Source organism: Streptomyces thermodiastaticus (assembly GCF_014656135.1).
Classification (GTDB): domain Bacteria; phylum Actinomycetota; class Actinomycetes; order Streptomycetales; family Streptomycetaceae; genus Streptomyces; species Streptomyces thermodiastaticus.
In genome coordinates this window covers 1-57,671 of the sequence record NZ_BNBV01000032.1, presented here as the reverse complement: position 1 = coordinate 57,671, position 57,671 = coordinate 1, and the positions used below count along the sequence as shown (strand labels likewise).

Sequence of the window (57,671 nt, the reverse complement as noted above, 5' to 3'; positions counted from 1 at the left end):
AGCTGCGCGAGGCGCTGCTGCCGGAGCTGATGACGGTCGTGCGGCATCTGTCGACCGACCAGGGCACCACCCGCAAGACGCTGTGGCGGCTGTTCGACGGCACGCTCGTGGAATCGGTGCTGATGCGCTACCCGGACCGGGTGACCATGTGCGTCAGCTCTCAGGCCGGGTGCGGCATGAACTGCCCGTTCTGTGCCACGGGGCAGGCCGGGCTCGACCGGAACCTGTCGACCGCCGAGATCGTGCACCAGATCGTCGACGGCATGCGGGCCCTGCGCGACGGGGAGGTGCCCGGAGGACCCGCGCGGCTGTCCAACATCGTGTTCATGGGCATGGGCGAGCCGCTGGCCAACTACAACCGGGTCGTGCGGGCCATCCGGGCGCTGACGGACCCCGAGCCGGACGGCCTGGGGCTGTCCCAGCGCGGCATCACCGTCTCCACGGTGGGCCTGGTACCGGCGATCCACCGGTTCGCCGACGAGGGGCTCAAGTGCCGGCTGGCCATCTCCCTGCACGCCCCCGACGACGAGCTGCGCGACACCCTCGTCCCGGTGAACACCCGGTGGAAGGTGCGGGAGGTGCTGGACGCCGGCTTCGCCTACAGCCAGAAGTCGGGGCGCCGGCTGTCCATCGAGTACGCGCTGATCCGGGACATCAACGACCAGGCGTGGCGCGGCGACCGGCTCGGCCGGCTGCTCAAGGGCAAGCCGGTGCACGTCAACCTGATCCCGCTGAACCCGACGCCCGGTTCGAAGTGGACCGCGTCCCGGCCCGAGGACGAGAAGGCGTTCGTGGAGGCGATCGAGGCCCACGGCGTGCCGGTGACCATCCGGGACACCCGCGGCCAGGAGATCGACGGCGCCTGCGGGCAGCTGGCCGCCGCCGAGCGGTAGGCCGCCGGCCGGGGCGGGGCGACGACCGCACCGTACGGCCGCCCGCGGGCGGGCGGTAATCTGATCTGCGACAACTGCCCATACCATTCCGACACAACTGCACACACCATTCCGACAGGGGAGCGCCACAGCGCTGAGAGTGCGGCGGACAGGGCCGCAGACCCTCTGAACCTCGCCCAGGTCATTCTGGGTAGGGAGTTCGGTCATCACTCGAGCTGTAGCGCCCTGCCCGGAACCTCACACAGGGGTCCGGGCAGGGCCGCGTCTCTTCCTGGCAACCATCCAGGAGGACACTCCACGTGCACCACAGAACCCTCGCCGCCGTCGCGGCCGGCCTCGGCCTGATCGCGCTGTCCGCCTGCGGCTCCGGCAGCACCGGATCCAAGGCCGCGGACAGCAAGACCGTGACCGTCGTCAGCCACGACTCCTGGGCGGCCTCCAAGAGCGTCATCGAGGACTTCGAGAAGCGGTCCGGGTACAAGGTCGACATCCTCAAGGACGGCGACGCGGGCCAGGCGGTCAACAAGGCCCTGCTCACCAAGGACAACCCGCAGGGCGACGTCTTCTTCGGCGTCGACAACACGCTGCTGTCCCGTGCGCTCACCGGCGGCCTGTTCCAGCCGTACCGGGCCAAGGGGCTCGACCAGGTGCTGCCGCAGTACCTGGCCGACCAGGGCAAGAACCGCGTCACCCCCGTCGACACCGGCGACATCTGCGTCAACTACGACAAGAAGTACTTCGCCGACCACCACCTGACCCCGCCCTCGTCCTTCGACGACCTGGCCGAGCCGCAGTACAAGAACCTGCTGGTCGTCGAGAACCCCGCCACCGCCTCGCCCGGGCTCGGCTTCCTCCTCGGCACCGCCGCCCGGTACGGCGACTCCGGCTGGCAGGCGTACTGGAAGAAGCTGAAGGCCAACGGCGTGAAGGTGGTCGACGGCTGGGAGCAGGCCTACAACCAGGAGTTCTCCGGCTCCGCCGGCGGCCGCAAGGCCAAGGGCGACCGGCCGCTGGTCGTCTCCTACGCCTCCTCGCCGCCCGCCGAGGTCGTCTACGCCGACCCGAAGCCGCAGACCGCGCCGACCGGGGTGGCGTACGGCACCTGCTTCCGGCAGACCGAGTACGCGGGGCTGCTCGCCAACGCCCGCAACCCGGAGGGCGGCAAGGCGTTCCTCGACTTCCTGCTGAGCAAGCAGTTCCAGGAGGACATGCCGCTCAACATGTTCGTCTACCCGGTGCGCAAGGGCGCCGCGGTGCCCGAGGATTTCACCCGCTTCGGCAAGCCCGCCCCGCGCCCCGAGACGATGGCCCCCGACACGATCGCCGACAACCGTGACCAGTGGGTCAAGTCGTGGACCTCGCTCGTCCTGAAGTAGCCCGCCGAGGGGCGTCACGTCCCCGCCGGCGGCGCTCGGGGAACGCGGCGCGGCTCGGTCTGATGGCCGTGCCCGTCGCGTTCTTCGTGGTGTTCTTCGCCTACCCCGTCGCCGCGATCGTCCGGCGCGGGCTGCACACCGACGGGGCCTGGCACCTCGGGCGGATCGCGGACGTGCTCGGCGACAGCGGCATCCGGCACGTGCTGTGGTTCACCACCTGGCAGGCGCTCGCCTCCACCGCGCTCACCCTGCTGATCGCCCTGCCCGGCGCCTATGTCTTCGCCCGGTTCGACTTCCCCGGCCGGCAGGTGCTGCGGGCCGTGGTCACCGTGCCGTTCGTGCTGCCCACGGTCGTGGCCGGCACCGCGTTCCTGGCGCTGCTCGGGCGCGGCGGCCTGCTGGACGAGCTGTGGGGGGTGCGGCTGGACACCACGGTGTGGGCGATCCTCCTCGCCCACGTCTTCTTCAACTACGCGGTCGTCGTCCGCACGGTCGGCGGGCTGTGGGCGCAGCTGGACCCGCGGCAGGAGGAGGCCGCGCGCACGCTCGGCGCCACCCCGCTGACCGCCTGGCGCACCGTGACCCTGCCCGCGCTGGCGCCCGCGGTCGCCGCCGCCGCGCTCATGGTGTTCCTGTTCACCTTCACCTCCTTCGGTGTGGTGCAGATCCTCGGCGGCCCCGCCTACTCCACCCTGGAGGTGGAGATCTACCGGCAGACCTCGGAGCTCTTCGACCTGTCCACGGCCGCGGTGCTCACCCTGGTGCAGTTCGTGTGCGTGGGCGCGATCCTGGCCGTGCACGCCTGGACGGTACGGCGCCGGGAGACCGCGCTGAAACTGGTGGACGCGGCCGGCACGGCCCGCCGCCCGCGCGGCGCCGGCCAGTGGACGCTGCTCGGCGCCGTCCTCGTCAGTGTCGCCGTGCTGCTCGTGCTGCCGCTGACCGTGCTGGTGCAGCGCTCGCTCACCGCCCCGGACTTCGGCTACTACCGGGCGCTGACGAACGCCGACGGCGGCACCTTCCTCGTCGCGCCGCTGCACGCCGTCGGCGCCTCCCTGTCCTACGCCGCGGCGGCGACCGCGATCGCCGTGGTGGTCGGCGCCCTGGCCGCCGCGGCGCTCGCCCGCCGGGACGCCGGCCGGATCGTGCGCGGCTTCGACGCGCTGCTGATGCTGCCGCTCGGGGTCTCCGCCGTCACCGTCGGCTTCGGCTTCCTGATCGCCCTGGACGAACCCCCGCTGGACCTCAGGCAGTCCTGGATCCTCGTGCCGCTGGCCCAGGCCCTGGTCGGGGTGCCGTTCGTGGTGCGCACCATGCTGCCCGTGCTGCGCGCGGTGGACGTCCGGCTGCGTCAGGCGGCCGCGGTGCTCGGCGCGTCGCCCTGGCGGGTGTGGCGCGAGGTGGACCTGCCGCTGGTGCGCCGGGCGCTGCTGGTGTCCGCCGGGTTCGCCTTCGCGGTGTCGCTCGGCGAGTTCGGGGCGACCGTGTTCATCGCCCGGCCGGACAACCCGACGCTGCCGGTGGCCGTGGCCCGGCTGCTCTCCCGGCCCGGCGACCTCAACTACGGGCAGGCGATGGCCCTGTCGACGATCCTGATGGTGGTGTGCGCCGTGGCCCTGCTGGTGCTGGAGAAACTGCGCGGCGCGGAGAAGACGGGGGAGCTGTGACGCTGCTGACCCTTCAGGCCGCGTCCGTGCGCCTGGGCGGCCGGACCGTACTGGACGCCGTGGATTTGGCGGTCGCCGAGCACGAGACGGTGTGCGTGCTCGGCCCCAGCGGCAGCGGCAAGTCCACGCTGCTGCGCACGGTGGCAGGACTGCAGCCGCTGGACGGCGGGCGGGTGCTGCTCGACGGCCGGGACCAGGCGGGGGTGCCGGTGCACCGGCGCGAGGTGGGCCTGATGTTCCAGGACCACCAGCTCTTCCCGCAGCGGGACGTGGCCGCGAACGTCGCCTTCGGTCTGCGCATGCGCGGCACCGCGAAGGCCGAACGGGACGTACGGGTGAAGGAGCTGCTGGAGCTGGTCGGGCTCCCCGGGGCCGGTGCCCGGTCGGTGGCCGCGCTGTCCGGCGGCGAGCAGCAGCGGGTCGCCCTGGCCCGGGCGCTGGCGCCGCGGCCGCGTCTGCTGATGCTGGACGAGCCGCTCGGCCAGCTCGACCGCTCGCTGCGGGAGCGGCTGGTCGTCGAACTCCGGGAGCTGTTCGCCCGCCTCGGCACCACCGTTCTCGCGGTCACGCACGACCAGGGCGAGGCCTTCGCGCTGGCCGACCGGGTGGTGGTGATGCGTCAGGGACGGATCGCGCAGACCGGTACGCCGCTTCAGGTGTGGCAGCGGCCGGCGGACGCCTTCGTCGCCCGGTTCCTCGGCTTCGAGAACGTGGTCGAGGCGCGCGTCGACGGTCAGCGGGCCCACACGCCGTGGGGCACGGTGCCGGTGCCGGAGGATTCCCCCCAGGGTCCGTGCTCCCTGCTCGTACGGCCCGCCGGGGTGCGTCTGGTCCCGGCCGGCGAGGGGCTGCGCTGCACGGTCGCCGCCCGCACCTTCAAGGGCACCCATGTGACCGTCCACCTCCAGCCGGACGACGCCCCGCGTCTGGAGGCGGCCTGCGTCCTGCGTGCGGCACCGGAGACCGGTGACGAGGTGGGGGTGGAGTTCGACCCGTCCGAGGTCGTGGTGCTGGGCTGACCGCTGCCCGGCGGCGTCCCGCCCGAGGACGGCCGCCGTGGTACGGCTGTGGCCCGCCCCCGGTGCGGGGACGGGCCACAGCCGGTGTGCGGGAGCGTCAGCCGTTGTCGCTCGCCCCGCGGCGGCGCATGCCGAAGAAGACCGCGCCACCGCCGACGACGACCAGGGCGGCCGCGATGCCGGCGATCAGACCGGTGTGGGAGTCCGCACCGGTCTCGGCCAGGTTGCGCTGGCCGGCGTCGGCCGACGGGGCGTTCGCCGGGGCCGCCGCCGGGGCGGTGCTGCTCTGGTCGGCGGACGGGGCCGTCGGGGCCGTCGGGGCCGGCGCGGACGCCGAGGCCGAGTCCGACGGAGCCGGGGTCGCCGGCTGCGACGGGCTCGCGGGGGTGCTCGGAGTCGCCGGGGCACAAGCCGTCGCCGGGGTGACCAGGTTCGGCTCGATGTCCTCGTCCACCAGCCTGCCGCCGGCCTTGACGTGGATGCGGTAGGTGGCGCCGGGCTGCCAGTCCTCGGCGAAGGTCACCGAGGCGCCCCGGGCGGTGCCCCGGACGTCCTGCTCGCCGATCAGCTTCTCTTCGCCGTTGCTTTGCAGGTAGACGCTGATGTGCGCGGGCGTGCCCGCGCGGTCCGTGTCGGTGACGACGATGGAGCCCTTGCCGTCCTCGCACTTGGCTGCGGCGGAGAAGTCGCTGATGTTACATGCCGAGGCGGTGCCGGCGACGCCCAGAGCGAGCGCTGCGGACGCGGAGGCGACACCGAGGAGGCGCACGGAACGTGCGGTACGGCGGGATATGGACACGATGGCCACTTTGCCCTTCACGGGTTGCGTGATGTCGGGGGAGTTGAGGGGGCGTCGGGGACTCGCACGACCGGACCCGGCACCCCCGGCAGACCCACAGGTCTATAAGCGTCTCCTCCGTAGTGTCAACGCGAGTGTCCAGACTGCGCATTTGCTTTGCCCATTCATTGCCCGCCGGGAGGTTTCGGCCTGTCACCCGGCGCCGGCTCGGCCTCGTGCCGGCGACGTCAGCCTCGTGCCGGCGACGGATCCATCCACACGAACTCCCAGGTGTGGCCGTCGAGGTCGTCGAAGGCGCGGCCGTACATGTGCTCGTGGTCGTGGACCCGGCCGGTCGCCGTGCCGCCCGCCGCGATCGCCTTGCCGACCAGCTCGTCCACCTTCTCGCACCTCTCGGCGCTCAGGCAGATCAGGGTCTCCCGCGTCGTCGCGGAGTCCGCGATCTCCTTGTCGGTCTGCTCGGCGAAGCGCCGCTTGCTCTGCAGGATCACGACGATGGTGTCGCTGATGACGACGGAGGCGCAGTCGTCGTCCGGGAACCGCGGGTTGACGGTGAATCCGAGCGCGGTGAAGAACCTCGTGGTGGCGGCCACGTCGTTCGTCGCCAGGTTCACGAAGATCATCTGCTGGTGCATGCGGTCTCCCTGTCTCGTGCGGCGCGGGTGTGCCTCGTCCTGCCGCGCCGCGGTCGAGAGGGCAGACCGCGGTGGCACGCGGAACTCATCGCCGCCGGGCGCACTTGTGTGCCCCTGTGTGCGGCCGTGCGCTCCGGTCGCCGCGCTGTGGGCGCGCACCCGGTTCAGCGGGCCAGCGGCAGCGCGGCGAGGTCGGCGATCACCAGGGTCAGCGGGGTGAACAGCGCGAGCAGGGCACCCGCGCGCAGGGCGGCGGCCGAGCGCAGCGCGGTGGCGGGCGCGCCGAGCCGCCGCAGTGCCGTACGGACCTCGGCGCGGTCCTGCCGCGCCTCCACCGCGGCGATCAGCAGGGTGGCCACGGAGCAGCCGGCCACCAGGGCGATGCCCAGCGCGGTCAGCGGGCCGATGCCGGGTGTGGCCCGGCCCTGGAGGGTCGCCAGGGCGAACGCCCCCGACGCCACGGCGCACACCACGCCCAGCGGACGGCCGATGCGGCTCGCCTCCGCCATCAGGATCCGGCCGGCCAGCAGCCGGACCGCGCCCGGCTGCGCGGACTGGAGCAGGCGCCCGCACAGCTGGGTCAGGCCCGGGCCGGCGAGGGCGAGCCCGAGGGCGGTCAGCAGCCAGCCGACCAGGACGGGACCGGAGTCGGCGGTCAGGCCGCCGGGCAGGGCGGCGGCGGAGGGGCCCGAGGCCGCGGGGGAGCCGGCGGTCCGGTCGGCCCAGGCCTCCACGGCCAGTCCGGCGGCCAGCGCGGCGATGCCCCAGGGCAGCCCCGCCGCGGACGTGCGCGGCGGCGCGGGCCGCTGCAGGTCGCTGCCCCGGCCGGGGGCGGTGCCGCCCGGCCCGCCCCAGCCGCCCGGTTCACCGGGCACGTCCGGCCGGTCCGCCGCGTCCGGCGCCTGTGGCGCGGGGTGGGGAACCGATTCGCCTGCGGCGCTCCGGTGCGCGGCCGCGGCCCGGGGCCGGTCGTCGCCGGGGGTGCCGCCGTGGCCGCCCGCGGTGTTGGCGGGGGCCGCGCCCTCGGCTGCGTCCGGAGCGCCGGCCGGGGCGTGCGCCTTCCGGGCCGTGAAGCGTCCGAAGCCCCGGGACGGCTCGCGCTGTTCGCGCGGGCGCAGGGCGAAGGCCACCGCACCGGCGGCCAGGGCGGGGACGACCAGCAGCAGCGTCGGCGTGCCCGGCACCGGCAGCGGCTCGTGTGCCCCGAGGGCACCGGCCGCCTCCCCGCTCAGCGGCAGCCCGGCACCGCCGAGGTCCCCGCGCAGATAGAGGAAGGCGAGCAGGCCGAGCACGGTGCCGCAGCAGGACACCAGGGCGGTGGTGGCGGCCGAGACGGCCATCAGCCGGCCCGGTCCCAGGCCCAGCGCCGACAGTCCGGGACGCGGCCGGGTGCCCGGGTCGGTGCGGGCCACCGCGGTCGCCAGGTACACGGTGGCGGCGAGGGGCACCACGCACCAGGACAGCCGCAGCGACGCCGCCGCGGCCTCGGCGGGGCGGGCCAGCGCGTGGCCGAGACTGCACAGCATCAGAAAGGCGGTGCCCGCGCTGGCGGCCGCCACGGTCAGCCGGCGCAGCTGGACGGCCGGGCGGGCGACGCGGGTCAGACGGAGAGCGAGCACGCCGTCCGGCCCTCCGTCGAGTCGTCGGTCGGGGGAAGCTGGACGGTCTTGACGCACCGTCCGTCGAGCAGCGCCACCGTGCGGTCGGCGAGGGCCGCGGTCTCGGCGTCGTGGGTGGCCAGGACGACCGTGATGCCGTGCGAGCGGGCCGCGGTGGTCAGGGTGCGCAGGATGTGACCGCGGTCGGCCCGGTGCAGCGGTGCGGTCGGCTCGTCGGCGAAGAGCACGGTGGGGGCGGGGGCGAGCGCGCGGGCGATGCAGACCCGCTGCCGCTCGGACTGACGCAGCTGGTGCGGGCGTTTGCGGGCCAGTTCGCCGACGTCCAGGCGCTCCAGCCACTCCAGGGCGGTGCCTTTGGCGCGGCGCCGGCCGGTGCCGCGCAGCATCAGCGGCAGGGCGGTGTTCTCCCAGACGTTCAGCTCCGGCACGAGGACGGGGGCGGGGTCGATCCAGCCGAACCGGTCGCGGCGCAGCCGCTCGCGGGCCAGGGGGCCGAGGGTGTGCACGGGCGCGCTGTTGAACCACACCTCGCCCTCGCGGACCCGGTTCAGCCCGGCCAGACAGCGCAGCAGGGTGGTCTTCCCGCTGCCGCTCGGCCCCGCGACGGCGAGGATCTCGCCCTGCCGCACGCCGAGCGAGACACCGCTGAGCGCGGGCGAGCCGTCTTTGTGGGTGTAGTGCAAGGCACGTGCCCAGAGCACGTCGTTGTCCGGCGGGGCCACCATGGCGTACACCTCGGTTCGGAGCGGTCATGCCGCGCGGGTTGCCGTGCGGTCCGGGAATCCTTCGTACGAATCCCCCGTATGGGGGAACGAAGGCGGGGCCGATCGGTCACGACGCTAGGCAGCCGGTGCCGGACGCCCGGACAGCACACGGCTCCCGGCCGCCGTTTCCCACTCGAACGGACCGCTTCCGGGCCGGTGATTGTCATCTGATCGGAGGTGTGTACCGGAAGCGGCCGCTCCGGCGGTGTCACAGCTTGGCCCATGCCTCCGTCAGGGTCGCGCGCAGGATCTGCTCGATCTCGTCGAAGGTGCGCTGGTCGGAGATCAGCGGCGGGGCGAGCTGGACCACCGGGTCGCCGCGGTCGTCGGCCCGGCAGTACAGGCCGTTGTCGAACAGCGCCCTGGACAGGAAGCCGTACAGGACGCGCTCGGTCTCCTCCGCGTCGAAGGTCTCCTTGGTGTCCTTGTCCTTCACCAGTTCGATGCCGTAGAAGAAGCCGTTGCCGCGCACGTCGCCGACGATCGGCAGGTCGTGCAGCCTGCGCAGGGTGGCGAGGAAGGCGGTCTCGTGGTCCAGGACGTGCTGGTTGAGCCGCTCGCGTTCGAACAGGTCGAGGTTGGCCAGTGCCACGGCGGCGGAGACCGGGTGCCCGCCGAAGGTGTAGCCGTGCAGGAAGGCGTTGGAGCCCCGGTAGAACGGCTCGGCCAGGCGGTCGGAGACGATGCAGGCGCCGATGGGGGAGTAGCCCGAGGTCATGCCCTTGGCGCAGGTGATCATGTCCGGGACGTAGCCGAACTTGTCGCAGCCGAACATCGTGCCCAGCCGGCCGAAGGCGCAGATGACCTCGTCGGAGACGAGCAGCACGTCGTGGCGGTCGCAGATCTCGCGCACCCGCTGGAAGTAGCCGGGCGGCGGGGGGAAGCAGCCGCCGGCGTTCTGCACCGGCTCCAGGAAGACGGCGGCGACCGTGTCCGGGCCCTCGAAGAGGATCTGCTGCTCTATCTGGTCGGCGGCCCAGCGGCCGAAGGCCTCCGGGTCGTCGCCGTGCACCGGGGCGCGGTAGATGTTGGTGTTCGGCACCTTGTGCGCGCCGGGCACGAGCGGCTCGAACGGCGCCTTCAGCGCGGGCAGTCCGGTCAGGGACAGGGCGCCCTGCGGGGTGCCGTGGTAGGCCACCGCGCGGGAGATCACCTTGTGCTTGGCGGGCTTGCCGGTCAGCTTGAAGTACTGCTTGGCCAGCTTCCACGCGGTCTCGACGGCCTCGCCGCCGCCGGTGGTGAAGAAGACCTTGTTCAGGTCTCCGGGCGCGTGGTGCGCCAGCCGCTCGGCCAGTTCGACGGCCCTGGGGTGGGCGTAGGACCACACCGGGAAGAACGCCAGCTCCCGCGCCTGCCGGGCGGCGGTCTCGGCCAGCTCCGCACGGCCGTGACCGGCCTGGACCACGAACAGGCCCGCCAGTCCGTCCAGGTAGCGCTTGCCCCGGTCGTCGTAGACGTAGGTGCCCTCGCCCCGCACGATCGTCGGGACGGGGGAGTTCTCGTACGAGGACATGCGGGTGAAGTGCATCCACAGGTGGTCGTACGCGGACGTGCCGAGGTCCTTGGCGCTGACGGTCATCGGGTTCCCCACATGTAGGTCTGCTTCTTGAGCTTGAGGTAGACGAAGCTCTCGGTGGAGCGCACGCCGGGCAGGGCGCGGATGCGCTTGCTGACGACGTCCAGCAGATGGTCGTCGTCCTCGCAGACGATCTCGGCGAGGATGTCGAACGAGCCCGCGGTCATCACCACGTACTCGACCTCCGCCATCTCGGTCAGGGCGTCCGCGGCCTTCTCCACGTCGCCCTCGACGGTGATGCCGACCATCGCCTGCCGGCGGAAGCCCACGGTGAGCGGGTCGGTGACGGCGACGATCTGCATGACGCCCTGGTCGAGGAGTTTCTGCACGCGCTGGCGCACGGCCGCCTCGGACAGGCCGACGGCCTTGCCGATCGCGGCGTAGGGCCGGCGGCCGTCCTCCTGCAGCTGCTCGATGATGGCGAGGGAGACGGCGTCCAGGCGGGGGGTGCCGCCTGTGGTGGTGCGGGACTCGCGGGAGGGGTCCTTCTGGTCTGCGCTTCGACTGGCCACGCCCTCACTGTGCACGACGGATCGACAGTTCCGCAAGCCTCGATCGATGAAATCCGTTGTCCGAGCGTAAATGGCTTACGGATTTCGCAGTCGTGGCACCGCGAGGGGTGTTGAAAACGTCGGCGTGCCGACTAGGCTGGGTGTCTCGGCAATCGGACACCACACCAGATCCAGGAGGGCCGGCAGTGAGCACCGAGCTGCGTCGTCTGCGCAACTACATCGACGGTGAGTTCCGGGACGCCGCCGACGGACGGACCACCGAGGTGGTCAACCCCGCGACCGGCGAGGCCTACGCCACCGCGCCGCTGTCCGGCCAGGCGGACGTCGACGCGGCCATGGCCGCGGCCGCGGCGGCCTTCCCCGGCTGGCGCGACACCACCCCCGCCGAGCGGCAGAAGGCCCTGCTGAAGATCGCGGACGCGTTCGAGGAGCGCGCCGAGGAACTGATCGCCGCCGAGGTGGAGAACACCGGCAAACCGATCGGGCTGACCCGCTCGGAGGAGATTCCGCCGATGGTCGACCAGATCCGCTTCTTCGCGGGCGCCGCCCGCATGCTGGAGGGCCGCTCGGCCGCCGAGTACATGGAGGGGACGACCTCGTTCGTCCGCCGTGAGCCGGTCGGCGTCTGCGCCCAGGTCGCGCCTTGGAACTACCCGATGATGATGGCCGTGTGGAAGTTCGCCCCGGCGATCGCGGCCGGCAACACGGTCGTGCTGAAGCCGTCGGACACCACGCCCGCCTCCACCGTCCTGATCGCCGAGATCCTCGGCTCGATCCTGCCCAAGGGCGTCTTCAACGTCATCTGCGGCGACCGCGACACCGGCCGCCTGATGGTCGAGCACCCCACACCGGCGATGGCCTCCATCACCGGCTCGGTGCGCGCCGGCATGGCGGTGGCCGAGACCGCCGCCAAGGACCTCAAGCGGGTCCACCTGGAGCTGGGCGGCAAGGCCCCGGTCGTCGTCTTCGAGGATGTCGACATCCCCAAGGCCGCGGAGGAGATCCGTGTGGCCGGCTTCTTCAACGCCGGCCAGGACTGCACGGCCGCCACCCGCGTCCTGGTGCACGAGTCCGTCCACGACGAGTTCGTCGCCGCGCTCGCCAAGGCCGCCTCGGAGACCAGGACCGGGCAGCCGGACGACGAGGACGTCCTCTTCGGCCCGCTGAACAACCCCAACCAGCTCAAGCAGGTCGCCGGCTTCATCGAGCGGCTGCCCGCCCACGCCAAGGTGGAGGCCGGCGGCCACCAGGTCGGCGAGCGCGGCTACTTCTACGCCCCGACCGTCGTCTCCGGCGTCAAGCAGGACGACGAGATCGTCCAGAAGGAGGTCTTCGGCCCGGTCATCACCGTCCAGTCCTTCACCGACGAGGACCAGGCCGTCGAGTGGGCCAACGGCGTGGAGTACGGGCTGGCCTCCTCGGTGTGGACCAAGGACCACGGTCGCGCCATGCGGATGTCCAAGAAACTCGACTTCGGCTGCGTGTGGATCAACACCCACATCCCGCTGGTCGCCGAGATGCCGCACGGCGGCTTCAAGAAGTCCGGCTACGGCAAGGACCTGTCGGCGTACGGCTTCGACGACTACACCCGCGTCAAGCACGTCATGACGTCGCTGGACTCCTGAGCACCCGGCGGGCCCGGGTCCCGGAGACACGAAGCGACGGCCCCGGACGGCGCGCACACCGTCCGGGGCCGTTCCACACCCTCTCGCGGTTCAGGAACCCCCGCCCTGCGACGGGCCGAAGAACTCGATCTCGGCGATGGACACCTGCTTGCTCGCGGAGATCTGGTACGCGGACTGCAGCACGAAGCGGACCGCGGTGACCTCGCCGACCCGGAACGACCGGGTCTGCGGACCCGCGCCCTGGTCCAGGACGATGTCACGGGTGGTCGTCCGGCCGTCGGCCAGCGTGATCCGGGCCTCGATGCGGTGCGGGAGCGCCGACTGGGACAGCTGGTCGGCGTGCGTCGACACGCCCGGGGTGATGACGACGTCCAGCAGCCGGGTCGGTTCGGAGAACCGGGCCTCGATCCACTGGCCCTGGCCTGCCTGGGACACCCCCGGACCCCACCAGGTGTTGTTGAGCTTGTCGAAGGCCAGCTGCGCGCCGTGGTCCGGATAGGAGCGGGACGCGGCGACGTGGTCGGGCGAGATCGGGGCGCGCTTGGCGAAGTGGTCCCGGGTCGCCTGGACCGCGTCGGGGATCTTCATGCCCAGCACGACCAGCAGCACCAGCACGACGGCCGCGCCCAGCCAGCCGAGCACCCGGCCGAAGGTCCGGCGCAGCCGCGGCCGTTCACCGGCCCACGGGGCCTCGCGGTCGTCCGCTCCCCACAGCCGTCGCCACCAGGGCCGCCGCCCGGGGGCCTGCTCGCCGCGCTCCCCGGCCATGGGCATCGCGCACCGCGTGCAGTAGTGCCGGTCCGGCCGGTTGCGCGTCGCGCACCACGGGCAGGGCACCCCGCCCTCCGCGCCCAGGTCCTCGCCCGGGGCCCGGACGGTCTGCGGGCGCTGGGCGACGGGACGGCCCGGCAGCACCGGTGCCACGGTGGGTTCCGGCGCGGGCCGGGGATCCGGGTCGGAGACCGGGACGATCAGCCGCCGCGCCCGGTCGGTCATGCCGTCGCCGCTCGTGCCGTCCCCGGGCCGGTCGTCCCCGGACCAGTTGTCCCCGGGCCGGCTGTCGCCGGGCAGGCCGCCGGGGCCGTGGGCGCCGGCCGCGGTGGGCAGGGGCTCGGTCGGCGCGCTGTCGTCCACGGACGCGTCGCCCCCCGGGCCGGGCACGGCGGCCCCGGGCGCGGGCGGCCGGGCGCGGAACACGGTGTCGTGCGGCGCGGGTGCCGCGGCCTCCGGGGCGGCGGCCGGCACAGGCCCGGCGGAACGGGCCTGTCCCGTGCCCGCGTCGTCCGGGCGGTGGTCACCGCCCGAGGGCGCAGCGGCCCCGTCCTCCGGGGGGAGGCCGGCCGTCCCCGGCACCGGTGCGCCGGACACCGCCGGGACACCGTCGCCGGAACCGGTCACCGGCCCGCCGGGCCGCGCCGGGGACGCCTCGGCCGCGCCCGGCCCCCAGGAACCCTCGGGCAGCGCGGACGACACGGCTCCGTCCTGCTGAGCGGCTTCCCCGGAGCCGGCGGGCCGCCCGGCGTCCGCCGCCGGTGCCGCGACCGGGGCCCGGGTCGCCGCCCGGTCGGTCCAGCTCAGCACCGCACCGCAGGCGTCGCAGAACGACTGGCCCGGCTCCGCGGGGGTGCCGCAGTCGGCGCAGCGTCGGGGGGTGGTCATCTCTCGGAGGTCCTTTCGGCGGGTACGGCCGGTTCGGCGTCGATCACCTGAACCGTGTACGGCATGTGGGCGGGGCGGGCGGCGGCCACGAGGGTCTCCAGGCGGTGCCGGTCCGCGGCGGTGGGATGCGGCAGCCGCAGCACCACGTGCAGGCGCGGACGCGGCTCGCCGGGAATGGGGCCGAGCGGGCGGGCGCTCCAGTCGGCGGCGCCGCTCTCGCTGATCTCCGGCTCCACGCCGAAGGCCAGCCGGATCGCCTCCGACAGCCCGCGCCGCGTCCCGCGGATGCGGTGCAGACGCGCGGCCGCGGCCACCGCCGCCCGCAGCAGTGGCTCCGGTTCGCCGCCGTCGGTCTCCGCGCCGACCCAGCCGCCCAGCCAGCGCACGAAGTCCAGCGGGGCCAGCGACGGCCGGTAGTAGGTGTCCGAGCAGTCCAGGACGTTCAGGATCGGCGCGAGGACCTCGTCGAGCCCGGCGACGAACCGCTGCGCCAGGTCGTCGTCGGCGAACACCGCGGGCAGCATCATGCCCAGCGGCATCGAGGAACCCAGCCCGTCGACGGAACCGCGCATCAGGCACCGTCCCCGATGACCCGCACCCGGTGGTCGAAGGAGAACACCAGCGAGGGCCGGGACAGGTCGATGCGGTCCGTCGGCTCGCCCCGCTTGCCGGTCAGCGGGTCCGCCGGATGCAGCACCACCTCGTCCACCAGCTCCACGCCCGGCACCCGCTGCAGCACCGCGAACACCTCACCGGACTGCACGGGACGCCCGAACGGCCACCCGGTGCCGTCCGCGCCGCCGGTCAGCGGGTCGAGGTGCCGGTACAGCGCGTCGAGCGCCTCCCGGCGCACCCGGTCGGTGTCCACGCCGCGGAAGGCGTGCACCGTCGCCACCACCGTCACCCCCTGGTAGTACGGCGGCCCCACCGCCAGCCGGGTGCCGATCAGGCGGCGCTCGTCCAGATGCCGCGTGATGCGCTCCAGCAGCGCGTCGCCCGGCACCAGCTGCTCGAAGCGGAGCCGGCCGCCCGGGTCCGGTACCGCCTGCGGCACCACCAGCACCCGCACCGCGTACGCCCCGTGCTCGTCCTCCTCGCCCTCCAGGCAGGTGATGCGGGCCGTCTCCGGGGCGGCGCGGCGGGCCAGTTCCTCGTAGTCCCGCAGGGTCACCGCACGCTCCTGCGCGCGCAGCGTGATCGGAGCGCGGACCTTGGCCTCCTCCACCGTCTCCCCGTCCACACCGCCGCGGGCCGCCTCCCGGTTGACGACCTCGGACACGTACGGGATGGAGGTGCGCAGCACCTGCACCGCGCCGCGCGCGACATTGCCGGCCCGGCCGCCGCCGGTGCGGTAGCGGCGGGCCCGGATAGGAGCGCCCTTGGGCGCCACCCTGCCGTACTGGCGCAGCGTGCCGTCGGGTTCGCGCACCGCCGGGCCGAAGGCGATCTCACCGGTCGTGGCGTCCAGGGTGATGTGCCGGTCGTCCGGGCCGGAGGCCGCGAAGTCCGGCACGACCTGCCAGTCCACCCAGCCGTCGTGCTCGGCGGTCTGCAGCAGCAGCGGCGGGTCGTCGCCGACCACGGGGGCGTGCGCCAGCCGCAGCCGCTGCCCGGGCAGCCCGGTGGACTCGCCCAGCGCCTCGTCGTACACGGTCTCGGCGTGCACCGCGGTGGTGGTGCCGCCGATGGTGAACGCCTCGGCGGACCGGACCGTGGGGGAAGTGGTGTAGAACGGCTGGCCGGACAGCGGTTCGGTGACGCGGCAGCGGAGCCAGCCCGCCTCCTGCCCGGCGTTGCGGGACAGCACATGCCCGCCGGGGACGTGCAGCACCACCTCGCCGGGCCGGTTCAGGCCGCCGGTGCCGTCCCGGTCGACCTCGCAGGGCTTCCAGCCGTCCGCCGTCCACGCCTCCCACACCAGCGGCGGCTGGCGCGGGTCCACACCGACACCGTCGACCCGGCTGTCCAGCTCCAGGGCGACCGCGCAGTGCGGCACGGCCGCGGACAGCCCGAGCAGCATGCAGTCGCCGGGGGCGGGCGCCTCGGCGAAGCACAGCAGGTCCTTGCCGTCGGCCAGGTCGTGGGTGCGCTCCACGGGCCGCTCGCCCCGGTGCTGCACCAGCAGATGCTCCAGTCGGCAGGGCACGACGGTGAGATGACGCTCCGTGGCGAAGACCACCGCCTCCTCGGTCTCGGTGCGCACGGTGGCCACCTCCGTGCCCACCGGCACCGTCACCGCCTCCTCCTGCGGCGCCGACAGCCAGAACGTGACGTCGGTGCGGGCGGCCGTCGGCGGGAACAGGGTGATCCCGACCAGGTCCAGGAAGGCCAGATGGTTCTTCTCCGGCACCCGGTTGAGCCGGTAGACGATCTGGTCGGCCATGTGCGCGACCGTCTCCACGAGGGTGATGCCGGGGTCGGAGACGTTGTGGTCGGTCCACTCCGGGGCGCGCTGCTGGATGTAGCGCTTGGCGTCGTCGACGAACTGCTGGAAACGGCGGTCGTCGAGATGGGGGGAGGGCAGGGCCATCAGCGTTCGCTTTCCTCGGCCGGGCCGGCCGCACCGGGGCCGTCCGGCTCGTCGTGGGACGGAATGACGTAGAACGGGAAGACGAGGGAACGGGGGTTGTTGGTGCCGCGGATCGAGTAGCGCACGTCGATGTAGAGGACGCTGCGGTCGGCGCTGGCCGTCACCTCGACGTCGTCGACCTCGATGCGCGGCTCCCAGCGGTCCAGGCTGGCGTACACCTCGTGCTGGATGCGGCCCGCGGTCTGCTCGTTGACCGGGGCGAACACCAGGTCGTGGATCGCGCAGCCGAAGTCGGGCCGCATCGGCCGCTCGCCCGGCGCCGTCGACAGCACCAGGCGGATCGCCTCCTCGATCTCGCGTTCCCCGCTGACCAGCGCGATCCCGCCGGTCGGCGAGATGCGCAACGGGAACGACCACCCGGACCCGACGAACTGCTCGGCCATCACCACCACCCTTTCCTGTCGGGGCCGCCGCTCACGGGATCACCATCGGCACCGGGATCGTGGTGACCCCGAACACGGGCGAACCGACCAGCGTGGTCGGCGCCTTGATCGTCGTGTTGGCCGCCGAGGTGATCTGCACGGTTCCCCCGCCGGTGAGATTCGCGGCGCCCAGGGCGCTCAGGTTCAGGGCACCCACCGCGTTCACCCCGATCTCGCCCGCGGCCCGCACGTTCACCATTCCGGCGCCCTCGATGCTCAGCGGGCCGCCGCTCTTCAGGCTCAGGCTGCGCCGCGCGCTGAGCGTGAGGTCGGTGCCCGCCTCGACCGACACCGACCGGCTGCCCTTGATCGTCACCTCGCCCCGGCTGTCCACCACGATCTCGGTGTTGGTCCGGTCCAGGGTGATGGTCAGCCGGCCGTCCCCGGACGCCAGCCGCACCCCCTGCTTGCGGCCGCCGGTCTTCTGGCTGAGCAGGTCCACCCGGTTGCCGTCCCGGTCGGACAGGGTGTGCCGGCTCGCCTTCTTCCGCACGGCGTCGTGCAGCGGCACGTCCCGCACCGGCGTCGGCCGGTCCTTGCCGTTGTACAGGCCGCCGATGACGAACGGATGGTCCAGGGCGCCCCGGTCGAAGGCCACCAGCACCTCGTCGTTGACGTCCAGCGGGAAGATGCCGCCGCCGTCGAGACCGCCCCACTGCACCGTCCGCGTCCAGTCGCTGACGTAGGTGTCGTCCAGCCACGGGAACCGCAGCCGCACCCGCCCCTGCTTGAGCGGGTCGTCGACGTCCGTGACCACCGCGTTGGCCACACTGGGCAGCCGCAGCGCGGTGTCCGTGCCGCCGGACGTCAGCCCGTACAGCGAACGCCACTGCCGGCCGCTGACCGTCACCCACGCCTCGTAGTGACTGCCGTCGCCGAACACGTGCCGCACCGAGGTGACGGTGTACTTGCCCTCGAAGGGCAGACCGACGTCCGCGAGCGCCACCGGGATCCCCGGCCGCAGCCGGGGGTTGCCGCGCGCGACGACCTCCAGCTCGGCGAAGGACGACGTGATGTCGTCGGCGAGGGCCTCCGCGGCGTTCTTCACCTCGCTCTGCTTGTCGTACGGCGTGCCGGTGTCCACCAGGGCGGCCTGCCCGAACGCCGAGGCCGCCGCGCCCGGAGTGGTGCCGATCCGGATGCCCGGGTTGGCGGTGGCGGGCGCGGTGGCGGTCAGCTCCTTCTTCGTGGTGACGTCCCAGCCGCGCGCCTGCACCCTGCCCACCTGGTCGGAGGCGGTCACCGCCGCCCGCAGCCGCAGGATGTCGTGCCCGGCCTGCAGCACGAACGGGCTCTTGTCGCCGTCGGTGTCGGGCGAGGGCGCCCCCGAGGACGGCTTCGGCCGGACGAACTGCAGCTTCCCGTCGGCGTCGACCGACATCACCATCTCGTTCTCGTCGGCGAGCCGCGCGAGGAAGTCCCAGTCGGTGACGTTGGACTGGCTGATGAACTCGTAGACCGTGCGCGTCGACTCGATCCGCCCCACCGGCACACCGTCCTGCGCGGCCAGCTTGCGGGCGATGTCGGACGCGCTCTGGTTGCGGTAGGCGGCCACCCGGCGTCGGCGCAGCAGCCGGTGCCCGAGGTCGTAGCCGCGCACCACGGTGAAGCTGCCCGTGCCGTCGTAGTCGGCCTCCAGACCGGTGACCTCCCCGGTCAGCAGCGGATCCCCGGCGCCCCGGCCGTCGGCCACCGGCGCGATGGTCACCTTCGTGCCGAAGGTGATGTTCAGGCGTTCCAGCAGCTTGTGGTAGGGGTCGCGGAAGGTCAGCCGGAACGCGGCCGGCACCCCGACGCCCTGGTCGACCCAGCTGTCGACGAGGGCGCGAGCCCACTCGGGCGGCAGCTTGGCACCGCCTATGCGCACGTCGACGACGCTGGAGAACGCGGACCGCACCATCAGACGCGCACCTCCTCCGCGGCCGGCAGCACCAGTTCGGTGCCGGCGGGCAGACGGCTCGGGTCGTCGATCCCGTTGGCCTCGGCGATGGCACGCCAGGCCGCGGCGCTGCCGTACTCCCGCCAGGCCAGCGACTGAAGCGAGTCGCCGGCCACCACCCGGTGCACCCGGCGCGCGGTCAGCGCACCCGACGTCGGGTTCTGCCCCTCGGTCCGGCTGGGGATCTCGTGCAGCTGCAGCCGGCAGGTGGCCCGGATCGGCACACCGGTCGTGCCGAACAGGGTGTAGCCGGCCTGAACGGAGCTGACGTAGGCGGTGAACCGGGCCGTGGAGAACGACCCCCACTGGAACACCACCCACGGCGGCGACGGCTGCTTCGCGGCGATGCTGCGCTCCGTCACCTGGCAGCACTTCAGCAGCGACTCCACCTTCTTCAGCACGGTGTTGCTGGTGGGGTCGCCGGAGGAGTCCAGGAAGATCTCCAGGCTCATCTCGCGCGGCTCGGAGCCCATGAACTCCGGCAGCGCACCGTCCCGTTCGATCTGCGCAGCCGTGGATTTCCACAGCGCACGCCGGGACAGCGACAGCTGCGCCGGGTTGAAATCGAAGTCGAACGTCCTGATCAGCCCGCCGGGAGCGGTGCTGTCGCCGGTGGGCGGTTCGTGGATCGCGAGCGTGGCGCGCACCAGGCTCTTGCCGGCGCCGCCCCTGCTGCCCTGGGCCATGCTCGGTCGGCTCCCTCTCAGTCCGTGAACCCGTGGTGGGTGATCTCCAGCACCTCCGTCGCCACGGCCGGTGCGGCCGGGTCGAGGGTGGGCCCGGTCCAGCGGACCGGCAGCACGTCGATGAGCCCCCAGCGGGCCACCTCGGAGCCGTCGGCCCGCAGCGCCGCGATCTGCGCGGTGGGCCGCTCGATCCCCGTCTGCACGGACGAGATCCACTTGGCGACCTTCGCGGTGTCCGGGGTGAGCGGCCGGGTCAGCCGGATGGTGGAAAAGGTGACGCGGGTCGGCAGCTGCCAGACGAAGCCGTTGTTGCCGCCCTCCTGGTGCTGCTCGATCTCCACCTGGGACGCCAGCCCCTCGCAGCCGTTGAAGTAGCCGAGGCTCTCGCCGTCGATGCTGAGGCTGAACCAGATGGTGGAGCCCGGGTCCTGGCGGGACATCGCGGGTGGGCCTTTCTGTCGTTGCGGGTCGGTGGTGTCGTGGGGTGCCGGTCAGCGGCGGGGGTCGCGCAGCCGGCCGATCCGTTCGCGGTCCATGCGCAGCTCGGTGCGGACCAGCCGGGTGATCCGGCCGATGATCCGGTGCGCGAGCTCGTCGAGCTGGTGGTCGCTCAGCTCTCGAGGGTCGAACGCCCCGGGCTGCGGCTCCGGGTGCTCGGCGGCGGCCGCGGCGGACGCGGAGGCGGGGGTGGCCGGGGTGGCCGCCGTGGTGGGCCGGCCGACGGGAGGCGCGGGCGGCCGGGGCGGCGCCGGTGGCAGGGCCGGAGAGGAGGCGCGCTGGACGACCGGCGGTGCGGAGGGCGTGGTGGGTGCGGGCGGCCGTGCGGGGGTGGCCGTGGTGGGTGTGGGGGGCGTGGTGGCCGCGGTGGCCGCCGGGGTGGGGAGGGCGCCCGTGGCCGGTTTCACGGCCGGCGCGGGACCGTTCGGCCGGGCGGTGCGCCGGGCGACCGGCCAAGACGTGGCGGGGGCGACCGGCAGAAAAGCGCCGGGAGCGGCCGGCAGGGGAGTGACGGGAGCGGCCGGGGTGGGGCCGGCCGTCGCCGAGGGCGCCTGGGCCGCCGGGGCGGAGGACGACGGGAGTGACGGGGCCGACGGGGAGATCGCGGGCGCTGCCGGCCGGACGGCACGCTGCACGACGGGCAGGGCGTCGGTGCGCGCCGTCGCCGCGGTGGCAGAGGCGTCGGCGGGTGCCGGTCCCGCGGTGGACGGGGTGTGGGCGGGTGCCGGTCCCGCGGTGGCAGAGGCGTCGGCGGGTGCCGGTCCCGTGGTGGACGGTACCGGGACGGCCGGGAGCGAGGGCGTGGCCGGCGGTGTCCCGGGTGTGCGGCCCGCCCGGACCAGGGGGCCGGACAGGGGCGTGGTGTCGGCGGGTGCCTCGGTCAGGGGCGCACCGAGAGGACCACGAGGCGCACGGGCCGCGAGGGGAGCACGGACCTGTGCGGTTCTGGTGCCGTCGGTCGCGGACGCGCGCTGCACGGTGGCGGAGTGTGTATCGCCGTGGGCGCTTGGGGAGTTGGTGTTGCCGGTGATTGTGTGCGGGACGGACCGGGAGGCGGTCTCCGGCCGTGGCGGCTGCTCGGAGGTGCGTGCGCTGTCCGGCGCAGCCGGCAGTGCGGGTGCGGCGGGGGAGGAGGCGGAGGGCAACGGCTCGCTGCCGGCGGAAGGACGTTCTTCCGCCGCCGGGGGTACGGGCAGGCTGCGCGGGTCCGGCCGCCCGGACGGGGACGGGGCCGGACGGGCGGATGCGCCCGCGGTGCTCGACGCGTCGGATGTCTGCGGACCGCCGGCCCGGGCAGGCCGTACCGGCTGTGCGGAGCGTGGGGACGGTGCGCTGTGCACGGGGTGGGTGAGCGGGGTGCGTTGCACGGAGGGTGCGGGCTGTGCGGGGTGCGACGGCAGCGGGGCGCCGATACCCGGGCGGGCGGCGTGGCCGGTCGCGTCGCGCCGCCCGTCCGGTGCCGTCGGTGCCGGGGCCGCGGCGGGAGCGGTGGGTCCTTCGGTGCGTGCCGCCGCTCGCTGCACGGGGGTTTCGGCGGACCGGACGCTGTGCTGAGCGGCCGTGTGCGTGGCGGCCGTCCGGCTGGTGTCCGCTCGTGCGGCCTTCGCCGGTGCGGCGTTCGTCCGTACGGTCCTGGTGTGTGCCGTGTTCGTGTGTGCCGTGTTCGTGTGTGAGGTGTTCGTCGGTGACGTGCCGGTGGGTGACGAGCCGGCAGCCGCGACGGATGCGGATCCGTCCGGGACAGCGGGCTCGCCCGTACCGCCGTCCTGCCCCGCGGATGGGCCGTGACCGGGGCGCGTCTCGTCCGAGGACTCCGGGACGCTCCTCCGCACGGACGGCGACCCCTGGGACGGCGACCCCTGGGACGGCGGCATCGACGGCGCAGCAGGACCGGAGGCGTCCGCCGACGCCGTGCGGCCGGGCGTCGACGGTGACGGTGTGCCGGTGTCGGAGGTGTGAGCCGTGCCCGGCGTCGCGGTTTCCTCGACAGCGCTCGGCGCGGGGGAGGCGGGCGACGGCGCAGGGCGCGCCGCGCCGGCCGGTTCGGCTCCCTCGGACGCCTGCTCGGCCCCGCGTGCGCCGGCCAAGTCCGGGGACGCGGACGCCTGCCGCCGGGACACGGGAAACGTACGCCGCTGGACGACCGGGGCCTGTCGCCCGGCCCGTGTGAGGGTCGCCGGACGGGCCGAGGCTCCGGGCGGCGTGAGGGCCGGCCGGAGCCCGGAGACGGGCAGCGCGGGTTCCACCACGGTCACCGGGGCGGAGGGCGGCTGCAACGACACGACCGGAACGGCCGACTGGCGTGCCACGGATCCCACCGGGCCCGCAGCGTCCGCGGCTCGCCGCACCGAGGGCGCGGCGGTGGCCGGGGGCACGGCGGCACCCGCACCCGAGCCCGCCGGGTCGCCGGACGCGGTGGTGCGGGGTGCGGACCTCTGCACCGAGGTGGTGCGGCCCGGGCCGGTCACCGCAGCCGCGCGTGCCGCCGCCGCACCGGGCGTCGGCCCGTCCGCCCGCACCACGTCGAGCACCGGGCTGTTCGGCACGGGACCGCCGGGCCGCGCGCCGGCGGACGCCGGACCGGGCCGCGCCGGCCCGCTGACCACCGACCCGCGCGCCCCCGGAACACCCGTCGAAGAAACACCCGTCGAAAGAGCACCGGGACCCGACGGAGCCCCCGACGGACCGCCCGCCGAGGAGGCACCCGCCGCCGGACGACCGGCCCCGGCGGCCGCGGTCCGGGGCGTCGCCGGGCGCGCGGAGGCACCGCCGCCCGCGCCCGGTTCCCGGCCCGCGGGCGACGGCACGTCCCCCGGCACCAGCCACCGCAGCGGAACCGCCGGCGCGCGCTGCACCGCGGGCTCCCGCACCCACGAGGGCAGGGGAGCCGCCGGCTGCTCCAGGCCCGGGACCGGGCTGCCCGGTACCGGGTGCGGTGACCGGCCGCCGAGGACGGTGTCCGACCGCCCGTCCAGCACGGCGTGCGAGGCCGTGCCCACGAACGACGGGTTCTGCCAGGTGGGCAGCCGCCCGCCGAACCCGGAGTCGGCGACCGGACCCCGGGCCTGGGCCAGCGCACGCCGCAGCGGCGGCAGACCCCGCCAGGCCTCGGGCACCACCGGGCGCACCCCGCCGGCCGGCAGGTCCGGGGCGCCGTCCGGCGGCAGGGCGCCGTCGGCAGTGGTGCCGGGTGCCGTGGCCTCGGGCGCGGAGGGTGCCGCGCCGTCCTCGGCATGTGCCCGGCCGCGGAACCGGTCCAGGATGCCCACGTCAGTCCTCCGCTCCGGCACGCGTCACCAGGGACGCGATCTCGCCCGCGTACCGGCGGCGGTCGTGGTGTTCCAGGTCCAGGATCTCCTCCAGGCTCCAGTGGAAGTGGTAGGCGATGTACGCGATCTCCTCGTGCAGCCGGTCGGTCGCGTACGTCACGATTCCCCCAGGCGGCTCCCGCCGAGTTCCACCTCGAAGGGCTCGGAGCAGTGCGGGCACCGTACGGCGGCACGGGTGTGCCCCTCGGCGTTGATCTGGCGGTAGAAGTCCTGCAGGTACGCCAGATCGGAGGCGAACATGTTCTCCACGATCCCGTCGTGGACCATGGGCAGCGTGCCGAGGCGGGTGATGACCCGGCCCAGCAGGACGACCGACAGGTAGGCCGGGTTCTCCTGCACCCGCACGTCGCGCAGCGGGACGAGTTCGTCCCGCGCCGTCGACAGCCGCATCGTCCCGTCGCGGTGGACGGTGCCCGACTCGTCGACGTAGCCGCGCGGCAGCTGGAAGGGGAACTCGGTGCGCAGCGGCTCCTGACGCAGCGGCTGCTGCCCGCCGGGCGCGGCGGCCGCGCCCGGCGTCCGGTCCCCGGCCTGCGGCGGCGCCTGCCCCGCGCCGTCCGCACCCGGAGCCGTCTCCACTCCGTCCGGGCCGGCGTGGGTGACCCTGCCGGCCCTGGCAGCCGTCCGCCGCATTACTCGATGACCAGTTCTTCGAACGTGATGGTCACGGTCTCGGTGAGAGCGGACGCCTCGCCCGCCTTCACCGTGCTCGCGTCGATCTTGCTGCACCAGGCGTTGCGCAGGTGGTAGCGCTTCACCGGGTTGTTCTCGAAGTCCATCATGATGATCGACGCGTTCTTGCGGGCCGAGGACATCTGCCCGTTGATGGACTGGTTGATCCACTGCGTGAACGACGCCGACTGGGTCATACCGCGGACGACCGTGCAGGTGCCGTTCTTCTTCACACCCGGCAGGTTCTTGACCACGTTCTGGCCGTTGGGCGTGTTCTGCTGATAGGTGATGACGTCCTGCTCGATGCTGAGGCCGCTGACCTCGGCGAGGTACTCGACCATCACACCGTCGATCTGCAGGCCGAAATTGTGCGAGGTGAGGGCGTCACCCGGCTGGAGACTCATGTGTGGGATGTCCTTCTAGGGGAGGGAAGACGACGCGGAGCGGCGGGCGGCCTGCCCGCCTACTCCTCCAGCTCGCCGCTGCCGCTGGAGAACTGCGCCAGACGGAAGATGACGAACTCGGCCGGCTTGACCGGTGCGACGCCGATCTCGCAGATCACCCGGCCGAGGTCCACCGACTCCGGCGGGTTGGTCTCCTCGTCGCACTTGACGTAGAAGGCCTCCTCGGGCCGCTGCCCGAACAGGGCACCGCTGCGCCACTCGTTGACCAGGAACGCCGAGATGTTGCGCCGGATGCGGGCCCACAGCGCGTGGTCGTTCGGCTCGAACACCACCCACTGGGTGCCGATGAGGATCGACTCCTCCAGGTAGTTGAAGTACCGGCGGATGTTCAGGTAGCGCCAGGCCGGGTCGGAGGACAGGGTGCGGGCGCCCCACACCCGGATGCCGCGGCCCGGGAAGGCGCGGATGCAGTTGACGCCGATCGGGTTGAGCAGGTCCTGCTCACCGCGGGTGATCTGGGTCTCCAGGTCCACCGCGCCGCGCACCACCTCGTTGGCGGGCGCCTTGTGCACACCGCGCTCGGAGTCGTTGCGGGCCCAGACGCCGGCCACGTGGCCGCTCGGCGGGACCAGCCGGGACTGGCCGCTGCTCGGGTCGAAGATCTTGATCCACGGGTAGTAGAGGGCGGCGTACTTGGAGTCGTAGCCGGCCGTCTCCTGCCGCCACTGCTGGACCTGACGGGCGTTCAGTCCCGGCGGCGGGTCGATGACCGCGACCCGGTCGCCCATCAGCTCGCAGTGCGCGATCAGGCCGAGCTGCACCGCCTTGACCGCCTCCAGGTCGAGGGCACCGCGCTGGTAGGCGGCCATCAGGTCGGGCACCGCCACCATGGAGACCTCGTCGACGGCCTCCAGACCGCCGAAACCGGTGCGGTCCGCGGAGTCGCCGATGTACTCGGAGGGGCCCGGGTGCGGCTGCGGGGCCGCCGCGGCGGCCGGCACGGCGGGCGCGGCGGCAGGGGCCGGGGCGGGCAGGGCGACGGTCTGGTTGTCCGGGCGGGCCAGCTGCGAGGCCGGCGCGGTCTCGGTCACCGCGATGAACCGGGAGCGGTCCTTGACCTGGGTGACGACGTAGTTGCGGCTGCCCTTCTTGGCGGTGACGTCGAACGTCTCCACGGCCTTGTCGCCGTCCCGCACGATCAGCCGGAACCGCTCGGCGGCGCCCTCGCCCTCCGGGTCGGTGACCTCCACGCTCAGCGAGCCGCTGCCGGCGGGGGCGATGGCCGACACCGCGAACGTGCCCAGCTGCTGCGGCTCGCCCGGCGGCAGCGCGGCCGGAGCGGCCGGCGCACCCACCGCGGCCGGCGCCGCGGCGGCCGCCTGGCCGGCGTCCGCGGCCGCACCCTCGGCGCTGCCGCCGACACGCACCACATATGCCGCCGAACCGCCGTTCTGGAAGAAGCCGTAGACGGCGTGGGCCAGGTAGTACCCGTCGGTGAACTCGCCGAAGGACGCGACGTACTGGCTCCAGTTGGTCACCAGGGTCGGCTCGTTCAGCGGCCCGGTCGGGGCGAGCCCGACGAAGGCCGCCACCGAGGTGCCCACACCTTCGATCGGACGTGAACCGCTGGCCACCTCCTCGACGTAGACGCCGGGTGACAGGTAGGACGGCATGCTGTGCACTCCTCGGGGTACGAGTAGGGAACACGTCCACCCTCACGCGCGAAGCGCGCCGCTCGAAACGTCCCCCGGTCCCCGGTCGGGGGCACCGTCGTTGCCCTCCGGGGCAGCCCGCCGTGCTGCCCCCGTGCCTGCCCTTTCGGCCCTTCACCCGTGTCACGCGGAAAGGACACGGTGGAGGACCGTCACCGGACGTCGGAAGGGAGAAGCGTGCGCGCACACGGAGCACCGGAGAGGCGAGCCGTCGCACCGGACGCGGGCCGCCGCCCGGCGGGTCCGCCGACGGCCGTGCAGCGGGTGCTGGCGCTGCAGCGGCTGGCCGACAACGCCGCCGTCGCCCGGGCCCTGACGGACGAACGACACCCGCACACGGCGGGCTGCGGCCACCACCCCGCGGTGCGGCGTGCGGTCGGCTCGGACGCCGTCGTGCAGCGGGCCAAGAAGAAGGACGACTGGAAGAACTCCCGCACCAAGGCGGAACTGAAGGCGTACAAGCGGAGCGTGGCCCCGGCCGTCGCCGACCTGGCGGACACGCTGCACCACATCGTGCCCAAGTCGGACCTGAAGCATCTCGCCGGTCTGCTCACCCCCGCACAGCAGCAGTCGGTGGTGCGGCAGGTGGCCCCGGTCGCCCCCACGGCAGGTTTCCCGGACGTCGCCTCGGTCACCGCGGACAGACTGCAGTCGGCCCTGGCCAACGTGCCCGCGAACTTCGTCATCGGGCCGCGGCCGGAACAGCGCAACGACGACCCCGGCAGCAGCGGCCCCGACCTCAACCGCAGGCACGGCACCACGACCCCGCGCTCCGCGGAACTCCAACGCGTCTACGACTTCATCAGCGCCTACCGCAGCGCCGACCCGGGCTCCATCCCCGACGACAAGCTGCAGGAGCAGTTCATCGACCCGCTGGTCGAGGCCTGCACGAAGCACGGGCCGGACGTCGGCCTGGACCACGACCGCGGAGGCTGGTCGCGCGGCACCGACGGCAAGTACCAGCGCGCGGCCTGACCTGGGCCGCCCGGCCTCGCCGGGCCCCGTCCCGCACCGCCGGCCGGGTGCCGCGCGTCCCGGACGTTCGGGCAGCGATCCTGCCCATAGGACTCCTGACGAGCCGCCAGGCGCGGTCTAGCGTCCACGGGCGTGAGCCTTTGGACTTCTCTGGAACCGGCCTCGGCGACTGTCGACCCGGGTGGCAGTACACGGGTGCGGCTGCGGTTGCGCAACACCGGCGACGTCGTCGACGAGTACCGTTTCGAACCGGTCGGCGACATCGCCCCCTGGATTACCGTCGAACCGCAGACCCTGCGGCTGTACCCGGGCACCACCGGGACGGTGGAGCTGACCTTCGCCCCGCCCCGGACACCGGACGCCGCCGCCGGACCGCACCCGTACGCCGTCCGCATCACCCCGACCGAGCACCCGGAGGCCGTCACCGTCCCCGAGGGCAACCTCACGATCACGCCCTTCACCGAGGTGCGGGCCGAGCTGGTGCCGCCCACCGTCAAGGGCCGGTTCCGCGGCCGCCCCCAGCTGGCCGTCGACAACCTCGGCAACACCAAGGTCACCGCGTCCGTGAGCGGCAGCGACAACGGTGACCAGCTCTCCTACGACCTCCACCCGAGCAATGTGCAGATCGAGCCGGGCCGGGCCGCCTTCGTCAAGGCCACCCTCAGGCCGCGCAAGATCATCTGGTTCGGGGGCAAGGAGCAGCGCCCGTACACCCTGTCCGTGCTGCGCTCCGGCGCCCACCCGCTGCCGGTGGAGGGCACCTACATCCAGCGCGGGTTCCTGCCCCGCTGGCTCGCCACCTTCCTCGGTGTCGCGGTGGCCCTCGGCATCACCTTCACGATGCTGTGGATCGCCTACAAGCCGAACGTCAAGAGCACGGCCACCGAGAAACTCGCCGAGGCCGGCAGCACCCTCGCGCCCTCGCCCACCCCCAGCGCGCCGCTGAGCCAGGCACCCCCGCCCGAGCCCGAGCAGACACCGACGCGGCAGGCCCCGGCCGACGGCGGCGACGACGACGGCGGCGACGACGGCGGCGGTGGCGGGGGCGGCGGTGAGCAGAAGAAGGACGAGGAGAAGCCCGTCGTGCCGGCCTCGCACGTGCTGCTGCGCAACACCACCACCCACAAGTGCGCGGACATCCCCGGGTACGACAAGGGCACGCTCGACGGGACGGTGTACGAGTACACCTGCGACGGCACCTCGAACAACAACCAGGTGTGGAACCTGGAGGTGAGGTACCCCGACGGCGGACCCGCGGGCAATCCCCTCTTCCAGATCCGCAACGTCAAGGACGGGCTCTGCATGGACCTGCCCGACTACGGGGCAGCCCCCGTGCAGACCCCGATCACCGAGTACACCTGCGACGGCACCACGGCGGACAACCAGCTGTGGTGGCTGGACAAGCAGCAGAGCGGCGCCTACTGGATCCGCAACTTCGCCAGCGACAACAAGTGCCTGAACGTGGAGGGTTTCAGCACCGGCGGCGACAAGACCAGGCTGACGCTCTACCACTGCTCCAACACCGACGACCAGGAGTGGGAGATCGTCCCCTCCGCGTCGCAGTGAGCCGGCGGCCGCCGTCGCCGCGCCGGGTGCGCGCCTACCAGGCCCCGCGGCCCGGCAGCAGCCGGCCCGCCTTGCGGTACTCGCGGCGCGCACCCTCCAGCAGATCGGCCGCGGTGACCCGGTCGCCGCGGCCGGCGGCGAGGTAGGCGGCCGTCACCACGGCGCTGCGGATCGCCCCGCCGGCCAGCTCGAACTCCTCGGCGACCTCGCCCGGATCGGCGTCGTCCGCGCAGGGCACGTGCGCCAGGCTGTGCCGCCACAGGGCCAGCCGCTGCCGGGCGTCCGGGAACGGGAAGTCCACCACCAGGTCCAGCCGCCGGGTGAACGCCTCGTCGATGTTGGCGCGCAGATTCGTGGTGAGCACGGCGATCCCGTCGAACGACTCCAGCCGCTGCAGCAGATACGCGCTCTCCATGTTCGCGTACCGGTCGTGGGAGTCCTTCACCTCCGAGCGCTTGCCGAACACCGCGTCGGCCTCGTCGAAGAGCAGTACCGCGTCGGTGCGGTCCGCCTCGGTGAAGATCCGCTCCAGGTTCTTCTCGGTCTCGCCGACGTACTTGTCCACCACCGACGACAGCTGGACGACGTACAGGTCCAGGCCCAGCTCGGCCGCCACCACCTCCGCCGAGAGCGTCTTGCCGGTGCCGGACTCGCCGGCGAACAGCGCGAGCACACCCCGGCCCCGGCCGCCGCCCGCGCTGAGCCGCCAGTCGCCGAGCACCCGGTCGCGGTGGCGGGCGCGCACCGCCAGCTCCCGCAGCCGGGCGAGGGGTTCGGCGGGCAGGACCAGGTCGTCCCAGCCGACGGCGGGGCGGATCCGGCGGGCGTGCCGCTCCAGCCCCGACGCGGACTGCCGGCGTGCAGCCAGCCGCACATGAGCCGGGGAGACCGGGACGCCCTCGAAGGCCGCGAGGTCCAGGGCGGCCCGGGCGGCCCGGGCGGCACGGTCGTCGGAGAGGCGGTACGGGGCGACGGTGGCGGCCAGGTCGAAGCCCGGGTCCGCCCCGAGCACGGCCGCCCAGGCGGACACCGCTCCGGCGGGGCGTCGGGGCACCTCCACCACCAGCGGGCCGGCGGTGCCCGGGCCGCACCAGGCGGGATCGTAGGAGCGTCGCCCGGTGACCAGCACCGGTACGTCCGCCGCGGCGAGCGGCCGCAGCAGCGCCGCCGGGTCCTCGGGCAGCCCGGAGACGACGACCACGCTCCCGGTCAGCCGGGCCTGAAGCAGCAGGGCGGGCACCTGCTCCGCGGGCCCGGCGAAGTGCAGGACCGGCCGCCCGGCGGCGGACAGCGCGAGGGCGGCACACGCCAGGCCGTCGCCCTCGCGGTCCTCGCGGAGGCAGACCGTGACCGGGGCGCCGTCGGCGAGCCGGGCGGCCAGCCGGCGGGCGAGGCGGGCCGACTCCCCGTCCTCGTCGCCGTCGTGCGCGGGCGCGGGCAGCGGACGCAGATGTCCGGACAGATCGGGATCGGGGGTGTCGTCGCCCAGCAGATGGGCGACGACCCGGTCGGGCACCCGCAACGACCGGCTGAGCAGCGGCCGTTCGGGCTCCTCCACGGTGAGCAGGCCGAGCGCGGCCAGCGGGGCCGCGGGATGCAGCCGGGCCCGGGCGGGCGCCGCGTGGGCCGGGACGCCGCACAGGTCGAGGGCGAGCGCGACGGTCGCCCGCCGCCGGCTGACGTCGTCGTTCAGGTAGCCGTAGAACTGCTCGAAGGAGCGGTCCAGGTCGGGCGCGAGGGCGATCACCAGCAGGGCCGCGTCCAGTTCCGTCAGGCCGAGCCGCGCGCACAGTGCGGCCAGCCGGTCCTGCGCCGGGGTGCCGTCGGCGGCGCCCGCGGCCAGGAGCGTACCGGGCAGGCCGTCTTCACAGACGGCGCCGGGCGGGGCGTCCGCGGGCCGCAGCAGGTGCCGTACGGCCTCCTCCGTGAGATACAGGCCACGCAGCGGGTCGGCGGCGGTGGGATCCCCGGTGGAGCGGTGGTCCACCAGCAGGGCGACCCGCTCGCGCAGCGCGGCCAGCCGGGCCAGCAGCGTCGCGGCGGCCCGCGGCGCGTCACCGGACGGCGGCACGGACACCGGGGCGTCGTCTGCGCGGTGCGGCGCCGACGCGCCGGGGGACGGGTGCGGGGCGGTCACGGCGCCGCAGCCGTTCCGCGCCGGCCGGCGGCCCGGGCTGCCCGGGCGGCCGCCACCTGGTGGGGACGGTGGGCGCGCTCCTCCGCGTCCGCGCCGCCGTCCACGGCACGCGCCCGCACCACCGCGCCCTCGGTGACGGGCGGGCCGGCGTCGTAGTCGGGGTAGGCGGGGAAGGGCACGGTGGCCACCAGGTCCAGCGACGGCTTGAGTTCACCGCCGAGCGCCGACCAGATCTCGGCGAGCGACCGGGACTCCGCCCGGTTGCCGGACACCGACAGCGGCACCGTCATGCCCAGAGCGCCCAGCGGGCCGGGCAGCCGGTCGGACGGCAGCAGCTCGTGGGGCAGCAGCGTCGCCAACGCGGCCGACAGCAGCCGGTGTTCGTCCTGCGCCTTCTTCGTCCACGCTGTGATCAGGTACGACAGCCGGAACCAGCGCGGCGGCCGGCGCCGTCTGACGACCACGTCGCGCTCGTCGACCACGGGCAGCTGACCGGTCTGCCGACGGGCGGTGTCCTCGCGGATGTCGTACAGATACGCGTTGATCGTGGGCGTGTTGCGGCGGGCGGCCCAGTCGCGGGTGGGGGCGTCGAAGTCGATCTCCACCCCGGAACCGGCCAGCGCGCCGCCGCGCAGCAGGGTCCGAAGGACCTCGTCCACCTCGTGGATCACCGTGCTGTCACCCTGCCGTGCTCGACCGTCGTGCCGTCCCGGGCCGGTGCCTCGTCCGGCCGTGCGTCCTGTGCCGTCCCGGCGTGCGCCGGGCGGCGGACCGCCGCCGATCCTGCCGCGCACCCGGCCGCCGTCCCAGGCGCGCCGGGGACGGCGGCCGGGCAGGAGGGCTGCCCCCGGGGCCGGTGCGGTCTGCTCGTTCGGTCAGATGTAGCCTTCCCGCAGGGCATAGGCCACGGCATGGGCCCGGTTGCGCAGGTGCAGCCGGGTGGTCAGACCGTGAATGACGTTTTTGACGGTGCGTTCGGAGTAGGACAGCTTGCCGGCGATCTCCCCGGTGTCGAGACCCTCGGCGACCAGACGCAGCACGTCGATCTCACGCGCCGTCAGGCCCGAGGGGACCGGGCCGCCCCCGGCTGCCGCACTGCGGCGCAGCGTCCCCACCCGGCTCATCAGCCGGCCCAGCAGATCGGCGGGCAGATCCCCGTCCCCGCGGGAGGCCTTGACCACGGCCTGCACCAGGCGGTGGGCACTGGCTTCATGGCGCCACACGACGGCGCCCACCCCGCACTCGATCGCGTCCAGCAGCCCGGACTCCCGCAGCGAGCTGACGACGAGCACCGCCCGCGCCCCCTCGCCGCGCACCACCCGGCGCAGCCGGGCCAGCGCGTCGTCGTCCAGCGTGTCGTCGACGAGCACCGCCACCGTTCCGGGACCCGAACGGTTCTCCTCCCGCAGTTCGACCTCCGGATGGCGGCGGAGCTGGCTGAGCACTCCCTCGCGCAGGATCGGGTCCGTGGCCTGCACGGTCACCGGTATCCGGGCCGGAGTGCCCGGTGATCCGGGGTGCGTGGTCCGCGACGAGCTGAGCAAGGAGTTCCCCCAGTGCGCGTGTCCGCACGGCCCCGCGGGGCCGTGGCAGGTGGGTGACAGGTGTGCCCTGACAGCCTGCTGTGAGGGGAGAGGCCCGGACAATCGTGGAACACCACGAGCCGCGCCACGAGATCACACGGACGCGCACCACGGGACCGCATGCGGCCGCGGCGGGCCGCGTCAGGGCACCGCACTTCCCCGGATGACGTCCTCGGGGGCGAAGGATGTCACGGTGGACGAGGAGACGGAAGATGTCCGTGTCACAGCATGCTCGCCCGGGCCTGACCGGACGGCCGGTGCGTGCACCGGAGCAGGAGCAGCCGCACGAGGTGGTCGCGCTGCTCGCGGCGCACATCGCCCGCGCACGGGCCGGTACCGGCGGCCTGGTGGTGCTGCGCGGCGCGACCGGCACCGGCCGGACCACCGCCCTGGAGGCGGCCCGGGCCCGTGCCGCCGCCGACGGCCTGCGCGTCCTGCACGTCCGCTGCTCGCCCCGTGACGCCGGCGCCCCCTTCGCCGTGGCACGGCGGCTGCTCGGCTTACCTCCGGATGCGGCCGGGGACGGCGGGGAACACGAGCGGGACGAGGAGCTGTGGCGTGCGCTGCGCGCGGCCGCCGGGAGCGAGGGGCTGCTGGTGGCCGTGGACGACGTCCACCGGGCGGACGCGCCGTCCCACCGCTGGCTGGTGGAGCTCGCCCGGCACCTGGACAACCTGCCCGCGCCCGTGCTGCTCGTCGTCGCCGAGCGCACCCAGTACGACGTGGACCCGCCCCGGCCCGGCTTCGCGCACACCCTGCCGCCGGCGCTCGTGCACACCTGCACCCTGCCGCCGCTCACCGAGGAGACGGCGGCCGCACTGATCCGTGCCCGGCTGCCGGACGTGCCGCCGTCCTGGGCCGAGGAGTGCGCGCGGGCGGCCGCGGGCAGCCCGCTGCTGCTGCGTGCCCTTCTCGACGACCTCGGGGCGCCGGACGGGCAGCAGCCCGTGCCCGCGACGACGGCCGCGCTCTACCCCGGCGCCTACCCGGCCGCGGTCTCCTGGTGGCTGGACAGTGCCGGCCGGGTCACCACACAGGTGGCGCGGACGCTCGCCGTCCTCGACGAGGACTGGGACGGCACCGTCCTCGTACCGGCGCAGCGGAGCGGCGAGCCGCAGCCGCCCGTCCCCGGCGACCCGGCGGAACCGGCCGCGCTGCTCGCCCGGGTGACCGGAGCCGCACCGGCCCGGATCGCGGGCTGGCTCACCGCCATGACCGGCCTGGGCTGGCTCCGGCAGGACCACGCCGGCCGTCCCCGGTACGCCCACCCCCTGCTGCGGGACGCGGTGCTCGCGGGGGTGCCGGAGACCTGGCGGCACGCCACCCGCCGGGCTGTCGCGGAATCGATGCTGCACCACGGAGCCGGCACCTCGGCCATCGCCCGGCAGCTGCTGCCGACCGGGCCCGTGGGGGCGGACTGGGCCCCCGACGTGCTCCACGACGCCGCGCACCACGCCCTGTCCGAGGGCCGCCGCGAGGACGCCGCGGCGTTCCTGCGCAGAGCACTGGCGGAGCCCCTGCCGGACGGGCGCCGGCTGCGGCTGCTGACCGAGCTGGGCTCCCTGGAGGCCGCCCGTGAGGACTCCGCCGCCGGCATCCCCCGGCTGACCGAGGCGCTGCGGCTGCCGGGCGACCCCCGGGAACGGGTGCGCGCCGCCTTCGCCCTGGGCACCGTGCTGGCCGCCCGCGGCCGGGCCCGCGCCGCCGTCGACGCGCTGCGCACGGTGTACGACCAGTTGACCGACCGGCCCGACCTGGTGGGCGCCCTGCGCACCGCCTCCGTGCTGCTGGCCGACGGGGACCAGGAGCTGCGGCGCGACGTCTACCGGCTGCTGCGCGACGCCGCCGCACGCACCCCCGAGCTGGTCGGCCCCGCAGCCCGGGTCCTGCTCGTGCGGCACGGGGCCGCCGCCGGGCTCGTCTCGGCCGACGACGCGATGCGGCAGGTGCGCCAGGTGCTGGCCGAGCCCGCCGACCCGCTGACCGAGCCGTTCCTGCTCGGCACCGCGGCCGCCGTCGCTCAGTGGGCCGACGAACTCGACGAGGCGGACCGCCTGGTGGAACGCGGTCTGGCCGCGCAGCGGCCCGGCCTGCTGCACCCCATGCACGAGGCGATGCTCCACACCCGGGCGGACATCGCGGCGGCCCGCGCCGGCCACGGACGGCTGCCGGCCGAGATCCCCGAAAGCCGCGAGGTCCCGCCCGGCACCTGCGCGGGCACACCCGGCAACCTGCACGCCCACACCCTCCTCGCCCTGGTCGAGCAGGGCCGCCCGGACGAGGCGCGGCGCTTCGCGGACGGCTTCGACCTGCGGGATGCGCCTCCCTCCGGGGAGCTGAACCGTTTCCTGTACGCGCGCGGCGTGCAGCGCGCCTCCATCGGCGACCACACGGGCGCCCTGCACGACTTTTTGGAGTGCGGCCGCCGCCAGGCCGCCCGCGAGGTGAACAGCCCGGTCGTCACCCCGTGGCGCTCCGCCGCCGCCGAGAGCCGGATCGCACTCGGCCACCACCGCGAGGCGCTCGCCCTGGCCGAGGAGGAGCTGCGGCTGGCCCGGGTGTGGGGCACCCCGCGCACCGTGGGCCGCGCCCTGCGGGTGCTGGGCACCGCCACCGGCGGCCGGCGCGGCCTGGAACTGGCCGAGGAGGCGGTGCGGTTGCTGCGTGACGCACCGGCCGGTGCCGCGGGCGAGCTGGTGGCCGCCCTGCTCGCCCAGGGCCGGCAGCTGACCGCCGCCGGGGAACGCGCCCGGGCCCGCGCCTGTCTGCGCGAGGCCGCGGAACGCGCCGAACAGGCGGGCGCGGTCCGGCTGCTGACCCTCGTGGAGGAGGCACTGCGCGAGGCCGGCGCCCGGCGGCCCGCCGCCGCCCGCACCGGCGCGGCCTCGCTCACCGACAGCGAACGCCGTATCGCCCGGCTCGCCGCCGAGGGCCGCACCAACACGGAGATAGCGGACCTGCTGCACCTGGCCCGCCGCACCGTGGAGACCCATCTGACCAGCACCTACCGGAAGCTGGGCATCGGACGGCGGGGCGAGTTGCGCCGGGCGCTCGGCCAGGACGCGCCCTGACCGCCCGGCGGCAGCACGCGCCGGGCATGCCCGCCACGGCCTGCGCCTCCGGCCGGGCTGCGGGCCGCGCTCGCCGGCCGGGTGGTCAGCGCGGCGGCTCGCCGCCGGGGCCGCGCAGGGCGCACAGCACGTCGACGCGGTTGGTGGTGATCGCGTCCACACCGAGGGCGATCAGCCGGCGCAGCGAGCGGCGGGTGTCCGGGGTCCACACGGACAGCAGGCGGCCGTCGCGGTGGACCCGCTCCGCCAGCTGTCGGGTCACCAGAGGGAAGCGGTAGTTCAGCCAGCGCGGCCGGACGGCGTCCAGCAGGCCGGGCCGCGGCGGCGCGAGGGTGGTCCAGGTCAGGGCGATCTCGGCGGACGCGTCGGCGGCGCGCACCGCGAGCATCGTCCGGGCGCCCCCGCAGTAGTAGACCCGGTCCCGCGCCCCGCAGTCGCGGACCACGCCCAGGATCCGGGACACCTCCCGCGGGCCGGGCGCGCCCGGCAGGTCGACGAGGACCCGGCTGCCGTCGGTGGCGGCGAGCGCGTCCGTGAGGGCGGGCACCCGGCCGCCGGTCAGCTCGCGCACCTGCCCGGCGGTCAGCGAGTGCAGCGGCCGGTCGTGCCGCCACAGCCGTTTCAGCGACTCGTCGTGCAGCAGCACGGGCACGCCGTCCCGGGTGAGGCGTACGTCGACCTCCACGGCGTCCGCGCCCCGGCCGAGCGCGGAGCGGAGCGAGTCGAGCGTGTTCTCGGGGAAACGGTAGGGGTCGCCGCGGTGCGCCACGGCGGTGAGGGTCTGCATGCGCCCTATTGTGTCCCGCGTGCCGGCGGGTGCCAGGCCGTGGCGATCCCGCCCGGACGGACCGGGCGGGGGCGTCCTGGTCAGGACGCGAGCCGGCGCTCGGTGTAGGCGTCGATCTCGGCGGCGATGCGAGCCTTGCCCGCCTCGTCGAGGAAGGACGCGTGCACGGCGTTCTTGGCCAGCTCGGCGACGCCCCGCTCGTCCAGGCCGAGCAGCCGGGCGGCCACGGCGTACTCGGTGTTCAGGTCGGTGCCGAACATCGGCGGGTCGTCGGAGTTGACGGTGACCAGCACTCCGGCCTCCGCGAACTTTCTGATGGGGTGCTCGTCCAGGTCGGCCACGGCCCGGGTGGCGATGTTGGAGGTGGGGCACACCTCCAGCGGGATCCGGTGCTCGGCCAGGTGCGCGAGCAGCTTGGGGTCCTCCGCGGAGCTGGTGCCGTGGCCGATGCGCTCGGCGCCCAGCTCGGTCAGCGCGTCCCACACCGTCTGCGGCCCGGTGGTCTCGCCGGCGTGCGGCACGGAGTGCAGTCCGGCGGCGATCGCCCGGTCGAAGTGCGGCTTGAACTGCGGCCGCGGCACGCCGATCTCGGGCCCGCCCAGCCCGAAGGAGACCAGTCCCTCGGGCCGCAGCCGGTCGTCGGTGGCCAGCCGCAGCGTCTCGTCGGCCGCCTCCGCACCGGCCTCCCCGGGGATGTCGAAGCACCAGCGCAGCACGGTGCCGAACTCCTTCTCGGCCGCCTTGCGGGCGTCCTCGATGGCGTCCATGAAGGCACGTGCGTCGATGCCGCGCCGGGTGGAGGAGAACGGGGTGATGGTCAGCTCCGCGTACCGCACCTGCTGGCGGGCCATGTCGCGGGCCACCTCGTACGTCAGCAGACGGACGTCCTCCGGGGTGCGGATGAGGTCGACGACGGACAGGTACACCTCGATGAAGTGCGCGAAGTCCGTGAACGTGAAGTACTCGGCCAGGGCCTCGGGATCACAGGGCACCTTCGAGCCGGGGTGGCGGGCGGCGAGTTCGGAGACGATGCGGGGGGAGGCGGATCCGACGTGGTGCACGTGCAGTTCGGCCTTGGGCAGCCCGGCGATGAAGGCCTGCAGGTCGCGTGGTGCGTGCTGGTGGGTCACGGCGTCCCTCCCGGGGAACGGCACCGCCGGCTCGCGTGCCTGCCGCGCGGATCGGGCCGCCGTGGGGGCGAGGCGCGATGCGGACGTCAGGCTCGTGCGGGTGTGGTGCGGGTGATCGGCTGATCGATGAGCACCGTCATCCTACGGGCTCACCGGTGGTCCCCGGCAGGCGCCCGGTTCCGGCCCGGCCGCGCAGCCGGCGGGTTCCTCCGGCCGTGCCACCACTGCGGTCAGGGCCGTAGCATGGCGGGACGTTCGACTCCAGGGGGACGGAAAAAGCATGACCGACATGACACGGCCGGGCGGCGACGCCGGCGCCGACGGCAACCCGTGGGCGGCGCCGCAGCCCGGGCCTGCCCGGCAGGCGGGCGGGGCACAGACGCCCGCCTCCGGGCAGCCCGGCACCCCGGGCCCGCCGCCGGCGGCACCGCCGGCCACACCCACGGTGCACGACCAGGTCACCGTGACCTCGATGCCGGCCGCCTTCCCGCCTCCCGCGAACAGCGTTCCGCCGCCGGCCCCGGTGCCCCCGCCGCCCCCTGCCGTGCCCCAGCCGCCCGCTGCCGTGCCTCCGCCGCCCCCTGCCGCGCCCCAGCCGCCCGCTGCCGTGCCCCCGCCGCCGGTCGCGCCCACCGGCCCCGGCGCTCCCGCGGGCTACGGCTACCCCGCCCAGGCCCCCGGCTACCCGAACTACCCGAACTACCCGAACTACCCGGGCTACCCGGGCACCCCGCTCTACGGCTGGTCCGCCGCGCCGGTGGTCCCGCAGAACGGCATGGGTGTGGCGGCGCTGGTGCTCGGCATCATCTCCTGCTGCCTGTTCTGCGCCTACGGCGTCGTCTCGCTGGTGCTGGGCATCCTCGCCGTCGTCTTCGGCGTCAAGGGACGCCGCAAGGCCGAGCGGGGCGAGGCCGACAACCACACCCAGGCGCAGGCCGGTCTCGTCCTGGGCAGCATCGGCATCGTGCTGGGGCTCGCCATGATCACGTTCCTGATCGTCGTGGGTGTCCTCGCGGCCGACGCCGACAGCGACGACGACTCCCTGTACGGCGACACCCTGCGGGCCGCACCGACCGCGCGGCTCATCCCCTGACCTGCCGGCCCGGACGTCGTTCGCCCGGGCCGCGGCGCGCGCCGGACGCCACGTCGCCGGTGCCGGCGCGCAGCCGCTCCCGGGCCTCCATCAGCGCGAAACCCAGCAGGTTCAGGCCCTTCCAGCGCTCGGGGTCCGTGGCCGCCTTGTCGTCGGCGGCCAGCCCGATGCCCCACACCCGGTCCAGCGGGCTGGCCTCCACCAGGACCGTGTCCCCGGTGCCCAGCAGAAACGCACGCAGCTCGGGGTGCGCCGCGAACTTGTGCACGCTGCCCTCGACCACGATCGCGCGGCGCTCACGCGCCCACGTCTCCTCGTCGAAACCGCGCACCAGCCGGCCCTGTGCCTTCGCCTCCCCCGGGTGCCGTGCGGCCAGCACGCGCCGTTCCGCCTCGGCGTCCCCGAACAGCCGCGCCTTGCCGGCCATCATCCAGTGCTCGGCGGTCGGGTAGGTCACCCCGTCCACCGTGAACGGCGCCGGCCACCACTGACTCAGACAGCTCGCTCCCACCTGGCCGTCCCGCCGTGGACGGTGACCCCAGAAACAGAGATACGTGATGCCGGCTCCCGCACGGACTTCCCGGACGAGGGTCTCCCACGAGTCGATCTTCCCCATGCGTGCCATTGTGCGAGGCGCCGGTGACACCCTCCTGCGTTGTTCCTGCTCACACACTCAGGTGACCGACAGATTCCGTTGCGTAACCAAAAGGAAACAACGGAATCCCTTGTTGGAGGTCACTCCCTCTGTCAGGATCGGCAGTCACACCGAGCCGGAGCTACGCCATCCGACCCTGTGGACAGACGCGGGACACGGCGGAGGAGAGCGACATGCACGTCCACGGCACCGTCACCCCGGAACGATCCCCCGCACCGCAGCTCCACGCCCCGGGCCCGCAGGACCGCGCCCGCCCGTCGCCCCGTCACACCCCGGGGCGCGACCTGGGCTCCCGCGCCGGGCACGTCCGGTCCGGGACCACCGTGGCGGCCCGCACGGACCGGTACCGCACACTCTTCTGGGACCGACAGCCACTTCCCGGCCCGACCGGGCCGAACCGTCTCGAAAGGGCACCACACGCATGGAGCAGTACGAGCCCGGACGCCTCACCGCCACCCCGCGGCGCGGCCCCCGCGGCCGGCGGCCCGCCCTCACCCGCCGGTCGCTGCTGCGCGCCTCGGCGGGCGGCGTGCTCGCCGTCGGCGGGCTCGGCACGCTGACCGCCTGCGGGATCCCCCCGGCGGGCACCACCCGGGGCGTCACCGCCACCACGGACCACTCGGACCGGGAGAAGGTCGTCGACTTCTCCAACTGGCCCGAGTACATCGACGTGGACGCGAGCGGCAGGCGCCGTCCCACCCTGGAGACGTTCACCCGGCGGACCGGCATCGAAGTCGCGTACACCGAGGACATCAACGACAACGACGAGTTCTTCGGCAAGATCAAGCCGCAGCTCGCCGCCGGCCAGGACACCGGCCGGGACATCATCGTCCTCACCGACTGGCTGGCCGCGCGGGTCATCCGCCTGGGCTGGGCGCAGAAACTCGACCCGGAGAACCTGCCCAACGCCTTCACCCACCTCGCCGCGCAGTTCCGCGACCCGGAGTGGGATCCGGGACACGCCTACTCCTATCCCTGGCAGGGTGTCTCCACCGTCATCGCCTACAACAAGAAGGCGCTGGACGGCGTCGAGGTCACCTCGTTCTCCGACCTGCTCGACAAACCCGCGCTCAAGGGACGGGTGGGTGTCCTCTCCGAGATGCGCGACACCGTCGGCATGACGCTGCTCGACATGGGCAAGGACCCGGCGCACGTGACCGCCGACGACTACGACGCGGCCATCGCCCGTCTGCGGAAGGCCGTCGACAAGGGGCAGATACGCCGCTTCACCGGCAACGACTACACCTCCGACCTCACCAGGGGCGACCTGGCCGCCTGCCTGGCCTGGGGCGGCGACGTGGTCCAGCTCCAGGCGGACAACCCGGACGTCGGCTATGTCATCCCGGACGCCGGGATCGTGACGTCCACCGACTGCCTGCTCGTCCCCGCGGGGGCCCGGCACAAGACCAACGCCGAGCGGCTGATCGACTTCTTCTACGAGCCGGTCCAGGCTGCCGCGCTCGCCGCGTACACCAACTACGTCTCCCCGGTGGACGGTGTGAAGCCCTGGCTCGCGAAGATCGACAAGTCCGCGGCGGACAACCCGCTGATCGTTCCCGACCGGACCACGGCCGCGAAGTCCCACGCCTTCCGCTCGCTGAGCGAGAAGGAAGCAGCGGCGTACGAAGCGAAGTTCGCGAAGCTCACAGGGGCGTGACCACCATGCAGACGACCACGACACCGGCGGTCGGCGGCGGCGACGTCCGCCTGACCGGGATCAGCAAGCGATACGGCACCTTCACCGCCGTGCACCCGCTGGACCTGACCGTGCCCCAGGGTTCCTTCTTCGCGCTGCTCGGCGCCTCCGGCTGCGGCAAGACCACCACCCTGCGCATGATCGCAGGCCTGGAGGAACCCACCCAGGGCACCGTCCACCTCGGCGACCAGGACGTGACCCGGCTGCCGCCGTACCGGCGGCCGGTGAACACCGTCTTCCAGTCCTACGCCCTCTTCCCGCACCTGGACGTCTTCGAGAACGTCGCCTTCGGCCTGCGCCGGCGCGGCATCAAGAACGTGAAGCAGCAGGTGGCGGAGATGCTGGAGCTGGTCCAGCTCGGCCGGCAGGCCCGCAGGAAACCGCACCAGCTCTCCGGCGGCCAGCAGCAACGTGTCGCCGTCGCCCGTGCTCTCATCAACCATCCCGAGGTGCTGCTCCTCGACGAGCCGCTGGGTGCCCTGGACCTGAAACTGCGCCGGCAGATGCAGCTGGAACTCAAACGCATCCAGACCGAGGTGGGCATCACGTTCATCCATGTCACCCACGACCAGGAGGAGGCCATGACCATGGCCGACACGGTCGCCGTGATGAACGCCGGCCGGGTCGAGCAGCTCGGCACCCCCACCGACCTGTACGAGAACCCGCGCACCGCGTTCGTCGCCGGCTTCCTCGGCACCTCCAACCTCGTTCCGGCGCGGGTGACCGCGCGCCGCGGCGAGGAGCTCGTCCTGACGGCCGGCGGCGCCACGCTCGTTCTGCCCGCCGCACGCTGCACCGTCCCCGCCCCGGCCGGTGCCGCGGTGCTCGCGGGGGTCCGCCCGGAGAAGATCACCCTCACCCACGCCGACGACGCTGCCGGGATACCCGAGGGCCGCAACCGCATCACGGGCCGGATCGCCGACGCCGGCTTCCTCGGTGTCTCCACCCAGTACGTCGTCGACAGCCCCGTCTGCCCCGGCTTCGAGGTGTACGCCCAGAACATCGACCGCGACCCGCGCCTGGTGCCCGGTGCCGAGGTCGTCGCGCACTGGAGCCCGGCGCACACCTTCGGTCTGGACGCCGCCCAGGACGGCGACGCCGGTACGGCACACGCCGAGGAGGAAGCCGCCTGATGGCCGCCGTCACCGAGGCGCCGCCCCCGCTCGCGCCCACCGCACCCGACGACGAGCCGCCGCGCGGGCGCGGCCGCCTGACCCCGTACTGGCTGCTGCTGCCCGGCATCCTGTGGCTGCTGGTCTTCTTCGCCCTGCCGGTGATCTACCAGGCGTCCACCTCCGTGCAGACCGGCTCCCTGGAGCAGGGCTACACCGTCACCTGGCACTTCGCGACCTACTGGGACGCCCTGTCGGAGTACTGGCCGCAGTTCCTGCGCTCCGTGCTGTACGCGGCCTGCGCGACCGTCCTGTGCCTGCTGCTCGGCTACCCGTTGGCGTATCTCATCGCCCTGCGCGCGGGCCGCTGGCGCAACCTGCTCATGGTCCTGGTGGTCGCGCCGTTCTTCACCAGCTTCCTGATCCGCACCCTGGCCTGGAAGACGATCCTCGCCGACGGCGGCCCCCTCGTCGGCGCGCTCGGCACCCTGCACGTCCTGGACGTCACCGACTGGCTCGGCTGGACCTCCGGCCACCGGGTGCTCGCCACCCCGCTGGCCGTGGTGTGCGGACTGACCTACAACTTCCTGCCGTTCATGATCCTGCCGCTGTACACCTCGCTGGAGCGGATCGACCCCGGGCTGCTGGAGGCGGCCGGCGACCTGTACGCCCGGCCGGCCACCACCTTCCGCAGGGTCACCTTCCCGCTGTCCCTGCCGGGCGTGGTCTCCGGCACCCTGCTGACGTTCATCCCGGCCGCCGGCGACTACGTCAACGCCGACCTGCTCGGATCCACCGACACCCGCATGGTTGGCAACGTCATCCAGACACAGTTCCTGCGCATCCTCGACTACCCGACGGCGGCCGCCCTGTCGTTCCTCCTCATGGCCGCCATCCTGCTCATGGTCACCGTCTACATCCGCAGGTCCGGGACGGAGGACCTGGTCTGATGCGTCTCCTCACCTGGATCAAGCGGCATCTCGTCGTCGCCGCCGGACTGCTGACGCTCGCCTACCTGCTGCTGCCGAACGCCGTCGTCACGGTGTTCTCCTTCAACCGGCCCAAGGGACGTTTCAACTACGAGTGGCAGCGGTTCTCCACCGACGCCTGGAGACACCCGTGCGACGTCGCCGGGCTGTGCACCTCGCTCGGGCTCAGCCTGCGGATCGCCGTCTGGGCGACCCTCGGCGCCACCGTCCTGGGCACGATGACCGCCTTCGCGCTGGTCCGCTACCGGTTCCGCGCCCGCGGCGCCGTCAACGCGCTGATCTTCCTGCCGATGGCGATGCCCGAGGTCGTCATGGCCGCCTCGCTGCTCACCCTGTTCCTCAACCTGGGTGTGCGGCTGGGTTTCTGGACGGTCCTCATCGCCCACGTCATGTTCTGCCTCAGCTTCGTCGTCACCGCGGTCAAGGCACGTGTGATGTCGATGGACCCGCGCCTGGAACAGGCCGCCCAGGACCTGTACGCCGGCCCCCTCCAGACGTTTGTGCGGGTGACCCTGCCGATCGCGGCACCGGGCATCGCCGCGGGCGCGCTGCTCGCCTTCGCCCTGTCCTTCGACGACTTCGTCATCACCAACTTCACCGCGGGATCGACCGTCACCTTCCCCATGTACGTGTGGGGGTCGGCGCAGCGCGGCACACCCGTGCAGATCAACGTCGTCGGCACCGCCATGTTCGTCGTCGCCGTCCTGTGCGTCCTGGCCGCCACGGCCGTCGGCAACCGCCGCAGGAGGCACACCACCTGACAGACACCGACACAGCAACCACGCGAGTCGTGTAGGGAGTTGACATCATGGCCCCGAGCGCCATGACCCGTTGGACGAGATCGCTCCGCGAGGCCCGGCCGGTGCCGTACTGGCTCGACGACCCCGGCCGGCCCCGCCCCGAACCCGCCCTGAGCGGCGCCGACACCTGCGACCTGCTGGTCGTCGGCGGCGGCTACAGCGGACTGTGGACCGCGCTGATCGCCAAGGAACGCGACCCCGGCACGGACGTGGTGCTGGTGGAGGGCCGCGAGACGGCCTGGGCCGCCTCCGGCCGCAACGGAGGCTTCTGCGCCGCCTCCCTCACCCACGGCCTGGCCAACGGACTGGCCCGCTGGCCGCGGGAGATCCGTCGGCTGGAGGAACTCGGCGCCCGCAACCTCGACGCCATCGAGGCGACCGTCGCCCGCCACCGGATCGACTGCGACTTCGAACGCACCGGCGAGATCGACGTCGCCACCGAGCCGTACCAGGTGTGGGAGATGGAGGACTGGTATGCCCGCCTGCGCGATCAGGGCCTGGCCGACGGCATCGAGTTCCTCGACCGGGACGCCGTGCGCGCTCAGGTCGCCTCGCCCACCTTCGAGGCCGGACTGTGGGACCGCCGCGGTGTCGCCATGCTCCACCCGGCCAGGCTCGCCTGGGGACTGAGACGTGTCTGCCTCCGCCTCGGGGTGCGCATCTACGAGCACACCCCCGCCCTGACCCTTGAGCCGTACGGCGCCGGCATGCGGGTGAGCACCCCGTACGGGCAGGTCCGCGCCCGCCGGGTCGCGCTCGCGACCAACGTGTTCCCCAGCCTGGTGCGGCGGGTGCGTCCGTACACCGTCCCGGTGTACGACTACGCCCTGATGACCGAGCCGCTCACCCCCGCACAGCGGGAGTCGGTCGGCTGGACGAACCGCCAGGGACTCGGTGACAGCGCCAACCGGTTCCACTACTTCCGCCTCACCGCCGACCACCGCGTTCTGTGGGGCGGCTACGACGCCGTCCACCACTACGGCCGCCGGGTGCGCGCCGAGTACGACGACCGCCCCGAGACGTACGCCCGGCTCGCCGAGCACTTCTTCACCTGCTTCCCGCAGCTGGAGGGCATCCGCTTCACCCATGCCTGGGGCGGCGCGATCGACACCTGCTCGCGTTTCTCGCCGTTCTTCGGCACCGCCCACCGGGGCAAGGTGGCGTACGCGGCCGGCTACACGGGCCTGGGCGTGGGCGCGAGCCGCTTCGGCGCCGAGGTGATGCTCGACCTGCTGGCGGGCCTGCGCACCGAGCGCACCGACCTGCAGATGGTCCGCACCAAGCCCCTGCCGTTCCCGCCGGAGCCCTTCGCCTGGACCGGCATCGCGCTCACCAAGTGGTCGCTGGCCCGGGCCGACGCGCACGGCGGCCGGCGCAATCTGTGGCTGCGCACCATGGACCGGCTGGGCCTGGGCTTCGACAGCTGACCGGCGCCCAACCTGTGACCGGGGGCACTCCGATGCGCGGCCGCGAGCCGCGCAATGCCGAAGCGGTGACCTCCCTCTGTCTGGTGGCGCACCGTGCGCCCACGGCGAAGAGGGAGGTTCTTCCGTGACGGCGACCAGGGAGGCGCTCGCATGGCCGGCGTCCGTGGCACCCGATGCGCGCGCCCTTGAGCGGCAGTGGCGACGCGACCCGCGGTCGGTCGCCCTGCTGCCCGCGGGCACGGCGTGGGACGTGCTGTTCCTGCCGGCCGCACTCGGGTGTCCCACGCTCGACGTCCTCTCCGGTGTGCTGGACCAGCTCGGCCCGGTGCCGGCCGGCTCCGGCGACGCCCGGCTGGGGTTCCTCGTCCAGCCGGGCACGGCGGGCGCCGGCCGGGCACGGGTGTGCGCGGTGCCGGGCTGGGCACCTGGATCGTCGTGCCGTACCCCGACCGGTCGGCCGGCACGGTCCGCCGGCTGGTCCCCCGGACGGCACCGGCACCCTCACCGACCCGGCCCTGCTGGAACCGGCGATGCACGAGGCGGCCGCGGTGGTGGCCGGCGGGGACCGGGACCGCTGACGCGTCAGCCGCGGCGCCCGTGCAAGGCGTGCAGGACCGCCCGGAGCACGACCAGCAGCACGGCGGACAGGCACCAGCCGGCCACGACGTCCAGTGGCCAGTGGTACCCGCGCCGCACCAGCCCGTAGGAGACCGCGAGCACGAGCACACCCCACACCGTCACCACCGCACCCCGGGCGCGGTGCGACCGCACCCACAGCAGCAGCACCAGCGCGGCCGCCCCGTAGGCGACGGCGGCTGTCGCGGTGTGCCCGGAGGGGAAGTAGCCGTCGCCGGGCGGCATGACGGGCGTCCCGCCCCGGTGGGTCCAGTCCTTCAACGGCACCACCACGGCGGGCAGCACGGCCGCCGGCACCACCGCGGCCGCCGGCGGCCCCCACCACCGCGGCACGCCCGCGCGCCGGCCCCGCCACGCCGCATACCCGGCCGCCAGGACCAGCACGGGCACGGCGACCTCCACGTTGCCGAGGTCGGACAGCAGCTCGGAGAGACGGTCGGGATGCAGCACCGCGCGGCTGACCCGCCGGTCGGCGTCCAGCAGCGGACCGTCGCCGGTCACCTGCCAGGTGATCAGCGCGAACAGCAGCGCGGGCAGCCCGGCGAGCAGCACCGGCCAGGCAGGCGATCCGCGCCCGGTGTCCCGGGAGACGTCCGCCTCGGCCCAGGCCGGCGCGGCGCGCCGCCTGTGGTGCTCCCCGGCGTCGTCGCGGTCCACATCTGGTGAGATCGGCACGCGCCCCAGCTTCGCACAGGCACGGCCGCACCCGTCCGACGCCGGTGCGCTGCGCCGCGCGCACCGGCCGCACGCACCGTCTCCGGTGTGCGCACTGCGCCGTCTTCTCGCCGGCCGTGGTGCCGAGGCGCCGGCACGTGGGGACGACGCCGGTTCCGGGCCGCCGCCCCGGGAACACGCGGCCCCGCCGCCGCTGCCGGGGCCACCGCGAACGGGACGCCGGGCAGGGGCGACGGGGCAGAGGGGTGTCGTCGGTGCCCGTGCCGGGGCACGGCCGGGCAGGTGAGCGCCCTACGGCCTTGGCCGGGCGATCTGGGCGCTGAGGAGATGGGCGTCGAGCAGGGCGACGTCCGCGGTGCGGGCCGCACGGGAGTACCCGGTCAGCATGCGCTTGGTGAGCGTCAGCGCCTCGGGCGAGCGGCGCACCAGCGGCCTGATCCACGCGTCGATCGCGGCGTCCAGCTTCTCGGCCGGCGTCACCTTGTGCAGCAGGCCGAGCCGGTGGGCGGTGTCCGCGTCGAACGGGTCGCAGGTCAGCATCAGTTCGCGGATCCTTGCGGCGCCCGCCTCGACGATCAGGCGGCCCATGGCGCCGCCCCAGGCCGGCGGCAGTCCGAGTGCGATCTCCGGCATGCGGAAGCGGCAGGTGTCCGCACCGGCACGCAGATCGCAGTAGGCGGCCAGCGCCAGTCCCGCGCCGATCACCTTGCCGTTGAGGCGGGCGATGGTGACCGCGTGCGTGTTCTCCAGGGCGTCGCACACGCGGTAGGCCTTGTCGACGATGCGGCGCAGCGCACTGCCGGAAGGTTCCTGCTCCAGTGCGTCCTGGAACTCGGTGCGATCGGCTCCGAGGCAGAAGTCGTCGCCGGCGGAGCCGAGCACGAGGACCCGGATGTCGGGCCGGTCGTGCAGGCCCCGCAGCACGGCTTCGAGGTCGTCGAGGGCGTCCGACGAGAGGGCTCCGTCCTCGGCCGACGGGTCGAGGATCACACGCAGGACGGGGCCGTCCTCGCTGACGTCCAGGGCCTTGTGGCGGAGCAGGGTGTGGAGTGGAGGCGTGGTCATATGAGGGTCACGTCCAGATTCAGCAGTCGCCTGAAGGCCACGCGCGGGGCCCAGGAGGGTTGGCGTACCAGGGTCAGCCGCGGGAAGCGGGTGACCAGCTGGCGGAGCAGGGTCTGTGCCTCCAGGCGCGCCAGCGGGGCGCCGAGGCAGTAGTGGATGCCGCCGCTGAAGGCGAGGTGTCCCGGTTTGCGGTGCAGGTTGAACAGCTCGGGTTCCTCGTGCTTGGCCGGGTCCCGGTGGGCCGCCGCCACCATGAGGTGGACCATCTCGTCCTTGCGTATCCCGGTGTCGCCGAGGACGCAGTCCTTCGAGGCCACGCGGCTGATGACATGGGTGGGCGGGTCGTAGCGCAGGACCTCCTCCACCGCGGCCGGCACGAGGTCCGGCTGGACGGTGAGCCGGTCCCACTGCCGCGGGTGCTGCAGGAGCAGCAGCACCATGGTGGACAGCAGGGTGGAGGTGGTCTCCAGGCCGGCGAGAAGCACGAACAGGGCGAGCAGATAGACCGCCTCGTCCGCCTTGTCGCGGTCGCTCTCCAGCTCGTCCCACACGGTGATCCAGCGGGAGACCGGGTCGTCGCCGGGGCGGCGGCGCCGCTCGCGCACCAGGTCGGTGAAGTACACGCGCAGTTCGGCCGTCGCTGCGTCGGACAGCGCCAGCTGGCTGGCGGACGGCAGGAGTTCCTGGGTGAACACCTGGTCGTGGGTGAGGTCGCGGAGCCGGGGGAAGTCCGCGGTGGGAAGGCCCAGCCAGTGGCCCACGGTGGCCACCGGGAGTTCCTCGCTGACCAGCATGTTCAGGTCGGCCTCGCCGTCGTGCAGCCGTTCGGCGAGCGAGTCGAGCAGCCGGGTGGTGATCCGGCCTATGGGTGCCTGCAGGTCGCTCAGGGTGCTGCGGTCGAACATGCCGGCCGAGCGGCGGACCCGGGTGTGCTCGGGGGGATTGAGCGCCGGAAGGGTCTTGCTCATCTCACGTGAGGAGGGTGCTCCCCAGCGGGTGCCGCTGCCCTGCCGCTCGCGCCACGCGGCGTCGGGCTCTAACCAGTCACGGTTGCGCAGGATGCGGTCGCACAGCTCGAAGCCGGTGACGATGTGTCCTCCCCACGGGGCTGCGAAGACGTCGCCTTTGGAGCGAAGTTCCGCATAGAGCGGGAACGGGTTCGCCTGTCCCCGCTCGGTGCGCAGACGGGAGAAGATCGAGACGGTCAAGCGCCGGGTGTCAGCCGGAGTTGTCGCAGTCTCCACGACGGCCCTTTCCTGATCTTGGTCATCAGCCGCCATGCATACCCGTGCATGGCGGCGTACATACAAGATGACCAATTCCAGGGGCAGTTGCCTTCGTCACTCTCCCCGCGTCCAGGCCAGGAACTTGCTCCACAGACCCGGCTTGGGCTTGGACCCGGACGACGACGTGCTGCGGTGCGTGACGGGCGCGGCGGCGGGCGCGGTGGCCCGAGGAGCGGGGGACGAGGCCGGAGGCGGCGACACGGAACGGGGGGTGAACCGGACCGGCAGCTCCTGCAGGACGCGGCTCCACGGCGCCGGCACCCAGCTCAGGTCCTTCAGGGGAACCCGGGTGCTGATGTCCGGAAGGTGGTTGAGCAGGGCCTCCACGGCGGTGACGGCGATGGTCAGGGCCGGGTCCTTGGCGGGGCAGGCGTGCGGCCCGGCCCCGAAGGCGAGGTGCGCCTTCGCGCTGAGCTGCTCGCGGTGCTCGGCCAGCTGCGGGTCGGTGTTGGCGGCGGCGAAGGAGATCAGCACCGGGTTGTTCGCCTTCAGCACCCGGCCGCCCAGCTCCACGTCCTGCGTGGGGTAGTGACCCGCGTAGTTGGCGATCGGCGCGTAGTTCCACAGCACCTGGGTGACCGCGTCCTCCACGGGCCGGTCCGCCTGCCAGTCGTCGCTGAGCATGAGCGCGCTGGCGGTGCCGATCGTCCCGGTCAGGGGAGTGGTGCCGCCGGACAGCAGCGTCACCAGCTGGTGCATCACCTCCTCGTCCGACAGCTGGGCCGAGTGCTGCATCAGACGGGTCGTCACGTCGTCGCCGGGCCGGCGGTGCTTGAGGGCGATCAGATCGGTGAGCGCCTCGGCCAGCTTGTCGTCGGCGCCGGTCGTGCCGGCGAAGATCCCGGAGATGCCGGTGATGACCCGGTCGCCGATCTCGGGCGGGCAGCCGAACAGGTCGCTGAAGACCAGCAGCGGTAGCGGCTGGGCGTACTCCGCCATCAGCTCGGCCTCGCCGAGACGGTCGCTGCTGAACCGGCTGATCAGATAGTCGGCCGACTGCCGGGTGCGCCGCGCCAGCTGCAGCGAGGTGACGGGGGCGAGGCTGTCGGTGACGGCCTCCCGCAGCCGGCCGTGCGCCGCCCCGTCGCTGAACAGGGCGTTGGGGCGGTAGCCCATCATGGGCAGCGCCGGACTGTCCTGAGGGATACGGCCTTCCTTCAGCGCGTTCCAGCGCCGCGCGTCACGGACGAAGGTCGCGGGGTTCTGCAGGATCCATTTCGCGGCCTCGTAGCTGGTGACCAGCTCGACCTCCACGCCCGGTGCGACGTCGACCGGCGCGCTGGGACCCAGGCTGCGCAGATGGGTGTAGTGGCTCTCGGGGTCCGCGCCGAACTGCGGTCCGTACAGCTGCATGTTGCCGTGTGCGGGGCAGCCGGGCGGCGGCCCCTGTATGTCGGGACGGTGCTCCATGAGAAAGCAAGGCTCCTAGTCGCTGAGGGTCAGCAGATGTTCGACGAGGGTGATCAAGGCCTGAGCCGCCGACTGCTGGTCGCGGACGTCGCAGCGGACCACAGGTGTGTCCGCGGACAGGTTCAGTGCCTCGCGCACCTCGTCGAGGGGGTAGTCGGGCGTGCCCTCGAAGCGGTTCACGCCGATGGCGTAGGTCAGGCCGAACCGCTCGACCAGGTCCAGGACCGGGAAGCTGTCCGACAGCCGCTCGGGGTCGACGAGGACGAGCGCGCCCAGGGCGCCGCGGGACAGCTCCTCCCACATCTCCTTGAAGCGCTCCTGGCCGGGCGTGCCGAAGAGGTAGAGGACCACCTCGTCGCTGAGGGTGAGACGGCCGAAGTCCATCGCGACCGTCGTCGTGGTCTTGTCGGGGGTGCCCGACAGGTCGTCGAAACCGACGCTGGCTTCGGTGATCTCCTCCTCGGTGCTCAGCGGCTCGATCTCGGAGATGCTCCGGATGCACGTGGTCTTGCCCACTCCGAAGTGCCCCACCACGAGCACCTTCACCGCGGTGGAAACCCCTGATTCCAGGTACACGAATCACGCTCCGAATCGGGCTCTGAGGCCGTCCAGCACGGCGTTGAGCACGTCTCGATCCACATGTTCCGCGCGAGGAATCGGTTTCCTCGCCGCGATCAGGCCGCGCTCCTCCAGCTGCGCCAGCAGGATCCGTACGATCCCCAGCGGCAGATGCGTGTGCGCGGCCACCTCCGCCACCGACAGGAAGCCGCCCGTGACCAGCTCCAGCACCTGCCGGGCCTCGGGAGACAGGGTGCGCGCTTCGGCGTCGGAGGCGTCCTGGCTGGCCGACACCAGCGTCGTCCGCTCATAGGCGTGCTCCGGCGGCAAGGACCGCCCGTTCGTGATCACGAACAGCGGGACTAAAGAAGAGGTCAGCTCCAGTCCCGGCTCCGGCTCGTCGGTCACCTGCGGCTCGCCTCCCTGCTCGCTGCGGGCTGAGTGCTCAGCTGCGGTACGACGGCCTCGTGCAGCCGGGTGGCGAAGTCCGCGATGTCGGTGTCCGGCTCCGCCGCCGCGGCGAGCAGGGAACCGTTGCCCGCCGGGACCAGGAACACCCAGCCGTGCGAGAACTCGATGACCGTCTGCCGCCACAGCGCGTCCCGCACACCGGCGAAGCTCGACGTGGCGCGGCTGTAGGCGTGCAGGCCCTGCATGGCCGCCGCGATGGTGTCCACCAGGTCCCGGCTCATGCTGGTGGTCGCCCCGCGCGGCAGGCCGTCGCTGCCGAGCAGCACGGCCTGCCGCGCGCCGCGCACACCGGCGAAGACGGCGTCCAGGTCGGCGATGGCGATGCCGGCCCCGCCGGCGCCCGGTCCCCGGTCGCCGCCCCTGCCGCCCCGCTCGGACCAGCCGTCGGCGTTCACCCGGGGCGGGGTGGTGAGGTTGTTGCCCAGGCGGGCGACCAGCCGGTGCATCCGGAAGCTGATCGCGCCCATGTCGACGTCGGGTTCCGCCGCCGCGGCCAGGTAGGCGCCCTGGCCGGCGCCGATCAGGAAGACCCAGCCGTGCGAGAACTCGATGATCGTCTGTTCCCACGTCGCGTCCGGCTCGCTGCCGGCGAACTTCGCGGCGGCGCGGCTGAGGGACTGCATGCCCGACATCGCGGCCGAGATCGTCTCCACGGCCGAGCGGTCCATGCCGGCGCTCGCCCCGCGGGGGATGCCGTCCGCGGACAGCAGGACCGCGTGCGTCGCCTTCGGCACGTTGTCCACGATGTCCTGCAGCATCCACGACAGGTCGTCAGTCGTCATGCCTCATCGGTCCCTTCCGACGGCGCGACGGTCAGCCGGCGGCCCGACAGGGTTCCGCGCTGGAACGCACCCAGGCTCCGCCCGGCCGCCTGGCCGGCGTCGCCCGGTTCCGGCAGCGCCGCCGTCGTGGTGTCCCGGTCCGGAACGCTGGCCACGGGAATCTGGCGTGCGCCGCGACGAGGCAGGCCGTGCGCGGTACGCGACGCCGAGTCCGCCCGGGTGACGTTCCCGACCGCACCGGCGGCCTGGCCGGTCTCGGCGGGCGACGGGGTGGTCTCCTCCATGGTCCACAGCTCCTCCGGAAGCAGCACGACCGCCCGGACGCCGCCGTAGCGCGAGACGCCGGTGACGTCCACACGGAAGCCGTACTGCTGCGCGAGCAGGGCGATGACGGGGAAACCCCACTTCGGCTGGTTGCCCAGCTGCGACAGGCGGGGCCGGTACTCACCGGACAGCAGCGCGGTGGCCTGCTGCCGGTCTTCGTCGCTCATGCCGACACCCGCGTCGTCGATGACGATGCACAGGTTCTTCTGCACCCGCTGGAACGTCACCTCGATGGGCGCGTTCTGCTGGGAGAAGCTGGCGGCGTTGTCGAGAAGCTCGGCGACGGCGAGCGCGACGGGCGAGACGGCGGACGCCTTCAGGGCGAAGCCGGTCTGCTGCATGATGGAGACGCGCTCGAAGTTCCGGATCTGACCCATCGCGCTGCGCACCACGTCGTACACGCTCGCCGGCTTGTTGCGGCGGCCCAGCGGCGCACCGCAGACCACCGCGATGCCCTGGGCCTTGCGCGACATCTGGGCGTTGGCGTGGCTGACCTCGAGCAGGTCACCCAGGACCGAGTGACCTCCGTACTTGCGCTGGATGGTCTCCAGCAGCGTCTGCTGTTCGGCGGCCAGGCTCTGCAGGAAGCGCGCGGATCCCTTGAGAACGGCTTTGGTGCTCTCCTCGGCGGCCTCCTCGGCCTGCCGGATGCGTTCCTCGTGTTCGTCCTTGAACTGCTGCAGTTCGCGGGTGAGGCTGACTATTTGCTCGTCTGCCTTGCTCAGCTGCTGATTGAGGTCCGCCTCTATCTCGGCCTTTCTCTTCGCTACGGCCTTGTTGCGACGACTGAGGATCCAGACCGCGGCGATCGCTATGACCGCCAGGGCAACCAGGAACCAAACAAGTGCGTCTTGAGTCATGGAAACCTTTCCTGGCGTATGGCTGCGGCCATGGGCAGACGGTCCCGCACGGGAATCCGTGGCCGGCATCTTCGAAGCGCCTGAGGCGTGTGGTCCAAGGTCGCAGACCCGTGGATGCTATCACCCGCAGCTGAGCGATCCCGTCCGTCTCCCGTGCTCAAGGCCCCGGTCATGAACGGCCGTTGGGGTCGACAAGCGAGTGCGTCACCAGCGGAGTGCCACCTTCCGTGCGGGGAGCAACGTTTCACCATAGAAGTACGGTTAGAACACCATTACGAATGGCGGGCAGGTGCGGAGAATCAGGACCGATGGTGGCCGGAAGGGCACTTCGCCGTAAACGGTCAATTCCCCGGGAAGCGGTCACCCTGCGGGTCGGAGCGCCTTCACCGTGCCGCCCGGTACGGCCATTGCAATAAGAAGGCGCGGGGAAAGCGAAGGGGTGCGCCGCGGCCGGTCGGCAAGAGGCGGACAAAACCTGGGATTCACCGGCCGGGAAGCTGTTCCGCACAGTGGAGAAAGATTTCCGGGAACGTGATCCCCTTGCCTGTCGGGCAAGAATTTCCCGCGGTGCCGGCGGACGGGGATTGCGGGTTCTCGGCGGGTCTGCAGGAGCAAAGCCGCCGTCTTTTCCGCGCCCCTCCGGGCGCATGTGTGTCAGCGGTCCCGCTCGCGGACTCGGCGTCACACCGGTCGCGTGAGCGGGAAGTTGCCGTCAGGACAAACGTCCTGCGGCAGCGCGACGGCTCCGCGCCGCGCGGCGTGGTCGGCGAGGTGCAGCAGCGGCCGGTCGTGGTGCGGGCGGCCCACCAGCTGCAGTCCCACCGGCCGGCCCTCGGGGGTGCGTCCTGCGGGCAGGCTGACCGCCGGATGCCCGCTGATGTTGAACGACCAGGTCAAAGCGACGCTCATGCGCGGCCCCGGGCCGGCGTGTCCGTGCGGGGGATGCGGCGTGGTGGGGGTGAGCAGCAGGTGGGCCCGCTCGAAGACGTCCGCCAGACGCGCGTCGTTGGCCGCGACGGTGCCGGCGGCCTCGGCGGACGGCGCCCCCGCGCGCAGGGCCGTCCACGCCGCCGCGGGGTCGGCGAGGACGGGGCCCGCCGCGCCGGTCAGGGTGATCAGCCCGGCCGCGGCGAGCCGGTCCGCGGCGCGGCGGGCGACGGCCGCGACCGCCGGATCGGTGTCCGCGTATCCGAGGGTCGCCGACCACACGGCGACGGGCCGGGACGCCCCCCACGTCACGGCGGCCGCGGGGGAGTCCTCCCCGAGCACGGCGTCGAGCCAGGCGAGTGCGTCCCGAGGGCACCGCACCAGCACGCCCGGCGAGTTGAGCCCGGCGCGGTCGCGGGAGGGCAGCAGGCCGTTGGTGGGTTTGAGGCCGACGACGCCGCACCAGGCGGCCGGGATGCGCACCGACCCGGCCCCGTCCGACCCGCTGGCCAGCGGGACCAGACCGGCGGCGACCGCGGCCGCCGAGCCCGCGGACGAACCCCCGGGGGACCAGGCGGGATCGAGCGGATTCAGGGTGGGGCCCCGGTCCGTGTGCCCGTACGTCTGCCACCCCCGGCCGGTGCGCGGCACCGCGGTGGCGCCGACCGGCACGCACCCGGCCGCCGCCAGGCGGGTGTTCTGGAAGGACCCGGGGCCCTCCCCGGCCTTCACCCCGATCGGCACACCCGCGAGCGGCAGCCGCTCGCCCCGGGCGATCCGGGCGTCGACCTCGGCGGCCCGGGCTCGCGCCCGCTCGGCCCACACCTCGGTGAACGCACGGATGCCGGGGTCACGCTCCCGGATCAGGGCCAGGGCGGCGTCGACGGCGTCGACGGCCGTGAGGGCACCACAGCCCACCCGGCGTGCGATGTCCAGCGCGGACCACGCCGCGTACTCACGGGTGCTGATCACGGGACCCTCGGCGGTTCGGTGCGTCCGGCCGCCGCGGCACCGGTGTCCGCCGTCCTGGTGGAGGGACGGACGACACGGTGCGGGTGACGAAGCGGCAGCGGGCCCGCGCGGACGGTGCGTGTGCGTGCCCGACGGCGGATCGTACAGGCGAAGGGCCGGCGCGAGGGGGGGATTCGCGTCGGCCCTTCGGGGAACGGCCCCTCCGCGCGGGAGCGGCCGCCCTGACCGGAACGCCGCTCGCCCCGGGGGGTCTGGGGCGGGCGACCGTCCGATCGGTGAGGAGACCCGGAGCCCGGGGACTCCGGTTGTGTGCGCGAGGCACGTACCAGGTCGAAGCTGGGGAGGCCACGGCCTGATGGCACCCGCAGATGCCTGCGGGCGGGTGTATCTCTCATCTGAGGAAGAACCTACGGCAGCGCGGCGGGGAAGGACAGCCGGATCCGCGTCCTGCCATCCTCCTCCCACACCTTCTTCACATGCTCTGCTTCCGGCTTCGCCGGATGCGGCGAACCGTCGCTCAGATGCGCGTGAACGCCTGCTCGATGATGTCCAGACCCTCGTTCAGCAGGTCCTCGCCGATCACCAGCGGAGGCAGGAAACGGAGCACGTTGCCGTAGGTGCCGCAGGTGAGCACGATCAGGCCCTCGGCGTGGCAGGCCTTGGCGAGCGCGGCCGTGGCCTTGGGGTTCGGCTCCTTCGTGGCGCGGTCCGTCACCAGCTCGACGGCGATCATGGCGCCGCGGCCGCGGACGTCGCCGATGATGTCGAACTTCTCCCGCATCGCGGTCAGGCGGCCCTTCATGACCTCCTCGATCCGCTTCGCCCGGGCGTTGAGGTCGAGCTCCTTCATCGTCTCGATCGCACCGAGCGCGGCCGCGCAGGCGACGGGGTTGCCGCCGTAGGTGCCGCCCAGGCCGCCCGCGTGCGCGGCGTCCATGATCTCCGCGCGGCCGGTGACGGCGGCGAGCGGGAGACCGCCGGCGATGCCCTTGGCCGTGGTGATCAGGTCGGGGACGATGCCCTCGTCCTCGCAGGCGAACCACTGGCCGGTGCGGCAGAACCCGGACTGGATCTCGTCGGCGACGAAGACGATGCCGTGCTCGGAGGCGAACTCGCGCAGCGCCGGCAGGAAGCCCTTGGCGGGCTCGATGAAGCCGCCCTCGCCGAGCACCGGCTCGATGATGATCGCGGCCACGTTCTCCGCGCCGATCTGCGTGGAGATCCGGTCGATGGCGGCCTTGGCGGCCTCCGGACCGCAGTTGTCCGCGCCGGTCGGCCACCGGTAGGGGTAGGCGAGCGGAGCGCGGTAGACCTCGGGGGCGAACGGGCCGAAGCTGTGCTTGTACGGCATGTTCTTGGCCGTGAGCGCCATGGTCAGGTTGGTGCGGCCGTGGTAGCCGTGGTCGAAGACGACGACCGCCTGGCGCCCGGTGTAGGCGCGGGCGATCTTCACGGCGTTCTCGACGGCCTCGGCGCCGCTGTTGAACAGGGCGGTCTTCTTCGCGTGGTCACCGGGCGTCAGCTCGGCCAGCGCCTCGGCGACGGCCACATACCCCTCGTACGGCGTGACCATGAAACACGTGTGCGTGAAGTCGGCGAGCTGCGCGGAGGCGCGGCGCACCACGGCCTCGGCGGACGCGCCGACACTCGTCACCGCGATGCCCGAGCCGAAGTCGATGAGGCGGTTGCCGTCGACGTCCTCGACGATGCCTCCGCCCGCACGCGTGACGAAGACCGGCAGCGTGGAGCTGACGCCCTGCGCGACCGCCGCGCTCCGGCGGGCCTGGAGTTCCCGCGACTTCGGGCCGGGAATGGCGGTGGCGAGGTGACGCGTCTGCTCGAGTGCGGACATGGGGGCTCCCTGGTCAGATCGTGCGGGGGGCGTTTTCCGGACGCTTTCCTTCTTTCCGGCAGGCTAGAGCCGCGCAAGGGGGCTGGGCATGCTCCATGTGGGCGTTGTCGGTGCTCGCGGTTGTCCGCGATGGACAGACGGCGGCGGCACGGCGGGCTCCGCGCGGGGCCGGGGGCCCGGCGGGTCGCGGTCGGCCGCGTCACCGGCAACTCCCTTGTGCGCAGGGTTAGATTGACTGGCTGACGGTGGATGCGACTGGCCGGGGAGCGACGGCGATGGACGACGGGACGCGGGACACCCGAGACGCGCGGCACACGAACGCGTGCCCCGGGCCCGGGCAGGCCCGCCCCGTACCCCGCCCGGCCCCGGCGCCGCGGCAGGCGCCCGCCGCTCCTCCGTACGCGCCCGTCCCGCCGGGCGGGCAGCCGGTGGTTGA

The 57,671-nt window shown here is 73.5% G+C and carries 48 protein-coding genes and 1 pseudogene (1 of these 49 running past the window's edge); 15 read left to right on the top strand and 34 right to left on the bottom strand.

Annotation, left to right across the window (positions count from 1 at the left end):
• The 4 genes from rlmN to IE286_RS23315 all read left to right on the top strand — a co-directional run.
• A protein-coding gene (rlmN, locus tag IE286_RS23330) for a dual-specificity RNA methyltransferase RlmN (protein ID WP_189798737.1) crosses the window boundary here: on the top strand, positions 1-893 show its 3' portion. The gene continues 214 nt to the left of window position 1, outside the view; only the last 893 of its 1,107 coding nucleotides appear in the window; its start codon lies off the left edge, out of view; its stop codon occupies positions 891-893.
• A gap of 299 nt (positions 894-1,192) precedes the next feature.
• Positions 1,193-2,269, top strand: a complete 1,077-nt coding sequence (locus tag IE286_RS23325) for a thiamine ABC transporter substrate-binding protein (protein WP_189798736.1) — start codon at positions 1,193-1,195, stop codon at positions 2,267-2,269.
• A 62-nt stretch (positions 2,270-2,331) separates the two neighbouring features.
• Complete coding sequence (locus tag IE286_RS23320) at positions 2,332-3,936, top strand: ABC transporter permease (protein ID WP_189798735.1); 1,605 nt, start codon at positions 2,332-2,334, stop codon at positions 3,934-3,936.
• Positions 3,933-4,955 (top strand): ABC transporter ATP-binding protein, encoded by a 1,023-nt coding sequence (locus IE286_RS23315; protein WP_189798734.1) that lies wholly within the window; start codon positions 3,933-3,935, stop codon positions 4,953-4,955. The genes IE286_RS23320 and IE286_RS23315 overlap by 4 nt, the downstream gene beginning before the upstream one ends.
• Before the next feature lie 97 nt (positions 4,956-5,052).
• Here the strand turns inward: IE286_RS23315 and IE286_RS23310 are convergent, their stop codons facing one another.
• From IE286_RS23310 to IE286_RS23285, 6 genes are all read right to left on the bottom strand, one after another.
• A complete protein-coding gene (locus tag IE286_RS23310) occupies positions 5,053-5,724 on the bottom strand; it encodes an LAETG motif-containing sortase-dependent surface protein (RefSeq protein WP_229863452.1) in 672 nt (223 codons plus the stop codon).
• Between the two features lie 257 nt (positions 5,725-5,981).
• Positions 5,982-6,389, bottom strand: a complete 408-nt coding sequence (locus tag IE286_RS23305; protein WP_189798732.1) for a VOC family protein — start codon at positions 6,387-6,389, stop codon at positions 5,982-5,984.
• 164 nt (positions 6,390-6,553) lie between these two features.
• Entirely contained in the window at positions 6,554-8,008 is a 1,455-nt protein-coding gene (locus IE286_RS23300) for a hypothetical protein (protein WP_189798731.1), read from the bottom strand.
• Positions 7,990-8,733, bottom strand: a complete 744-nt coding sequence (locus tag IE286_RS23295; RefSeq protein ID WP_189798730.1) for an ABC transporter ATP-binding protein — start codon at positions 8,731-8,733, stop codon at positions 7,990-7,992. Before IE286_RS23295 ends, IE286_RS23300 begins: the two co-directional genes overlap by 19 nt.
• A gap of 247 nt (positions 8,734-8,980) precedes the next feature.
• On the bottom strand, positions 8,981-10,351 hold the full coding sequence (locus tag IE286_RS23290; protein ID WP_189798744.1) for an aspartate aminotransferase family protein: 1,371 nt from the start codon (positions 10,349-10,351) through the stop codon (positions 8,981-8,983).
• Positions 10,348-10,875: an Lrp/AsnC family transcriptional regulator gene (locus IE286_RS23285; protein ID WP_189798729.1), complete on the bottom strand. Its 528-nt coding sequence runs from the start codon at positions 10,873-10,875 to the stop codon at positions 10,348-10,350. Before IE286_RS23285 ends, IE286_RS23290 begins: the two co-directional genes overlap by 4 nt.
• A 170-nt stretch (positions 10,876-11,045) precedes the next feature.
• Here IE286_RS23285 and IE286_RS23280 point away from each other — a divergent pair, with 170 nt between their 5' ends.
• The gene (locus IE286_RS23280; RefSeq protein ID WP_189798728.1) at positions 11,046-12,485 is read left to right on the top strand and encodes a gamma-aminobutyraldehyde dehydrogenase; all 1,440 of its coding nucleotides are present in this window, start codon (positions 11,046-11,048) and stop codon (positions 12,483-12,485) included.
• 90 nt (positions 12,486-12,575) lie between these two features.
• Here IE286_RS23280 and IE286_RS23275 read toward each other — a convergent pair whose 3' ends face one another.
• The 12 genes from IE286_RS23275 to IE286_RS23220 all read right to left on the bottom strand — a co-directional run bounded on the left by IE286_RS23275 (position 12,576) and on the right by IE286_RS23220 (position 26,357).
• The gene (locus IE286_RS23275; protein ID WP_189798727.1) at positions 12,576-14,144 is read right to left on the bottom strand and encodes a zinc ribbon domain-containing protein; all 1,569 of its coding nucleotides are present in this window, start codon (positions 14,142-14,144) and stop codon (positions 12,576-12,578) included.
• Positions 14,141-14,716, bottom strand: a complete 576-nt coding sequence (locus IE286_RS23270; protein ID WP_189798726.1) for a phage tail protein — start codon at positions 14,714-14,716, stop codon at positions 14,141-14,143. The genes IE286_RS23275 and IE286_RS23270 overlap by 4 nt, the downstream gene beginning before the upstream one ends.
• Complete coding sequence (locus IE286_RS23265; protein ID WP_189798725.1) at positions 14,716-16,674, bottom strand: putative baseplate assembly protein; 1,959 nt, start codon at positions 16,672-16,674, stop codon at positions 14,716-14,718. The genes IE286_RS23270 and IE286_RS23265 overlap by 1 nt, the downstream gene beginning before the upstream one ends.
• On the bottom strand, positions 16,674-17,117 hold the full coding sequence (locus IE286_RS23260; protein ID WP_189798724.1) for a GPW/gp25 family protein: 444 nt from the start codon (positions 17,115-17,117) through the stop codon (positions 16,674-16,676). The genes IE286_RS23265 and IE286_RS23260 overlap by 1 nt, the downstream gene beginning before the upstream one ends.
• 31 nt (positions 17,118-17,148) lie before the next feature.
• Complete coding sequence (locus tag IE286_RS23255) at positions 17,149-19,056, bottom strand: VgrG-related protein (protein WP_189798723.1); 1,908 nt, start codon at positions 19,054-19,056, stop codon at positions 17,149-17,151.
• The gene (locus IE286_RS23250) at positions 19,056-19,781 is read right to left on the bottom strand and encodes a CIS tube protein (RefSeq protein WP_189798722.1); all 726 of its coding nucleotides are present in this window, start codon (positions 19,779-19,781) and stop codon (positions 19,056-19,058) included. The genes IE286_RS23255 and IE286_RS23250 overlap by 1 nt, the downstream gene beginning before the upstream one ends.
• A gap of 17 nt (positions 19,782-19,798) precedes the next feature.
• Positions 19,799-20,221 carry a phage tail protein gene (locus tag IE286_RS23245; RefSeq protein ID WP_125499917.1) on the bottom strand — a complete coding sequence of 141 codons (423 nt, stop codon included), beginning with the start codon at positions 20,219-20,221 and terminating at the stop codon, positions 19,799-19,801.
• Between the two features lie 51 nt (positions 20,222-20,272).
• Positions 20,273-20,686, bottom strand: coding sequence for an extensin (locus IE286_RS27690; protein ID WP_189798745.1), 414 nt, complete (start codon positions 20,684-20,686; stop codon positions 20,273-20,275).
• Positions 20,687-23,549: 2,863 nt separating this feature from the next.
• The gene (locus IE286_RS23235; RefSeq protein ID WP_189798721.1) at positions 23,550-23,708 is read right to left on the bottom strand and encodes a DUF6760 family protein; all 159 of its coding nucleotides are present in this window, start codon (positions 23,706-23,708) and stop codon (positions 23,550-23,552) included.
• Entirely contained in the window at positions 23,705-24,241 is a 537-nt protein-coding gene (locus IE286_RS23230; protein WP_189798720.1) for a hypothetical protein, read from the bottom strand. The genes IE286_RS23235 and IE286_RS23230 overlap by 4 nt, the downstream gene beginning before the upstream one ends.
• A complete protein-coding gene (locus tag IE286_RS23225; RefSeq protein WP_125500498.1) occupies positions 24,241-24,684 on the bottom strand; it encodes a phage tail protein in 444 nt (147 codons plus the stop codon). The genes IE286_RS23230 and IE286_RS23225 overlap by 1 nt, the downstream gene beginning before the upstream one ends.
• Before the next feature lie 59 nt (positions 24,685-24,743).
• Positions 24,744-26,357 (bottom strand): phage tail sheath family protein, encoded by a 1,614-nt coding sequence (locus IE286_RS23220; RefSeq protein WP_189798719.1) that lies wholly within the window; start codon positions 26,355-26,357, stop codon positions 24,744-24,746.
• 216 nt (positions 26,358-26,573) lie between these two features.
• Here IE286_RS23220 and IE286_RS23215 point away from each other — a divergent pair, with 216 nt between their 5' ends.
• Together IE286_RS23215 and IE286_RS23210 are read left to right on the top strand one after the other, a co-directional pair.
• Positions 26,574-27,371: a hypothetical protein gene (locus tag IE286_RS23215; protein WP_189798718.1), complete on the top strand. Its 798-nt coding sequence runs from the start codon at positions 26,574-26,576 to the stop codon at positions 27,369-27,371.
• A gap of 132 nt (positions 27,372-27,503) precedes the next feature.
• The gene (locus IE286_RS23210) at positions 27,504-28,937 is read left to right on the top strand and encodes an RICIN domain-containing protein (RefSeq protein WP_189798717.1); all 1,434 of its coding nucleotides are present in this window, start codon (positions 27,504-27,506) and stop codon (positions 28,935-28,937) included.
• 34 nt (positions 28,938-28,971) lie between these two features.
• On the opposite strand, the gene IE286_RS23205 is transcribed toward IE286_RS23210, so the two are convergent.
• The 3 genes from IE286_RS23205 to IE286_RS23195 form a co-directional block, all read right to left on the bottom strand.
• Positions 28,972-31,014 carry an ATP-binding protein gene (locus tag IE286_RS23205; RefSeq protein ID WP_229863448.1) on the bottom strand — a complete coding sequence of 681 codons (2,043 nt, stop codon included), beginning with the start codon at positions 31,012-31,014 and terminating at the stop codon, positions 28,972-28,974.
• Between the two features lie 56 nt (positions 31,015-31,070).
• Positions 31,071-31,745, bottom strand: a complete 675-nt coding sequence (locus IE286_RS23200; RefSeq protein WP_189798715.1) for a Pvc16 family protein — start codon at positions 31,743-31,745, stop codon at positions 31,071-31,073.
• Positions 31,746-31,949: 204 nt separating this feature from the next.
• A complete protein-coding gene (locus IE286_RS23195) occupies positions 31,950-32,618 on the bottom strand; it encodes a helix-turn-helix transcriptional regulator (protein ID WP_189798714.1) in 669 nt (222 codons plus the stop codon).
• Between the two features lie 251 nt (positions 32,619-32,869).
• Here IE286_RS23195 and IE286_RS23190 point away from each other — a divergent pair, with 251 nt between their 5' ends.
• Positions 32,870-35,728, top strand: coding sequence for a helix-turn-helix transcriptional regulator (locus IE286_RS23190; protein ID WP_189798713.1), 2,859 nt, complete (start codon positions 32,870-32,872; stop codon positions 35,726-35,728).
• An 85-nt stretch (positions 35,729-35,813) separates the two neighbouring features.
• Here the strand turns inward: IE286_RS23190 and IE286_RS23185 are convergent, their stop codons facing one another.
• Complete coding sequence (locus tag IE286_RS23185; RefSeq protein ID WP_189798712.1) at positions 35,814-36,515, bottom strand: glycerophosphodiester phosphodiesterase; 702 nt, start codon at positions 36,513-36,515, stop codon at positions 35,814-35,816.
• 80 nt (positions 36,516-36,595) lie between these two features.
• Positions 36,596-37,735, bottom strand: coding sequence for an adenosine deaminase (locus IE286_RS23180; protein WP_372462575.1), 1,140 nt, complete (start codon positions 37,733-37,735; stop codon positions 36,596-36,598).
• 190 nt (positions 37,736-37,925) lie between these two features.
• Between IE286_RS23180 and IE286_RS23175 the strand changes: the two genes are divergently transcribed.
• Positions 37,926-38,738: a DUF4190 domain-containing protein gene (locus IE286_RS23175; protein ID WP_189798710.1), complete on the top strand. Its 813-nt coding sequence runs from the start codon at positions 37,926-37,928 to the stop codon at positions 38,736-38,738.
• On the opposite strand, the gene ybiA is transcribed toward IE286_RS23175, so the two are convergent.
• Positions 38,728-39,354 (bottom strand): riboflavin biosynthesis intermediates N-glycosidase, encoded by a 627-nt coding sequence (gene ybiA, locus IE286_RS23170; RefSeq protein WP_189798709.1) that lies wholly within the window; start codon positions 39,352-39,354, stop codon positions 38,728-38,730. The genes IE286_RS23175 and ybiA overlap by 11 nt on opposite strands.
• Positions 39,355-39,814: 460 nt before the next feature.
• Here ybiA and IE286_RS23165 point away from each other — a divergent pair, with 460 nt between their 5' ends.
• The 6 genes and pseudogenes from IE286_RS23165 (at position 39,815) to IE286_RS27380 (ending at position 45,995) form a co-directional block, all read left to right on the top strand.
• Positions 39,815-41,050, top strand: coding sequence for a polyamine ABC transporter substrate-binding protein (locus tag IE286_RS23165; RefSeq protein ID WP_189798708.1), 1,236 nt, complete (start codon positions 39,815-39,817; stop codon positions 41,048-41,050).
• Positions 41,047-42,222 (top strand): ABC transporter ATP-binding protein, encoded by a 1,176-nt coding sequence (locus tag IE286_RS23160; protein WP_229863445.1) that lies wholly within the window; start codon positions 41,047-41,049, stop codon positions 42,220-42,222. Before IE286_RS23165 ends, IE286_RS23160 begins: the two co-directional genes overlap by 4 nt.
• Positions 42,222-43,151, top strand: coding sequence for an ABC transporter permease (locus IE286_RS23155; protein ID WP_189798707.1), 930 nt, complete (start codon positions 42,222-42,224; stop codon positions 43,149-43,151). Before IE286_RS23160 ends, IE286_RS23155 begins: the two co-directional genes overlap by 1 nt.
• The gene (locus IE286_RS23150) at positions 43,151-43,951 is read left to right on the top strand and encodes an ABC transporter permease (RefSeq protein WP_189798706.1); all 801 of its coding nucleotides are present in this window, start codon (positions 43,151-43,153) and stop codon (positions 43,949-43,951) included. Before IE286_RS23155 ends, IE286_RS23150 begins: the two co-directional genes overlap by 1 nt.
• A gap of 47 nt (positions 43,952-43,998) precedes the next feature.
• Positions 43,999-45,417 (top strand): NAD(P)/FAD-dependent oxidoreductase, encoded by a 1,419-nt coding sequence (locus IE286_RS23145; protein WP_189798705.1) that lies wholly within the window; start codon positions 43,999-44,001, stop codon positions 45,415-45,417.
• 124 nt (positions 45,418-45,541) lie between these two features.
• Positions 45,542-45,995: pseudogene (locus IE286_RS27380) on the top strand (hypothetical protein).
• A 4-nt stretch (positions 45,996-45,999) separates the two neighbouring features.
• Here the strand turns inward: IE286_RS27380 and IE286_RS23140 are convergent.
• The 10 genes from IE286_RS23140 to gabT all read right to left on the bottom strand — a co-directional run bounded on the left by IE286_RS23140 (position 46,000) and on the right by gabT (position 57,235).
• Positions 46,000-46,728 carry a phosphatase PAP2 family protein gene (locus tag IE286_RS23140; RefSeq protein ID WP_372462574.1) on the bottom strand — a complete coding sequence of 243 codons (729 nt, stop codon included), beginning with the start codon at positions 46,726-46,728 and terminating at the stop codon, positions 46,000-46,002.
• 291 nt (positions 46,729-47,019) lie between these two features.
• Positions 47,020-47,793: an enoyl-CoA hydratase/isomerase family protein gene (locus IE286_RS23135; RefSeq protein ID WP_189798704.1), complete on the bottom strand. Its 774-nt coding sequence runs from the start codon at positions 47,791-47,793 to the stop codon at positions 47,020-47,022.
• A complete protein-coding gene (locus IE286_RS23130) occupies positions 47,790-49,073 on the bottom strand; it encodes a cytochrome P450 (RefSeq protein WP_189798703.1) in 1,284 nt (427 codons plus the stop codon). The genes IE286_RS23135 and IE286_RS23130 overlap by 4 nt, the downstream gene beginning before the upstream one ends.
• A 60-nt stretch (positions 49,074-49,133) precedes the next feature.
• Positions 49,134-50,489, bottom strand: coding sequence for a cytochrome P450 family protein (locus tag IE286_RS23125; protein ID WP_189798702.1), 1,356 nt, complete (start codon positions 50,487-50,489; stop codon positions 49,134-49,136).
• A 15-nt stretch (positions 50,490-50,504) separates the two neighbouring features.
• Positions 50,505-51,065 carry a GTP-binding protein gene (locus IE286_RS23120; RefSeq protein ID WP_189798701.1) on the bottom strand — a complete coding sequence of 187 codons (561 nt, stop codon included), beginning with the start codon at positions 51,063-51,065 and terminating at the stop codon, positions 50,505-50,507.
• Positions 51,066-51,068: 3 nt separating this feature from the next.
• The gene (locus IE286_RS23115; protein WP_189798700.1) at positions 51,069-51,455 is read right to left on the bottom strand and encodes a DUF742 domain-containing protein; all 387 of its coding nucleotides are present in this window, start codon (positions 51,453-51,455) and stop codon (positions 51,069-51,071) included.
• The gene (locus IE286_RS23110; protein WP_229863440.1) at positions 51,452-52,300 is read right to left on the bottom strand and encodes a roadblock/LC7 domain-containing protein; all 849 of its coding nucleotides are present in this window, start codon (positions 52,298-52,300) and stop codon (positions 51,452-51,454) included. Before IE286_RS23110 ends, IE286_RS23115 begins: the two co-directional genes overlap by 4 nt.
• The gene (locus IE286_RS23105) at positions 52,297-53,484 is read right to left on the bottom strand and encodes an ATP-binding protein (RefSeq protein WP_189798699.1); all 1,188 of its coding nucleotides are present in this window, start codon (positions 53,482-53,484) and stop codon (positions 52,297-52,299) included. The genes IE286_RS23110 and IE286_RS23105 overlap by 4 nt, the downstream gene beginning before the upstream one ends.
• A 681-nt stretch (positions 53,485-54,165) precedes the next feature.
• Entirely contained in the window at positions 54,166-55,383 is a 1,218-nt protein-coding gene (locus IE286_RS23100; RefSeq protein ID WP_189798698.1) for an amidase family protein, read from the bottom strand.
• A gap of 517 nt (positions 55,384-55,900) precedes the next feature.
• Positions 55,901-57,235, bottom strand: coding sequence for a 4-aminobutyrate--2-oxoglutarate transaminase (gabT, locus tag IE286_RS23095; protein ID WP_189798697.1), 1,335 nt, complete (start codon positions 57,233-57,235; stop codon positions 55,901-55,903).
• Positions 57,236-57,671 lie beyond the last annotated feature (436 nt).

Bases quoted from the DNA above. Each gene is read 5' to 3' on its own strand.
- IE286_RS23175 (WP_189798710.1), top strand. From the start codon at position 37,926: ATGACCGACATGACACGGCCGGGCGGCGACGCCGGCGCCGACGGCAAC.
- IE286_RS23245 (WP_125499917.1), bottom strand. From the start codon at position 20,221: ATGTCCCGCCAGGACCCGGGCTCCACCATCTGGTTCAGCCTCAGCATC.
- IE286_RS23105 (WP_189798699.1), bottom strand. From the start codon at position 53,484: ATGACTCAAGACGCACTTGTTTGGTTCCTGGTTGCCCTGGCGGTCATA.
- gabT (WP_189798697.1), bottom strand. From the start codon at position 57,235: ATGTCCGCACTCGAGCAGACGCGTCACCTCGCCACCGCCATTCCCGGC.
- IE286_RS23125 (WP_189798702.1), bottom strand. From the start codon at position 50,489: ATGGAGCACCGTCCCGACATACAGGGGCCGCCGCCCGGCTGCCCCGCA.
- IE286_RS23295 (WP_189798730.1), bottom strand. From the start codon at position 8,733: ATGGTGGCCCCGCCGGACAACGACGTGCTCTGGGCACGTGCCTTGCAC.
- IE286_RS23130 (WP_189798703.1), bottom strand. From the start codon at position 49,073: ATGGCGGCTGATGACCAAGATCAGGAAAGGGCCGTCGTGGAGACTGCG.
- IE286_RS23265 (WP_189798725.1), bottom strand. From the start codon at position 16,674: ATGGCCCTGCCCTCCCCCCATCTCGACGACCGCCGTTTCCAGCAGTTC.
- IE286_RS23270 (WP_189798726.1), bottom strand. From the start codon at position 14,716: ATGCGCGGTTCCGTCGACGGGCTGGGTTCCTCGATGCCGCTGGGCATG.
- IE286_RS23290 (WP_189798744.1), bottom strand. From the start codon at position 10,351: ATGACCGTCAGCGCCAAGGACCTCGGCACGTCCGCGTACGACCACCTG.
- ybiA (WP_189798709.1), bottom strand. From the start codon at position 39,354: ATGGGGAAGATCGACTCGTGGGAGACCCTCGTCCGGGAAGTCCGTGCG.
- IE286_RS23275 (WP_189798727.1), bottom strand. From the start codon at position 14,144: ATGACCACCCCCCGACGCTGCGCCGACTGCGGCACCCCCGCGGAGCCG.
- IE286_RS23220 (WP_189798719.1), bottom strand. From the start codon at position 26,357: ATGCCGTCCTACCTGTCACCCGGCGTCTACGTCGAGGAGGTGGCCAGC.
- IE286_RS23165 (WP_189798708.1), top strand. From the start codon at position 39,815: ATGGAGCAGTACGAGCCCGGACGCCTCACCGCCACCCCGCGGCGCGGC.
- IE286_RS23320 (WP_189798735.1), top strand. From the start codon at position 2,332: ATGGCCGTGCCCGTCGCGTTCTTCGTGGTGTTCTTCGCCTACCCCGTC.
- IE286_RS23250 (WP_189798722.1), bottom strand. From the start codon at position 19,781: ATGGCCCAGGGCAGCAGGGGCGGCGCCGGCAAGAGCCTGGTGCGCGCC.
- IE286_RS23260 (WP_189798724.1), bottom strand. From the start codon at position 17,117: ATGGCCGAGCAGTTCGTCGGGTCCGGGTGGTCGTTCCCGTTGCGCATC.
- IE286_RS23190 (WP_189798713.1), top strand. From the start codon at position 32,870: ATGTCCGTGTCACAGCATGCTCGCCCGGGCCTGACCGGACGGCCGGTG.
- IE286_RS23110 (WP_229863440.1), bottom strand. From the start codon at position 52,300: ATGACGACTGACGACCTGTCGTGGATGCTGCAGGACATCGTGGACAAC.
- IE286_RS23225 (WP_125500498.1), bottom strand. From the start codon at position 24,684: ATGAGTCTCCAGCCGGGTGACGCCCTCACCTCGCACAATTTCGGCCTG.
- IE286_RS23155 (WP_189798707.1), top strand. From the start codon at position 42,222: ATGGCCGCCGTCACCGAGGCGCCGCCCCCGCTCGCGCCCACCGCACCC.
- IE286_RS23135 (WP_189798704.1), bottom strand. From the start codon at position 47,793: ATGACCACGCCTCCACTCCACACCCTGCTCCGCCACAAGGCCCTGGAC.
- IE286_RS23255 (WP_189798723.1), bottom strand. From the start codon at position 19,056: ATGGTGCGGTCCGCGTTCTCCAGCGTCGTCGACGTGCGCATAGGCGGT.
- IE286_RS23305 (WP_189798732.1), bottom strand. From the start codon at position 6,389: ATGCACCAGCAGATGATCTTCGTGAACCTGGCGACGAACGACGTGGCC.
- IE286_RS23185 (WP_189798712.1), bottom strand. From the start codon at position 36,515: ATGCAGACCCTCACCGCCGTGGCGCACCGCGGCGACCCCTACCGTTTC.
- IE286_RS23145 (WP_189798705.1), top strand. From the start codon at position 43,999: ATGGCCCCGAGCGCCATGACCCGTTGGACGAGATCGCTCCGCGAGGCC.
- IE286_RS23230 (WP_189798720.1), bottom strand. From the start codon at position 24,241: ATGCGGCGGACGGCTGCCAGGGCCGGCAGGGTCACCCACGCCGGCCCG.
- IE286_RS23150 (WP_189798706.1), top strand. From the start codon at position 43,151: ATGCGTCTCCTCACCTGGATCAAGCGGCATCTCGTCGTCGCCGCCGGA.